Genomic DNA, 57,671 nt, shown 5'->3' with positions numbered 1-57,671 from the left:
TGATACTCGACTACATAGAAAATCTTTACCCTGAACATCCACTTTTGCCAGCGAACCCTTTTGCTGTTGCCAAGTTACGCGAGCTGATTACTTTCATCGAATTGCACCTGGAATTGCCAGCGCGCGAATTATATGCAGAAGCTTTTTTCGGCGGCAAAGTCACGGATGAAGTCAAAGCCAAAGTGGAAAAAAAATTGACGCACACTATCCCGGCATTTGCTAGCTTGGCTAAATTTGATCCTTTTGTCGGTGGCAAGGAATTCACCATGGCGGATTGTGTGGCGGTAGTGCATTTCCCCCTGATTTCCATGGCGACCAAGATTATTTATGGCAGGGATTTCCTGGCGGATTTGCCGACGCGTGATTACGTCAAGATGATGTCTGAGCGGCCAAGCGTGCAAAAAGTGAACGCAGACCGCAAGGCGAATCAAGAATTGATGGCCAGCAAGGGCAAGTAATTCAGTCTGAATAAGTCAGCCTGAACAAGCCAGCTCAAAAACTAGCGGAGCCGGCAAGAATTCATCTCTTGCCGGCTCCGTAGTTTTATGATTGACAGTGGGCTGTTAGCAGAATCAGATCGCCCGACGCATTTTTTGCACAGTATATGATTTGACTTCTGTTGGTAGTTCTACCAGCTTGATAATCGCAAACGTGCAATTGTCGCCCCGGCTGTTGGCCCTGTCTCTGGCTTTCCTGATCAAAAACTCGGAAGCCTGACGTGGACTGTTGGCTGCCACGGCGGCAGACAGCTCATGATCATCGAAATAATGCCAGAGGCCATCAGAACATAACAAGAAGTTGTCATGCGCTTTTAGTTCATTGTATTCGCCAAAGGTGACGTAGGGTGCCGTGGTGCTTGAACCCAGCACATTGATCAGGATATTCGATAAACGATGGGTCTTGGCTTCTTCAGCGGCAATTTTGCCATCATCCACCAGTTTTTCCACATAGGAATGGTCTTTGGTTCTCTCGGTAAAATTGGGGCCGGTAAAGCGATACAGGCGCGAATCACCGACATGTGCCCAGATGGCTTCTTGTTTTGGTGTTATTACAAGAGCAACAAAAGTGCTATGAGGTTCCTTTTCTGAGGAGACGCCCGACAATTTAATGACAGTGTGTGCTTCGTTGACTATGTTTTCTAACAGGCTGCGTACATCGTTTCCTGGGTAAAATTCATCAAAGAGTTGTTTTGCTGTCCGTACTACTTGCTCTGCAGCAAGTGCTCCACCGCTTTTCCCCCCCATACCGTCTGCCACCACGGCCATGACATAGCCGGGTGCATGCGGAGCCGCAAAAAGTGCGGCACGGTCTTGTTGTTCCTGCCGGTCACCGATATGTTGTCCGGTTCCAGCTTCGATCTTATATTGGCTCATACGTCTTGGTAGATTAAACTAACGGGATAAACCCGAAAATGGTCTTTCCTTAATTAAACTTTATTTTACTGCAACCAGAAGACTATGAGCCACCCGGAACAAACACTACAACGCATTATCGAGCTGGAGGTTGAACATAGAGACCTGGATGTGGTAATCGAGACGCTGATCAAGGATCCAAGTCACGATGAACTGCAACTTCGTCGCCTCAAAAAGCGCAAATTACAACTGAAAGACCATATTACACTGCTTAGGATGCAACTGACACCTGATGTCCCTGCATGATTATCCGCTTTTCCTTGTCCTGATAGTTAGTTTCTGATTGCCTCATTTTGACTGAATCACTTGCCACACCGAATGCAATCGGCATTCACGATGCCGAAGTAGAACATATTTTTGGATTAACCGGCCCATTAAGTGCATCGGTGAACGCTTATCGCCCTCGTCAGGCACAGACCGAGATGGCAAAGGCCATAGCAGACGCCATCGCCGGACAAAAGACCCTGATCGCTGAGGCTGGTACAGGCACAGGTAAAACCTATGCCTACCTGATTCCTGCTCTGTTATGGGGTGGCAAAGTGGTGGTTTCTACAGGAACCAAGAATCTGCAGGATCAGTTGTATTTGCGCGATATACCGACCATACGCAAAGTGCTGAAAGCACCCGTGTCGGTAGCCTTGCTGAAGGGTAGGGCCAATTATCTTTGTCACTACCACCTGGAAAGAACCATACAGAATGGCCGCCTGAGCTCACGCGAAGATGTCGGCTACCTGCGTGATATCAGCCGTTTCATAAAAACCACAAGTACGGGGGACAAGGCTGAACTGGCCAGGGTGCCGGAAAGTGCATCGGTCTGGAGCCTGGTCACGTCCACCAAAGATACCTGCATGGGGTCAGAGTGCCAGTATTATCAGGACTGCTTTGTCATGAAAGCCCGCAAGGAAGCGCAGCAGGCCGACGTGGTGGTGGTCAACCACCATCTGTTCTTTGCCGACGTGGCTTTGAAAGATACCGGCATTGCCGAATTATTGCCATCTGCGAATACCGTTATATTTGATGAAGCCCATCAGTTGCCGGAAACAGCCACGCTGTTCTTTGGCGAAACAGTGTCCACCTCGCAGGTGCTGGAATTATGCCGGGATGTGCTGGCAGAAGGCCTGTCGCATGCCAGGGATGGTGCCGAATGGGCCAAACTGGTGGCTCCGGTAGAGCGTGCTGCGCGTGATTTGCGGCTGGCATTTCCGCAGGATGTAGTCAGATACTCGATTGACCAAATTGCCCCTTCCAGCCCGTTTTTTGAAGCTCTGGAGACCCTGAAAACCTGTATGCAGGACATGATCGCCGTCCTGGAAAAACAGGCGGAGAGGGCGGAAACGCTGGAACAGTGCCGGGTACGGTCTATTTTACTGGCTGAGCAATACGAAAAATGGAATGCCGCCGATGATGGCAAGTCCGGCGACTATGTCTTGTGGGTGGAAGCCTTTTCCACTTCATTGCAATTGCATCGCACACCCTTGTCGATTGCACCCATCTTCAACAAACAGCGCGAAGGCGTACCGCGCGCCTGGATTTTCACTTCCGCTACCATGGCGGTGAAGAATGACTTCAGCCACTATGTGTCGCAAATGGGTTTGTGGGATGAGCCTGCCCGTACGTGGGCCAGCCCCTTCAATTATCAGGAACAGGGTTATCTCTACGTCCCTAATGGCATGCCGCAACCGAATTCTTACGAATACATGGATGCGGTGATTGATGCAGCATTACCGGTGATAGAAGCAGCCGGTGGCCGCACCTTCCTGTTGTGCACGACGTTGAAAGCGGTAAAACACAGCGCCGAGCGCTTGCGTGAAGAATTCCAGAAGCGTGGCCTGGATTTCCCCCTGTTTGTACATGGTGACGCCGGCAGGACAGAATTATTGGACAGATTTCGCGCTGCCGGCAACGGTGTTCTGATCGGTAGCCAGAGTTTTTGGGAAGGGGTGGACGTCCGTGGCGAAGCGCTGTCGCTGGTGATTATCGACAAACTGCCATTTTCTCCACCCGATGACCCCGTGCTGTCTGCCCGCATTGCAGCGATGGAAAAAAAGGGCTTGAATGGTTTCGTTCATCACCAGTTACCAGAAGCCATCATCAACCTCAAGCAGGGTGCCGGTCGCCTGATTCGTGACGAGGGGGACAGAGGGGTACTGATGATCTGCGATCCGCGGCTGATCTCCAAGCCCTATGGCAAGCGCGTCTGGCAAAGCCTGCCTTCATTTGCCCGTACCCGTGAGCTATCGGATGTACTGGCTTTTTTCCAGAAAATAAAGACACCGGCTGCAACCATATAGGTTGGACCTCATGTAAAAAGGCAGCACTGTTTCCAGTGCTGCCTTTTTCATCGCCGTCACCAGCTAACGCAAAATCGTGACGGCAAATCCTGATGGCAGGTACTTACCAGATACTGACGCGCTCGGCTGGTGTCAGGAACATCTTGTCACCTTCCTTGAGTTTATAGGCGTCATAGAAGCCTGGCATATTGCGCAGTGTGCCATTCGCACGGATTTCCCCGGGTGAATGTGGATCAGTCTTCAACTGCACGATCATGGACGCTTCACGCATTTTCCCGCGCCAAACTTGAGCAAAACCCATGAAGAAACGCTGATCGCCAGTCAGGCCGCCAATCACTGGTGCCGGTTTGCCGCCGAGCGACAGTTTGTAAGCCTTATAAGCGATGGCCAGGCCGGAATTATCGGCAATGTTTTCACCCAGAGTCAGCTCGCCATTGACGTTGTAGCCAGGAATAGGACTAAAGGCACTGTATTGCTTGACCAGAACGGCAGTTTTTGCCGCAAATTTCTCGTGGTCTTCCTTGCTCCACCAGTCACGCAGATTACCTTTGCCATCATATTGTGCGCCCTGGTCATCAAAACCATGGCTGATTTCATGGCCGATGACGGCACCGATGCCACCATAGTTGACTGCATCATCTGCTTTGGCATTGAAGAAAGGTGGTTGCAAAATAGCTGCAGGGAACACGATTTCATTCAGTTCCGGGTTGTAATACGCATTCACGGTCTGTGGCGTCATGCCCCATTCGTCACGGTCTACCGGTTTGCCCAATTTGTTCAGTTCAAATTGCGCGGCAAAGCTGCGGATATGACGCAAATTGCCGACTGCATCACCCTTGGTGACAGTCAAGCCGGAATAGTCACGCCATTTGTTGGGGTAGCCAATCTTGGGCATGAACGTCGCCAGTTTTGCCTGCGCCTCTTTTTTGGTGGCCGGGCTCATCCAATCCAGGGTATCGATGCTTTGCTTGTAGGCGACCAGCAAATTGCTGACCAGTTTTTCCATTTTGGCTTTGCTCGCAGCCGGGAAGTGCCTGGCAACATACATTTTGCCCAGGCTTTCACCCATGCCGGAATCGGCCAGGCGAACACCGCGTTTCCAGCGGGCTTCCTGTTCTGGCACGCCGCGCAACGTGGTGGCGTTGAATGCAAAGTTTTCATCGGCGAAATCTTTCGACAACTGACCAGCAGCAGAGCGCAGGATATGCCATTTGAAATAAGTTTTCCAGCTATCCAGCGATGTCTCTTGCAGTACTTTGTTAAAGCCGGTCAGGTAGCTGGGCTGGCTGACGATGAGGTAATCGATCTTGCCTTTGATGCCCAGTTCGCTCAGATAGGTGTTCCAGTCATAGCCGGGTGTCAGTGTATCGAGTTTGCTGATGTCAACTTTGTTATAGGCTTTGACCGGGTCACGCAATTCAACCTTGGTCCATTGTACTTTGGCCAGTTCGGTTTCCAGTGCCAAGATATCGATAGCATGTTTTGCCGCTTCCTTGTCACCGGACAGGGTCAGCATTTTTTCGATATGCTGGACATATTTGGCGCGAAAATCCTTTAATTTGGCGTCGTCGTCCTTGAGATAATAATCGCGGTCAGGCAAGCCCAGGCCGGATTGACTTACGTCCAGCACGTATTTTGTTGAATCTTTATTGTCTTGGTGGATCTGGAAGTCATATGGTGCACCGATGCTGGTACGGTTCAGCCAGGCCATCAGTGTAGGAATCTGTTTTTTGTCTGTCATGCCATCTACTTTGGCAAATTCGCCTTGCAGTGGCTTCAAACCCATTGCATCGATGTGCGCGGTATCCATGAAACTGGCGTACAGATCAGCGATTTTTTGTGCATCAGTGCCTGGTTTATTCTTTGCCTTGGACAGACCTTCAATAATCGCATGCAGGCGCGGAATGGTTGCTTCGCGCAAGTCGATGAAGGCACCAGCAGAGGCTTTGTCGGCCGGGATTTCTGTATTTTTCAGCCAACTGCCATTGACGTGACGGAAAAAATCATCCTGCGCACGTACGGAGCTGTCATTGTGACCAGCTTCTATGCCAGATAACAAGACAGACGATGCGGAGGCTGCTTTGGCTGGTTCTGCTGCAAAGGCGATATTGCTGCCGACGGTACCGGCAATCATCAGCGCGATAGCGCTAAGTACTTGAGCTTTCACTTGGGGGTCTCCTGAGAGTGAAGTGTTTTATAAAAATACGACAAACTTTTTGCGGCTGGTTTCAAGTAATCACTGCCTGCAGCAGCTTGCTATAGCTGTCATAAGACTGCGTGAGTTTAGCGAAGTTCGACAGGTTTGGTAAAAGTTTCGCAAATAATTGCAAATAAAATACTATTTAGTTGATTTCTTCGGCGCGGTGACAGGCCAGCAAGCGGTCTGCAAATGGACGTAATAAGGGGATTTCTTGTCGGCACCGGTCATTCGCGTGCGGGCAGCGATTGTTGAAGGCGCAGCCTGGCGGTGGTGCAAGCGGCGAGGGCAACTCACCTGGCAACATCATCTTGGCCTGGCGTTGGGCCGGGTCTATACGTGGTGTAGAGGCCAGCAATGCCCTGGTGTAGGGATGCAGCGGCTGTTTGAAAATACTTTGCTTGTCGCCATGCTCAACCGTTTTGCCCAGGTACATGACCAGCACGTCGTCTGCAATATGCTCGACGACAGACAGGTTATGCGAAATAAACAGGTAGGCGACGCCGTTTTGCTGCTGCAAATCCATCAATAAATTCAAGACCTGTGCCTGTATCGACACGTCGAGCGCGGAGACTGGCTCGTCGGCAACGATCACTTCAGGGTCAAGCATGAGGGCGCGGGCAATCGCGATGCGCTGTCTTTGTCCGCCTGAAAACATATGCGGATAACGGCTATAGTGTTCTGGCCGCAAGCCCACGCGGGCCATCATTGCCCGCGCTTTTTCTTCCCGTTCGGCAGATGACAGGCGGGTGTTGATGATCAGCGGTTCTTGCAGCATGGCACCCACTTTCTTACGCGGATTCAGGCTGGCATAGGGGTTTTGAAATACCATTTGCACCAGCGGCCGGACCTGCTTCAGCGTTGCCTTGTCGGCATGTGCAATGTTTTTTCCAGCCATCCATAATTCGCCACCTGATGGTGCTTCTATCATGGTGATCTGGCGTGCCAGGGTGGATTTGCCGCAACCCGATTCACCCACCACGGCCAGGGTTTTACCCGCGGTCAGTTGAAAAGAAACGCCATCAAGGGCTTTGGCCAAAGCTTTGGGACGCAGAAAACCCTGTGACACAGGATAATGTTTGGCCAGATTTTTTGCTTCCAGTAAAACCGGAGCCTGAGTAGACGTGTTTTGCATCATGCCGCCTGATGAATGTGAATCGCTTGCCAGCCCTTACCTGGGGCACCCTGTGCGTCCAGCGGATAATGGCAGCGTACCTGCGCATTCGCTTCGCCTTGCAATTGCGGTCTGTCGGTATGACACAGTTCCGTGGCATAACTGCAGCGCGGCGCCAGCAGGCAACCGATCGGCCTGTCATACAGGCCAGGCACAACACCAGGTATGGTTTGTAGCCGTGCCTTGCCCAGATTGTGCTCAGGCAGGGCGGCCAGCAAGGCCTGGGTGTACGGATGTTTGGGCGCATTGAAAATGTCTGGCACCGTGCCGGTTTCCAGTACCTGGCCGGCATACATGACGACCACCCGTTTTGCGGTCTGCGCTACTACGGCCAGATCGTGGGTGATCAGCATCAATGCCATGCCGCGTTCACTTTGCAATTGCAGTAACAGTTCCAGCATTTGCGCCTGTACGGTCACATCCAGCGCCGTCGTTGGTTCATCAGCAATTAGCAGACGCGGGTTGCAGGCGATGGCAATGGCGACCATCACGCGCTGGCTCATACCGCCGGATAATTGATGTGGGTAAGCATGCATGCGGCGTTCAGGATCAGGAATATCCACTTGTTTGAGCAGGGCCAGGACTTTGGCGCGCAAGTCTTTTTCTTTGCCACCCTGATGCAGGCGCAGGGTTTCCATCAACTGGAATGCCACGGTATAGCAGGGGTTAAGGCTGGTCATGGGGTCCTGAAAGATCATGGCAATATCCTTGCCCAGCAATTGCCGTCTTTCCTTGTCCTTCATGCTGAGCAGATTGCGGCCATCAAAATCCATTTGTTCGGCACGCACACGACCGGGAAAATCGATGAGACCCATCAATGCCAGCGAGGTCACGCTTTTGCCTGAGCCGGATTCGCCGACGATGCCGACGACTTCGCCTTGCTCTATCTTCAGGTCCAGACCATCGACGGCGGTGAATGGCTGGGATTCCGAACCAAATTCGACGCGCAGATTTTTAATATCCAGTAATAGTTTCATGTTGAATCTTTGTTCAGCGTTTTAACTTGGGGTCGAGTGCATCGCGCAAGCCATCACCCATGAGGTTAAAGGCCAGTACTGAAATCAGGATCGCCAGACCAGGAAAGGTAACAACCCACCAGGCACTCTGGATAAATTCCATGGCACTGGCCAGCATGGAACCCCATTCTGGCGTTGGGGGTTGTGCACCCAGGCCAAGAAAACCCAGTGCAGCAGCATCCAGGATGGCGGTAGAAAATCCCAGTGTCGCCTGGACAATGATGGGGGCGGCGCAATTGGGTAACACGCAGTTGAACATCAGCCGCAAATTGCCGGCCCCGGCTATGCGTGAGGCATTCACATAATCCTTGTTTAACTCGCCGCTGACGGCAGCCCTGGTCAACCTGGCATAGGATGGCATGAGGACGATGGCAATCGCGTACATGGCATTCATCAAGCCGGGGCCAAGTATGGCGACCACCGCAATCGCCAGCAACAGGCTGGGCAGTGCCTGCAAGATATCCATGAAGCGCACGATAATGGTTTCCAGCATGCGCGAAAACCTGCCGGTCCAGCTGCGCGAAAAACCGGCGACCAAACCCAGGGTCACGCCGACACCCATGGACAGCGTCACGGATACCAGCCCAATAATGAGCGACAGACGAGAACCATGGATCAGGCGCGACAAAATATCGCGGCCAACCGGGTCGGTACCTAGCAAGAATTTGCTGCTACCGGCGGCGGCCCAGGCTGGTGGCGTCAGGGTCGCATCACGGTATTGCTCAATTGGTGAATGGGGTGCTATCCATTCAGCGAACAGGGCGCATAGCGTCAGTACCCCAACCAGCACCAGGCCAATGACTGCGCCACGGTTCTGTTTGAAATACTGCCAGAATTCAAGCAGGGGATGCGGCGGTGCTGCAGTGGCCACGCTGCTGCTGGTGCTGGCGGTATTGCTGCTGCCGGGTAAGCTAGTGTTGCTCATAAATCTGTGCCCAGGTCGGTAAAGTCAGAATGAAAATTCATGCATCAGTGACGTATGCGCGGATTGATGACGCCATACAGCACATCGACAATCAGGTTGACTGCAATGACGATGGTGGCAACCATTAAAATTCCACCTTGCACCGTTGGGTAATCCCGTCTTTGTATTGCCTCAATCAGCCATTTGCCTATGCCCGGCCAGGAAAATATGGTTTCTGTCAGTATCGCGCCAGCCAGCAGGGTGCCGACCTGCATGCCGATAACGGTAATCACCGGTATCAGGGCATTGCGCAGGGCATGTACCCAGACCACGCGCATCCATGACATGCCTTTTGCCCTGGCCGTGCGCACATAGTCTTCACGCAAAACTTCGAGCATTGCCGAACGGGTCATGCGGGCGATGACGGCCAGCGGGATGGTGCCCAGGGCAATGGCGGGCAAAATCAGGTGCATGACCGCAGATTTGAATGCGCCTTCTTCACCTGACAGCAGGCTGTCAATCAGCATCAGCCCTGTGACCGGCGGCAGGTCGAACAGAATATCAATACGGCCAGACACCGGCGTCCAGCCCAACGTCACGGAAAACAGCAAAATCAGCAGCAGCGCCCACCAAAAGATAGGCATGGAATAGCCAGTGAGCGAAGCGCCCATGACAGAATAATCGAGGAAGGTATTGCGCTTCAGTGCTGCCAGTATGCCGGCCGGCAAGCCAAGCACGACAGCAAAAATGATGGCGCACAAAGACAATTCCAGTGTGGCCGGAAACAGGGTGAAAAATTCCTTGCTGACCAGTTCCTGGGTGATGATGGAACGTCCCAGGTCACCCTGAAGCACTTTGCCGAGATAAGAAAAATACTGCTGATACAGGGGCTGATCCAGGCCATACAGATGCATCAGTTTTGCATAGCGTTCGGCATCCATGCCGCGTTCGCCAGTCATGGCTTCCACCACATTGCCGGGTATCAGGTGTATCAGTGAAAAAACCAACAGCGTGATGCCTATGAAGGTGGGTATGACTACGCCCAGGCGCCGCAAGATAAAACCCAGCATCGAAAAACCTTTTTAAAACAGATCAGCGAGTTCGGTACATCAAACCATAAATGGATACCGGTTTTCAGCATCAATATAAATCGGACTTGCGCAAAATTGTCCCAGCAAGGCTATCGCTTTCGGTAAACCTCCCTTATAGGGGAGGTCTGTTACGTCGGCAGGCAACATGTTGCCTGAAACCCCGACTACACCGCCAGCGACGAAGCCAGTACTTTAGTACATGACCTTAGTAAATGCGGGAGCTGCAACGCAGCTGGGGCGGTTTTGCGTAAGTCCGATAAAAATCGTGGTGCCAATTTGCATGCACGTCGCAAACTGACACCACGCCGGAGTATTTCTTATTTTGCCAGGTCTACTTTTTTGAAGTAGTGATGGGCGGTGGAATCCATTTTGAAGCCAATCACGTCCTTGCGCACTGGGGTATAACGCAAAGAATGTGCCAACAGCAGCAAAGGTGCCTCTTCATGCACAATTTCTTGTGCTTTTTCATACAGTTTGGCTCTTTCACTCTGTTTTGGTGTCAGTTTGGCTTTTTGTATCAGGTCTTCATAATCCTTGTTGCACCAACGTGGGATATTGCCGCCACCTTTGACGGCTTCACAGCCCAGAATTGGTTCAAAGAAATTATCCGGATCACCGTTGTCGCCCGACCAGCCAAACATCATCGAATGTTGTTCACCAGTTTTACTGCGTTTTTTGTATTCTGTCCATTCATAGGTGGTCAGCTTGGTTTTGACACCGATCTTGGCCCAGTCGGCCTGTATCAGTTCGGCCATGCGCTTGCCATCCGGATTGTAAGGGCGTGACACCGGCAGGTACCAGAGTTCTATTTCCACGCCATTGGGATAGCCCGCCTTGGTCAGCAGTTCCTTGGCTTTGGTAGGGTCATAAGGGAAGTCCTTGACCTTGTCATTGTAAGACCACATGGTAGGCGGGATGACGTTCTTGGCTGGCTGGCCAGAACCGGCATAGACTGACTTCAGTATCGAGGTTTTGTCGACGGCCAGGTTCAGTGCCTGACGCACCAGTTTATTATCGAAAGGTTTTTTCTCGACGTTAAAGCCAATATAGCCAATGTTCAAGCCTTGTTGACTCAGCAGCTTGATGTTCGGATCACTCTTCATGAGTTCGACATCGGCTGGTTTGGGCAGCGCCATCACATGACATTCACCCGCTTTTAATTTCGCATAGCGTACCGAAGCATCTGGTGTAATGGCATATACCAGGTTATCAATTTTTGGACGGCCATCCCAGTAACCATCATGTGCCTTGTAGCGGATGATGGCATCTTTTTGATACGACACAAACTGGAACGCGCCAGTGCCTATGATTTCCTTGTCGATCAGCTCTGGTGTACCGGCCGCTTTCATTTTTTCTGCATATTCAGCCGAATGCACGGACATGAAATCCATGGTCAGGGTCGCCAGGAAAGGCGCTTCCTGACGTTTCAGTTTGAAACGTACGGTCATGTCATCGACTTTTTCCAGCTTGTCGACGATTTTGTTGATGCCCAGATCCTGGAAATACGCATAGGTCTGGCCCGGTGTATTTTTATGGAAAGGATGATTTTCATCGGCCATGCGATAGAAGCTGAACAGAATATCGTCCGCATTCATGGTACGGCTGGGCGTGAACTTGGCGTTGCTGTGGAACTTCACACCCTTGCGCAGTTTGAAGGTGTAAGTCATGCCGTCAGGAGAGATTTCCCATGACTCGGCCAGGGCAGGGGTGATATTGGTGGTACCTGTTTCCATCTCCACCAGACGGTTATACATGGGTACAGAACCGGCGTCTGCTGTTGTACCTGTCGTGAAAAATTGTGGATTGAAGCCTTCCGGACTTCCTTCGGAGCAAAAAACCAGTGTTTTTGCTGCCATCGCAACACTTGCATACGCACCCAGAATCGCCAATGCGCCAGCTTTCAACAACCATTTACTTTTTTTCATCCAGACTCTCCAAAGTGAACAAGTACCAGTAAAATTGACAAGTCGATTGTGCCACGGGCGACTCGTGCAGATTTTTGTATTGTGCAGCAATTCGATAAATTTTGTATTACTTTGTTACACGGCTGAAGAAAATTTTGAAAATAAAACAGTCAAACAAGTGTTGTTAGTAATCGATGGATTTTGCATTCAAGAAGTTTTGCCACTGTTGTGTATTTGAATCAGTTTTGCTGCACTCCATTTTATTGATTGCAGCCAATGATGAATCCTGATAACCCGCATTCGAACCCGACATGAATTTATCGTCAGAAATAAAATCAACTTCGATATTACATTTGCGAATAAGTGATGCGCATGTGCTGGAAGTGTGCGTCGATTTCCCTGAAGGTGCAGGGCCTTTCCCCGCTCTTATTCTGGCACCAGGCTTGCGCTATGACATGCATCGCCCCGTCATCGCACAAAGTGCTGACCATCTGGTGGCACAGGGTATTGCTGTATATCGCTTCAACTGGATTTTTTATACTGTGGATGCGGAGAACGGCCATCCTTCTGCCGATCTGTCGGCAGAAATTGCCAGTATGCAGGTCATCATTGCAGCAGCCAGAAGCGATGCCCGCGTCAATCCGCATCAATTGTCGGTGGCCGGTAAATCATTTGGTTCTGTTGTCGCCTGGCAGGTGTTTCAGGCTGACAAACGCTTGCAGCGTTGCATCCTGATGACGCCCTTATGCAAGAGCGAGGTGACGAATGAGAATGAGGCATTGGATGCGGTCAGGAAAAATTATCCCGACGTTGAACAGGAATCCAGACCAGTCGCCATGATGGCCGGTGATCAGGACCCGTATTGTGAGTTACCGCTGCTGTACCGTTATGCAGCAAGTTTTGCCAGGCCAGCAACAGTAATCGTATTGCCGGGCAACCACAGCTTTGAAATGCCGTCAGAAGATATCGTTTCGTCTGAACCTGCTTTTCAGCGGACTATGGATTTGCTGGTCAGGCAGCTAGGTACTTTCCTGCTGGCTTGAGCAGGAAAGTTAAGCAGGAAAGTTGAGACGGGTTGGCCACGTCCGCTTTTACTCTATATGTTCCACCATCAACTGCACCCTGGTAACACCATTGTATTCATTCGCATCCAGGCGGAAAGCGACATGCACGTTTTCAGGCAGGGTATCAGTGTGCCCAAACCAGATGGCATCGTATCTTTGCTTGTTCTTTTCCAGCACCAGTTTTAAATGACGTTCTTTTAAAACCCGCTGGGATACCAGCCGGAAGTCATCGCAAAAAATCGGTGGTGGAAAACCTTGGCCCCACACTTGCGTATCAAGCAGGCGAATAAAATCGGTCGTGTAGTAGGCATCTTCCAGCGGGCCATCGGTTTCGACCGTGCGCTCCAGTTGGTGCGCCTGCAACCAGTTTTTGCCCACTGCTTCAAACGCTTGCTGGAAAGCTGGAAAATCTTCTGCGCGCAAGGTCAGGCCAGCCGCCATGGCATGCCCGCCAAACTTTTGTATCAGGCTGGGCGCATGTTTGGACACCAGATCAAGCGCATCGCGCAGATGAAAACCGGGAATGGACCGGCCAGAACCTTTGATGAGGCCATCACCACCCGGTGCAAAGGTGATGGTGGGGCGATAAAACTTGTCTTTGAGGCGGGAGGCGACAATGCCAATGACGCCCTGATGCCAGCTTTCATCAAATACGGTAATGGTATTGCTGTCTTGTGGCTGGAAATCATCCAGATGCAGCAGGGCGACATCCTGCATTTCGCGCTCTATGTCTTTGCGGTCGGCATTGATGGCATTCAGTTCTTGCGCAATTTGCCAGGCACGGCCTTCGTCATCGGTTGTCAGGCACTCTATACCCAGGGCCATATCGGCCAGGCGACCGGCGGCATTCAGGCGTGGGCCAAGGGCAAAACCCAGGTCAAACGGGCTGGCATTGTGTGGTTCGCGTCCGGCGACGCGAAACAGGGCAGCGATACCGGCGCACATGCGGCCTGCGCGCATGCGTTTCAAACCTTGTGCGACCAGAATCCGGTTATTGGCATCCAGCTTGACGACGTCGGCAACGGTGCCTAGTGCCACCAGGTCAAGCAAGGTATCCAGTTTGGGCTGGTTTTGCTGATCAAACACCCCGCGCTGGCGCAGTTCGGCGCGCAAGGCCAGCAATACGTAAAACATGACGCCGACGCCCGCCAGGTTTTTGCTGGGGAAACCGCATTCCGGCTGGTTGGGGTTCACAATGACGGCCGCATCGGGCAGACTGTCGCCTGGCAAATGGTGGTCTGTGACGACCACTGCAATACCCTGGGCATTGGCAGCAGCAACGCCATCCACACTGGCGATGCCATTGTCGACGGTGACAATAATGTCGGGCGATTTCTCTTTGATGGTCAAGGCCACGATTTCCGGTGTCAGGCCATAGCCATATTCAAAGCGGTTCGGCACGATGTAATCGACCTGTGCACCCAGCATGCGCAAGCCGCGCAAGCCCACGGCACAGGCGGTGGCACCGTCACAGTCATAATCGGCAACGATCACAAGTTTTTTCTTTTGCGCGATGGCATCTGCCAGAAATTGGGCGGCATGCGCTATATGCAATAATCCGGCAGGTGCCAGCATGGCATTCAGCTCGGTACTCAAATCCTTGTCTCCCGTCGCGCCGCGTGAGGCATACAAACGTGCCAGAACCGGATGCAGCCCGTTCTGACGCAACATTTCAGATTCCCGGAAAGGGCAGGGGCGAGTGGTAATGCGTGTCATGATTTGGCGATGGAAAACAAATGGTGTAAAGAAGGTTTGACCCAGAATTTGCGTAAGGACCAAGGCGTCAGACTGAAACTTGCGATACTGCGGGCATCGGTAAACAACAGGTCCAGATGAGTGATTTTTTTATTTTTCAAGGCAAGCATGGCGGGAGAAAACCAGTTTTTCTCCATCACATGTATTTGCTCCAGCCATAAGCCCCAGTCATTGTTGATGGCGGCTTCTGTCAGATCAGGCAACAGCACCGTGGTTTTTGCTTGCCCGCTATGGCTTGCGTCCTGCCAGTTAGAAAAATCGGGAGCGATCACTGCTTGTCTGCTCGACGGAAGAGTCTGATCTGCTCCGCAGGATAGCCACACTGAATTGATCACTTTGTCACCACGCATTTCACGTGCTTCATTGATGGCGTGGCCAAACCACAGCATCTGGATTTCATTTTGCAGCTTGCGCCAGGCACGTTCATGTTCGCCCTTGGGCATCCAGATATCAATATTGTGACCGCAGGCAGCATCCATGGTCGCGGTCTGTAGCGCTGACCAGTCATCTGCCCGCAAAAACCAGGTTTTGGCATCGCCATATAGCAGTGTCAGGCCGATTTCTTCAGAACAGCTACGGGCGATGTCGAACAGGGTGCGTGCTTCTTCTTCAGAAAACTCCAGCCGACGCTGATCTGTCAGCACCAGATGATCCCTTGCAATATGTATATGCACAGGCTGCAGGGTGAACCAATAACCGGCATCCACTGTCAGACCACATGCCCGCAAGGTGTTCCAGCTGTTGGCTGGACTATTGACATTGTTTTCTGGCGGAAACTGGTCAGACAGCCAGTATTCATGGGCAAGTGCAGGGGAAAATGCGTCTATTGTTTGTAGATGGGGGCTACCGCCACCGGCGATCAGGGCCGCCAATGCGGGCGTGTGCATTTCCTTTAACAGGTCTTTTGCAAGGCCGGCAGGTGGGATGCCGAAGGGGATAATCAGTTCTAAATGGCTCATATCTCTGTATTGTATGGCAAACGTGTGGCAAACTGCTGGCTGCCGTATCTTAATGAACTTAATGAACTCAATGAAGTGAACTTGTAGTGAAAAATCTTTCTTTCGAATGGCTGGTTGGCCTGCGCTATACCCGTGCAGGGCGGCGTAGTGGCCGGAACAGTTTTATTTCTTTTATTTCGCTGATCTCCATGTTGGGCATCAGTTTGGGCGTGGCCGCGATGATTATCGTGATTTCGGTCATGAACGGTTTTCAAAAAGAAGTCCGTGACCGCATGCTGTCAGTGCTGGCACATATAGAAGTGTTTGATGCCAGCGGTGCTTTGCCGGACTGGAAATCAACTGCGCTGGAAGTGCAAAAAAACAAGGCAGTCACAGGCACGGCACCCTATGTGGATGGCCAGGCCATGATCATTCGTGAAGATGTCATGCGTGGCGTCATTTTGCGCGGTGTGTTGCCGGAGGAAGAGCCCAAGGTATCGGACGTTGCCAGCAAGGTTAAATATGGCAAATGGGCAGATTTAAGGCCGGGCGAATTTAATATCGTGCTGGGTGTGGCGCTGGCAAACAGCCTGCATGTACGCATCGGTGAAAAAATCACGCTGGCAGCTCCTGAGGGGCAGATGACCCCGGCAGGCATGGTGCCGCGCCTGAAGGCCTTTAATGTGGTGGGTATTTTTGAGGCCGGTCACTATGAATATGATTCGGGTATGGCTTTCATGCATATTGAAGATGCACAAAAGTTTTTCCGCCTGAATGCACCTTCCGGCCTGCGCCTGCGCATACAAGAAATGCTGAAAGCACCCCAGATCGCCCTGGAATTGTCGCGCAGCCTGTCTGGTGACTTGCTGATACGTGACTGGACGCAGCAAAACAAGACGTATTTTGCCGCCGTCAAAGCAGAAAAAACCATGATGTTCATTATTTTGACGCTGATCATTGCGGTTGCTGCTTTCAACCTGGTGTCGACGCTGGTCATGACAGTGACAGAAAAACAGGCGGATATTGCCATCATGCGCACTTTGGGCGCTGCACCTTCATCCATCATGAAGATATTCGTGATCCAGGGTGCCATCGTGGGTCTGTTTGGTACCTTGCTAGGTGTCGGGGCCGGTCTGCTGGTGTCTTTCAATATTGATGTGATTGTGCCTTTCATAGAACACATTCTGGGGATACAGGTACTTTCCAAGGAGGTGTATGTGATCAGTAAATTGCCATCCGATGTGCAATTGCTGGATGTCGTGACCATCGCTTCAGTCTCTCTGGTGTTGGCTTTGCTCGCCACTATTTATCCTAGCTGGCGCGCTTCCAGAACCAAACCTGCGGAGGCTTTGCGTTATGAGTAATCCCAATTTACAGCCGGCAGACAGTATTTTGTCGTGCAATCAGTTGAGCAAGGTATTTGCAGAGGGGCCGGACTCGGTCAAAGTATTCAGCGATATCAATCTGAGCATCTACAGGGGCGAACGGGTGGCCATCATCGGCGCATCCGGTTGTGGTAAATCGACTTTGCTGCATTTGCTGGGTGGCCTGGATACGCCGACACAAGGCAGCGTCATACTGCAAGGGCAGAATTTTGCCAGCATGAATGAAACCACCAGGGGCAATTTGCGCAATCAGTCACTGGGTTTTGTGTACCAGTTCCATCATCTGTTGCCGGAATTTTCGGCACTGGATAATGTTGCCATGCCGCTCATGATCCGACGCATGAAACGTGCTGATGCGCAGCAGGCAGCTCAGTTGATACTGGAAAAAGTCGGCCTCGGCCATAGGCTCAAACATGTTCCTGGTGAATTGTCAGGCGGCGAAAGACAGCGCGTAGCGCTGGCGCGTGCCCTGGTGACACAGCCCGCATGCGTGCTGGCAGATGAGCCGACCGGCAACCTGGATGGCAGCACGGCACAACAGGTATTTGCATTGATGCTGGAACTGTCACGCACTTTAGGTACGGCCTTCGTGATCGTCACCCATGATGCGGAACTGGCTGGCCGTTGCGATCGGGTGTTCCGCCTGTCTGGACATGGTTTGCAACTTCAATAAGAGAGGCAGAAAAGTGAAAGGCAAAGCATATCGCTCACTTCATTTTTCTGGCAATCATTGTGCTTGCTTGCTGACAGGTTTGCTGTCTGCCGCTGCACCACCGGTTTTTGCTGCGGATACGGTAGAGCTGGTGTTGCAATTGGAAACCTCGCTCACCAGCGATTCGAATCCATTCCGCTTTTATGAGCAGCCGCTTAATCCTGACCCTGCCACTATCCCGGATGCCACTAACACGCCTGCGGGTATCAAGACACGTGAACGTGATACGGTCAAAGGCGGCGACCTACGTGCCGGTGTCATTATCCCTTTGCTGTCAGAGCGCACGCGGCTGACGCTGACCGGTTCTCTGGGCAACCGGTTTTACAAAAACTATAAAGACCTGGATCATCATATCGTCGCTGGTGATGCCAACCTGGAATGGGCCGCAGGCCAGATTTTCAACGGGCACCTGTCCGCGGGTAAAGAAGACCGGCTTTTTCAGTACATCAATGGTACTTTCACTGACAAAGATATCTCGCATCAAAAACGGGCCTCTGCCGATGTGAATATGAAATTCACGGATGAATGGTCTTTGAATCTCAAAGTTGACAGGGCAGCGCTGAATTACGATTTGCTTGTGAATCAGCTATACAATTTTGATGAACGTGGCCGCCAGTTCAGTGCCCGCTATTACTCGCCGACCGGCTCCAGCGTAGAAGTCGGTACGCGGCTATCGGATAGCAATTTCCCTGACCGTAATGCCCAGGAGATTGCTGACCTGGATCAGTCATATAAAGAATCCGAAGTATTTCTCGACGCGGAATGGCGTTATAGCAGCAAGTCTGTCACCAGCACGCATCTGGGCATCATACGCCGTCGCTACGACAATTTAACCGACCGCGATACCAATCTCTTCAATGCCTTGTGGCGCGGCACTTATCATTATTCGCCGAAGTTAAGACTGGATCTGCAACTGTGGGACCGGCCTTTCACTATCGTTGACCGGTCTGTCCTGTACGTGATCACCAAGGCCCTGCGTTTCGACGCCCAGTGGAAATATTCGGACAAGTCGCAAATGAATTTCTCCACATTACTGCAGAATAGCGATAACGTATTGGTGCCACGACTGGCAGGTCTGAATGATGGATCGTCCCGTAAAGAACAGTTGCTGCGCGTCGGTTTTGGCGGTGCTTATGAGTTCGAACGTGGCTTTCGTGTGGTGCTGGACAGCTTTTATGAAAAAGTCCGGCGCGAATCGGATGGCATCAACCTGAAGCAGGCGGTTATCAAGCTGGGGCTGGAATATACTTACGAAAATTTACCGGGGAGTAGTTCACGCATGGGCTTGAAACGTTATCAGCATTCCCTTAGCGCTTCGGACAGTTTACGCTGATTAATATGGGAATAGGTCCAAGACTCAGTCGTTTTGCCGCACGCCATCTGGGATGCCGCTGGTTGCCCTTGAAAAAAGGCCGGGGCGTGGTCAGCTTCAGCTTCGATGACGTGCCCGCCAGCGCCTGCCATTTGGGGGCGGTGTTGCTGGAGTTGTACCAGGCGCGTGGTACTTTTTATGTTTGTGGTGGCCTGACCGATGGCGTCGAGCAAAATCAGCCCTGTCACAGTGTCGACGATTTGAAACGCCTGATCGAAAATGAACATGAAGTCGGCTGTCACACGTTTTCACATACCAATTGTGCAAACACTTCTGCTGCTGACCTGGCTCATGACTGGGAGCGCAACCAGGCTTTTTTCCAACAACATGGTATTCACAACCAGGGATTTGCTTTTCCCTTCGGTGCGTATGACCTGGGGAGCAAACTGGCTGCTGCCAAACGTTTTTCCTATTCCCGTATCACCGGTGGCGGTACCCAGACTGGCCGCGCTGACCTGTATGCCTTGAAGGCACAGGCGCTGTATTCTTCCAAGACCAATGTGGACGAACTGCATGCCTTGATCCAGCATACGGCGAAGGAGGGCGGGTGGTTAATCCTGTATTCTCATGAAGTCAGCGACCATCCCGGTCCGTGGGGAACCAGCCCGGCTTTACTGGAAACGGCATTGCGCCTGGCCACCCAGGAAGGTTGTCATCTTTTGCCTGTGCATAGGGCGATTGATTATTTTCTTTCCTGAGCAACACGCCTTGGGTAAGACAAGTTTTCTGGTAATTGAGCTTGAGTATTTCACAATCTTGCGGTATTAATCTGAGGGTTTACGCAAAATCGTTACAGCAAGGTGTAGCGACGAAGACAGTACAAATAGTACGAGTAGTACGGCGAGGAACTGCAACGCAGTTGGGGTGGTTTTGCGTAAGTCCTGAATTTTAACTTTTCGGTAACCGACATTATCCATGAGCCAACATAGCCAGTTCACCCTGCTGACACAGCGCCGCTTTGCGCCTTTCTTCTGGACGCAATTTCTTGGGGCATTCAATGACAATGTGTTTAAAACGGCCTTGCTCACCATCCTGACCTATGATGCGCTGACCTGGACCGATATGGACATTGGCTTGCTGAACAATCTGATTCCCGGATTGTTCATCCTGCCATTCGTGCTGTTTTCCGCCACATCGGGGCAACTGGCCGACAAGTTTGAAAAAGGCATGATGGCGCGGAATGTCAAATTGTTGGAAATTGTCATCATGCTCATCGCCGCCACCGGCTGGATGACACACAACTTGTGGTTGCTGATTGCGGCGGTAGCCGGCATGGGCATTCATTCCACGCTGTTTGGTCCGGTCAAGTATGCTTACTTGCCCCAACATTTGAAAACCGATGAGCTGGTGGGTGGTAATGGCCTGATAGAAATGGGGACCTTCGTCGGCATCTTGCTGGGTGAAATCCTGGGTGCCTTGCTGGTCGTGCACAAACCCTGGGGTATAGAACTGGTAGCCGGTGGTGCGATTGTCATCGCCATCATGGGTTATTTGACCAGTTTGCGCATTCCTGATTCACCTGCGCCTGAACCTGAACTGGAAATCAACTGGAACCCGGCGACAGAAACCATCCGGAATATCAGCTTCAGCAAACAGAATCGCCCGGTATTCTTGTCGCTGCTGGGTAATTCGTGGTTCTGGTTTTATGGTGCCATCGTATTGGCGCAATTTCCCTTATATGCCAAAAATTATCTGCATGGTGACCATAGCGTCTTTGTGTTGTTGCTGACTATATTTTCTTTCGGTATCGGTGCCGGTTCTCTGTTATGCGAAAAATTATCCGGCCATAAGGTGGAAATTGGTCTGGTACCGTTTGGTTCCATAGGCTTGTCTGTATTTGGGTTTGATCTGTATCTGTCCAGTGTCGCCTATACCAACACGGCAACGGTGACCATGCAGACCTTCCTGCAACAGGCTGGCAGTCTGCATATTTTGTTTGATATTACGCTGATAGGTATTTTTGGTGGCCTGTATATTGTTCCCCTGTTTGCTTTGATACAGACACGTTGCGACCCCAAGCATTTATCCCGCACCATCGCCGGCATGAATATCCTGAACGCCATCTTCATGGTGGTAGCTTCACTGGCGGCGATGATGATGTTGCAAAAAGGCTTCACGATCCCGCAAATCTTTATGGCTACCGCGATTCTGAACGCAATCGTCGCGGTGTATATATTCAGCCTGGTGCCGGAATTCCTGATGCGTTTTATCGCTTGGCTGCTGATACACACGATATACAAGGTCAAAGGTGTCAATACTGACCGGTTACCAGACGAAGGTGCAGGCATACTGGTGTGTAACCATGTTAGTTATATGGATGCGATCGTGATCATGGCATCCAGCCCGCGTCCGGTTCGCTTTGTCATGGATCACCGTATTTTTAAAATTCCATTTTTGTCCTGGGTGTTCCGGACAGCGAAGGCAATTCCTATCGCTCCTGGCAAGGAAGACCCATGGTTGATGGAAAAAGCCTATATCGATGTGGCCCAGGCTTTGCATGAAGGTGAGCTGGTCTGCATTTTCCCGGAAGGCAAGCTGACAGCGACAGGCGAATTGAACGAGTTTAAAGGTGGCGTCATGAAGATATTGGAACGTACGCCGGTTCCCGTCTACCCACTGGCCTTGCGCGGTTTGTGGGGTAGTTTCCTGTCGCGCGACAAAAGCAATCCTTTTGAACGTGCCTTCAGTCGTGGCCCGTTTTCCAAGCTTGAACTGGTCGTGGGTGAGGTGATGCAGCCGGCAGACATCACACCGCAGATCTTGCAGGAAAAGGTCAGTCAGTTGCGTGGTGAATGGAAGTAAAGGCAGTTTCATTCAGGTGAATCAAAAAAAATGGCGCATATAATATATGCGCCATTTTTTATTACTGCAGAAAGAACGAATTACAAGATTTCGCTCGCGTGATCGGCGAGGCGGGAACGTTCGCCACGCGCCAGTGTGACATGGCCGCTATGCGCCCAGCCTTTGAAACGATCCACCACATAAGTCAGACCACTGGAGCCTTCGGTCAAATAAGGTGTATCTATCTGTGCGATATTACCCAGGCAGATGATCTTGGTGCCGGGGCCGGCACGTGTCACCAGGGTCTTGACCTGTTTCGGCGTCAGATTTTGTGCTTCATCGATGATCAGGAACTTATTGACAAAGGTACGTCCACGCATGAAGTTCAGAGACTTGATCTTGATCTTCGAACGTATCAGGTCTTGCGTCGCTGCACGACCCCAGTCACCGGCATCATTGTCTGACTTGTTGAGCACTTCGAGGTTGTCATCAAAGGCACCCATCCATGGCGACATTTTTTCTTCCTCTGTACCTGGCAGGAAACCGATGTCTTCGCCTACCGGCACCGTCACGCGAGTGACGATGATTTCATTATAGGTTTTGGTTTCCAGTACCTGCGCCAGGCCTGCTGCCAATGCCAGCAAGGTCTTGCCGGTACCGGCCTGACCCAGCAGGGTGACGAAATCGCATTCCGGATCCATCAACAGATTCAGTGCAAAGTTTTGCTCGCGGTTACGTGAGGTAATGCCCCAGACGCTGTGCTTGATATGGCCATAATCGCGCAAGGTCTGCAGCACGGCAGTTTTACCATTGATCTGCCTGACCTGACCGTAGAAAGAAGCTTCACCGTTCTTGGGTTCAAGATAGACAAACTGATTTACCAGCAGGGAAGGGATGACCGGCCCGGTGATGCGATAAAAAGTCGTGCTGAGACCATTGCGGTTTTCTTGCCAGGTTTCTATGCCTTTGCCATGCTTGTTCCAGAAGTCATCGGGCAATTGCACGATGCCGGAATACAGCAGGTCAGAATCTTCCAGTACATGGTCATTGAAATAATCTTCTGCTGGCAAACCCATGGCGCGCGCCTTGATGCGCATGTTGATATCTTTCGATACCAGAACCACCGGACGGCCAGGCATGTCTTTTTCAAGTGCAGTGACGACACCCAGGATCTGGTTGTCAGCCTTGCCTTTAGGTAGGCCTACCGGCAATTCGCCGGATTGCAACTTGGTCTGGAAATACAACTTTCCTTTGGCATCCTTGTTGCCCAATTTGGACAGCAAGATACCTTTTTCGATATCGTGGTGGTCAATATCACCTACCAGCGCATCCAGTGAACGGGATACCTGACGTGCATTGCGTGCTACTTCAGACATGCCTTTTTTATGATCATCCAGTTCTTCCAGCGTGATCATGGGCAGGTAGATGTCATGCTCTTCAAAGCGGAACAGGGATGAAGGATCATGCATGAGCACATTGGTATCCAGCACAAACAGCTTTTTGACACCGGATTTGTCCGCAGCACGGCTGGTGCCAGATTTCACGCGGGTGTCTGGCAACTTGCTTTTGGCAGCGGCTGGCGGTGCAGCTTTGACACTGATAACTGGTGCCGGTCTTTCTGCGGCGGGCCTGGCCGCAGAAATAGGGGTAACCGTGTTTTTCTTTCTTTGAGGAGCCTGGACAGCTTCTACAACTTTGATTTTCTCTGGCGTTGCGGATTTTATTGTTTTGGCTGGTTTGCCTTTTTCTGCTTTGGGATAATCTTTAGGCGAAAGCAGTGCTGCTGGTTTGGTCGGCATTTTTGGCAATGGCATGAAAACCTCAATCAAAAAGTGAGAGCTGAAAAGTTAAAAGCCGCTAAGGACATACCAGCATTGCTGCTGGCACTGTCTTTCGCGGCTTTTATCAAGAGTAATTCTGGAGTGTTCAATTAAGTTTGGGCGCTCACAAATTCGAGTACTTCATCAACGTGTCCTGCTACTTTGACTCCACGCCATTCTTTCACTAATTTACCGTTGCCGTCAATCACAAATGTGCTGCGTTCGATGCCACGTACCTGTTTACCGTACATGTTTTTCATTTTCATGACGTTAAACAGGGTACATAAAGTCTCGTCCGGGTCGGAAATCAGGTCGAAGGGCAGAGCCAGTTTACTCTTGAAACCCTCGTGCGAGCGCAGGCTGTCGCGGCTGATGCCAAGCACTTCGGTATTTGCCTGTTGCAATTGCGCATACAGATCACGAAAAGCAATGCTTTCCGTTGTGCAGCCAGGGGTGTTGTCTTTTGGGTAAAAATAAATGACGATTTTTTTACCCAGATAGTCAGTTAAATGAAACGTTTTGCCGCCTGTCATGGCAGCGGAAAATTCTGGTACCTGGCAATTTAGTGCAGAGGGGGTGTCAGCCACTGTCATCTCCTTGGTTAGGGGTGGAGAAATGTTGCTGACGGACTAGATCAGGGCGACCAATTCTCCGGAGCGACCTGGCAAGCTTGCCCACGATAATGGGCGTACTGGTAATTCACTATCCTTGATGGACTGATAATAGTCCGCCATGGAGATGCATCGATATCCCTGCTTGTGCCAGCCTGTCAGCAATTCCTCGAATATGGGGGCAAGTTTCTGTCCTTCAAGCTCTGCATGCAGAGTAAATACATGATCTTTTGGAATCGCTGTCAATTTAAGGATGTTGGCAGCGATATTTGACTCGGAAATGACCAGTCCGTTAATGTCGCGTCCCAACAACTCATCCAGAGTGGGCAGGGTAGTCGGCATCTGTATGCACGCGCGCACTGTACCATCGGTTTGCAAGCGATAGGGGCCGGCTGCCGGGTCTTGCAGGCTGCCATCGTCCTTCAGCATGGCCCGGCCATCGGACGCATACTGCATGCCGAACTGGTCGAGCTGGGCAAAGGCGTGTGGATTCATTTGCCAGCCAGCGGCACCGTGGGTTTTGGGTGTGTCGCCAAAAATCTGCTGGAAGCGTTGATGTGCCTGCTGCATCTGGTCTCGTGTCCAGTCCAGCCCGCGCTGGCGTACATTGTCTTGCCAGACCACGTGATCCCAGGTGTGTATGCCGCATTCGAAACCGGCATCGCGTACGGCCTGCATTTCTTTCGTGCAACTACCTATGTCTGGTGCAGGCAGCAATACGCCATACATCAGGGTTTTCAAGCCATAGTGCTCAAGTACTGAGGTACGCGATACCTTTTGAAAAAAACCAGGACGGAAAGCGCGGCGCAAGGCCCAGCCGGTGTGGTCTTTTCCCAGTGAGAACAGGAAAGTCGCGCCAGCCTGGTGTTTTTTCAGCAGGCGTACCAGATTGGGTACGCCTTCCCGGGTGCCACGAAAGGTATCGACGTCGATCTTGAGAACGATGGTAGGCATGTAATACCGGTTTAGTCCATCAAGGCGCGTGCTTCGGCTACCTGACTGCGGTAGGCGTCGAAAATATTGCGCATGGTGTCGGGCATGGTCGTGACCGGTTTCCAGCCCAATTCTTCGCAGGTGTTGGTGATTTTAGGCACGCGGTTCTGTACGTCTTGATAACCCTTGCCGTAGTAGGCAGCAGAAGTGGTTTCAGTCAGGGAGACTTTTTTCGCAGTTTCTGCATATTCAGGATACTCGGCCGCCAGATCCAGCATCATGTGCGCCAGTTCACGGATGGAGAAATTATTGATCGGGTTGCCGATGTTGTAGATTTTGCCAGTGGCGACGCCATTTTTATTGTCGATAATGCGCATCAGAGCATCGATACCATCGTCGATATACGTGAAAGCACGTTTTTGCGCGCCGCCATCAACCAGGGAAATATTTTCACCGCGAACGATATGACCAAAGAATTGCGTCACGACGCGTGAGCTGCCTTCTTTCGGTGTATGGATATTGTCCAGGCCAGCACCGATCCAGTTAAATGGGCGGAACAGGGTGAAGTTCAGGCCTTCCATGCCATAACCCCAGATCACGCGGTCCATCAACTGTTTGGCGCAGGAATAAATCCAGCGTGGTTTGTTGATCGGGCCGCAGATGAGTTCAGATTCTTCCGGATCAAATTCTTCGTCATGGCACATGCCATAGACTTCGGACGTGGATGGGAACACCAGATGCTTGCCATACTTGGCAGCAGAACGCACGATAGGAAGGTTGGCTTCAAAATCCAGCTCAAACACGCGCAGCGGCTGTTTTACGTAAGTGGACGGTGTGGCAATCGCTACTAGTGGCAGGATGACATCACATTTCTTGACATGGTATTCCACCCATTCTTTATTGATGGTGATGTCACCTTCAAAGAAATGCATGCGTGGATGATTGATCATGTCGCCCAAACGCTCGGTTTGCATGTCCATGCCATACACTTCCCAATCTGTGGTTTCCAGGATGCGCTTGGACAGATGGTGACCGATAAAACCGTTCACGCCGAGAATAAGGACTTTTTTCATAGTGAGTTCTTCTTAAGTAAATGTTGCTTGTCAGTTCAGAATTTGCAATTACTGCACTTATGCTGCCGTTGATAAATGGGCTGCCAGTTCCTGTGCCGTAACGACTTTGCCATTCATTAACAATTCAATAATGTGCAATGCGCGACCATCGCCGCACACGCCAAGGACGACATTATCCACCACATGTAAGCCTGTCGGCAAATTTGCCGCATCGCCAAGGAATAATCGTGCCTTTCCTATCACAAATCGCTGGCCCGCCTGGTCGGTAAATGCACCAGGATAGGGCGGGGCGACTGCGCGATGCAGGTTGTAGACTTGCTGGGCGGTTTGCTGCCAGTTGATGCGGCCATCTTCCGGCTTGCGGCCACCAAAATAGCTGCCGACCGACAAATCATTCGGCAAGGCCTTGAAACTACCCGCCACCAGGCCAGGCAGCGCATTCCACAAGCATTGTTCGGCAGCGACGGTCAGCTTGCCAAATACTTCATATGCCGTGTCGTCCGGCAAAATCGGGACAGCAGCCTGGGCAATGATGGCACCAGCATCCGGTTTCAGTGCCATTTCATGCAGCGTGGCACCGGTTTCGGTTTCTCCGTGCAGTACGGCCCAGTTGACTGGCACACGTCCACGGTATTTTGGTAGCAGCGAACCATGCAGATTGTAGGCGCCGCGTTTGGCCAGTGCCAGCAGATCCAGCGGCAGCATGTGGCGGTAATAAAAGCTGAAGATGAAATCCGGGGCGATGTCGGCCAATTGCGCCTTCAGTTCAGGTGCTTTGGGGTCATCCGGGGTAATGCAGGGTATGCCTTGCTGGTGGCATAAATCTGCAACCGATTCAAACCAGATGGTTTCTGCCGGGTTGTCCTGGTGGCTGACCACCAATTTGATCTGTATGCCGCGTGCCAGCAAAGTCTTGATGCAGCGCACGCCTACATTGTGATAGGCGAACACCACTGCGCTGGCAGGGGAAAGGGATGCATTCATGCTGCCAGCCTCAGTTCGCGTCAGGTAAATCAGGGCTGGATTGCTCCAGTATGGTCTGCACCACATAGCGCGGACGACCACGTACCTGCTGATAGATGCGACCAACGTATTCACCCAGCAAGCCGATGCCAAACAGAATCACACCCATCATGAAAAAGGCAATGGCAAACAGGGTGAACAAGCCTTCTGCTTCAGCCCCAAGGACAAAGCGGCGTATCAGCAATAGCAATACCAGTCCGCCCGACAGGGCTGACAAGACCATCCCCAGCATGGAAAACCATTGCAGCGGCATGATGGAAAAGCCGGTCATCAAATCAAAGTTCAGGCGTATCAGGCTGTAAATCGAATATTTTGATTCGCCGGCAGAGCGCTCTTCATGTTCAACGATGATTTCGGTAGGCTTGCGGGCGAAGGTATACGCCAGCGCAGGGACGAAGGTATTCACTTCGCTGCACTGGTTGATCAGGTTGATGACATTGCGACCATAGGCGCGCAACATATTGCCCTGATCGGTAATCTTGATGCGGGTGATTTTCTCGCGGAAGCGGTTCATGGCCTTGGACGCATAGGTACGCCAGGCCGAATCCTGGCGTTTGCGCCGTATGGAGCCAACATAGTCATAGCCTTCGCGCATTTTATCCACCAGCGCACCGATTTCTTCTGGCGGGTTTTGCAAATCTGCATCCAGCGTCACCACGATCTCGCCACGGGTTGCTTCAAAGCCGGCCAAAATCGCCATATGCTGGCCATAATTACCATTGAACAGCACCACCCGTGTTACATCAGGGCGCAGGCGATACTGGTCTGCCAGCAGGGCAGGCGTGTTGTCACGGCTGCCATCATTGATGAATACCACCTCATAGGTGATACCGCGTGCAGCAAGATTGTCTAGTGCCGGATACAGTCTGGCAAACAGCTTGGACAAGCCAGCTTCTTCGTTGTAGACAGGAATGACGACAGAGAGTTCGGGTTTCATTGGTATTGTTTTGACCGATTTCAAAGAAGGCAGGATTTTACCGCAGACACGACTCTTTCGACATCTTCTGTATTCATTGCTGGAAATAATGGCAAAGTAACAATCTTTTTTCCTATACGTTCAGCGATAGGGAACATGCCATCGGTAAAGCCGCGTTGACGGTACATGCTGAACAGGTGGATGGCACGGTAGTGATAACCCAGGCCAATCTGCCGGTCCAGCATTTGTTGCATGAAATGGGCGCGATTCACGCTTTCCGGCAATACCACATGAAACATATGCCAGTTGCTGTTTTCAAAATCAGCGACAGGCAGTTCTGCGCCAGTTGTTTGTTCGAAGTCATGTCCAAAGCAAGTGAAATAATGTTTGGCCAGGGCAGCGCGCTTGGCATTGAATTCTGCCAAGTGTTTCATTTGCCCCAGGCCTATGGCAGCGGCGATATCGGTCATATTGTATTTGCCACCCAGCACATCGACATCGATGCCATCCAGGCCACTGCGGGTCACACCCTGCAGGCGATATTTTTCTGCCTGGCGTGCTTCTTCTGCATTGTTCAAGACCAGGCAGCCCCCTTCGCCGGTCATGATGTTTTTGTTGACCTGGAAACTGAATGAGGCAAAGTCACCGAAAGAGCCGATGCGCTTGCCTTTCCAGCTTGAGCCTATGGCCTGTGCCGCATCTTCAATCACGCGCAATTTATATTTGTCGGCAATGGCATACAGCTTGTCCATGTCGCAGGGCAGGCCGCACATGTGGACCGGGATGATGGCCTTGGTGCGCGGGGTGATGGCCGCTTCGAGTTTGTCCAGATCGATATTATGCGTTTTCGCATCAATGTCGGCAAACACTGGGGTTGCCCCGGTTTCGATGATGACATTGGCAGTCGCCACCCATGAATTGGGGGTGGTGATGACTTCATCACCTGCGCCTATACCCGCGATACGCAACGCGATTTCCATGGTGCAGGTGCCTGAATTAAAGGTGCGTACTGGGCGGCCACCGAAATATTCGGACAGTTGCTCTTCCAGTGCCTTGACCTTGGGACCGCTGGTCAACCAGCCAGAACGCAGTACCTCTGCGACAGCAGCGATGGTTTCTTCATCGATGCTGGGTTTGGTAAAAGGCAGAAATGTGGACGCTTCACTCATGGTGATCCTCTCTATGCTATGCGTAAAAGATATGATTCTTTTGGAATGTTGGATGCAGCCAATGCTTGTTCATTGGCGTTAAATTTATTTGGGTTTTACCAGATTGGCAACGATGACACGTCGAGGATCCTGGCCTATGACCCGCATGGGGAAGCTGGTGCTCCTTAACTCTTCATAGATATCAGTACGTAATATCGCTACCGCAGGTTCGCCTTTGTCTTGATGGGATTGCCATTGCTGGATGAAATCCTCACGCTTGGGTATCCATAATTGCTTTTCTTGCTTTAGTCCGAATTCCATTTCATCCGGAAATTCAACCAATATCGTGGTGCGTTGCAGGTAAAACGGTAAAGCCTGTTCATAGCGGCCCACTGCATACAATGGCGTGGCAGGGTCTTTCAGTTCGGCCTGCATGACAGGCAGATGCGCTGTGCCTGCGATGTATTTACCCCATGGATCATGCCCCAGGAAGGCGATCTGGCCAAGCAAGAAGCCAGCGCAAGCGATGGTAATGATGGCCCAGTCTTTTCCTGCCTCACCCTTGCGCAACAGTAAGCAGGCCCAGACACCACCAAAAATGGCGATCGAAAATGCCGCCACCAGCCAGGGTAAATAAGCGTGATACAGCGGAATGTCATAGGCTTGCTTTACCGGATCGAGATTACCCAGAAAATAGGTCAGTCCGGCCAGGCCTGCGATACCGACCAGTATCAAAAACGCCGCACTGATTTTTACCGATTTGTTGCCTGCGACCTCGATATGGACTGCGATCAATAATGCCAGGGCAGGGAAAACAGGCAGGATATAACCCGGCAATTTGGAGCCGGATATGCTGAAAAAGAAAAACAGGAAAGCCGACCAGATCAGCAGCATCTTGCGTGGCTGGAATTGTCCGGCAGCTTCACCCAGACCAGTCTTCAAGGCTTGCAACAGCATGCCTATCCACGGAATAATGCCCAGAATCAGCAGGGGAATGAAGTAATGCCAGGCACCACCACGCTTGTGGACATTGCTGGTAAAACGGTCAAAATGTTCGTGGATGAAAAAGAATTGCGGATGCTCCGGATTTCTTATGGCAATCAAGATAAACCACGGTGCCGTGACAGCGAAGAACAGCACCAGACCTTTGCCCATATGCAGGCGCGTCCATAAACCCAGGTCACGCGTCCATATTGTATACAGAACCAGCACGGCGCCAGGCAGCACAAAGCCAATCAAGCCCTTGGACATGGTGGCCAGCGCCATGCCCAGCCAGCACATTAGCATGGCGTTTCTTTCCGTTGTGCTGTCTTTGCTGGCATTTTGCGCGACCAGCAGGCCGCACAGGCTTAAAGTCATCATGCCCGACAAGCCCATGTCGAGGGAATTGACATGGCCCATGCCTGCCCAGTAAAAACTGGAACCCAGTACCAGCGCAGCGCTGATGCCTATACGACGGCTGAACACCTTGCTGCCGGTATAGGCGACTGCAGCCACACCCAGCAACCCGCACAGACCTGTCCACAGACGTGCCTGCCAGTCGCCCAGACCAAACAGGGCGAAGGTCAGGGCATTCATCCAGTTTTGCAGCGGCGGCTTTTCAAAATACTTGATGCCATTCAGGCGCAGGGTGATCCAGTCGCCGGTGGCCAGCATTTCACGTGCCATTTCGGCATAACGGCCTTCATCGGTAGGCACCAGGGTACGCGACCCCAGCATATACAGCCAGACCGCCAGGAAGGCGAGGGCAATAGCCCACAGGGTGCGCGGTGAATCGTAGGGGGATTGATGCTTCATGCAGTTTCCATAATCAGGGCCAGGGCAACTTTGCGGCCTTCGGCCATGAGGATGTTATAGGTCCTGCAGGCGGCCTGATTGTCCATGCATTCCACCCCTATGCGTTTGGCGGCCAGTGTGGCGGTCAATTTGGGGTGGATAAAGCGCTGGCGGTTGCCGGTACCGAGTATCACTACGTCTGGCTCGGTCGCTTCGATTTGGGCAAAATCGGCGGGGTTCAACTGATCAAAGCTTTGCGCTGACCATGCCTGGGGCTTGCTTTCGGGCAGCACAATCAGGCTGTAGTTGTAGCTGATCGCATTGATTTCCACACTGGCTTTGTCGTAAGCAGTGATGGTCTGGTATTGCTGAGTGGCGGTGGAATGCAACTTCATCTATATGGCTCTATAGGTTTCGGGCTGAATGAGTGGCGCATTGTAACGTTTTTTGTGTCGTTTCATGCGATGGGCCATGCTGGCTCTGTTTCCATACTTATTTGCCAGCCCACGCGTCCCAACCGACGCGGGTGATCTTGGCTATGGTCAAATCCCTGGATCGATGCGGGGCGCTGCTGTCTGTTAAAAAAACCACCACAGCCATATGATTGCCATTGGGCAAGGTGACTATCCCAACATCGTTATGGGCCGCGGTAAAACCGTTGCGGACACCGGATGTGCCGGTCTTGTGAGCAACCAGGGTTTCTGGCGGCAATAATCCCTTGATGCGTTCAGCGCCGCGATCGGTTTCCTGCATCCATTTCATTAGTAATTCACGGCTTTTTGGGCTCAGCCCCTTGCCTTGCTGGAAAATCTGCAAGAGCTTGATCATGGCTTTGGGCGTGGCGGAATTGCGGTACTGTAGTGTCCAGTTCTTGCCCATTTCCTTTTCTGTATCCATCACCTTGATGTCTTGGATACCCAGTTGTTCCAGGTATTGCATGACAGCAACCGGGCCACCCAGCAGGCGCAACAAGACATCACTGGCGGTGCCGTCACTATCGACAATGGCATGGCGCATTAGTTTCCTTAAAGGAATGTTGATATTTCCTTGTGGATACTCATCGCGAATCGGGCTGTGTTGACCATCGCCAACCAGATCTTCCGGCGTGACCAGCACTTTTTGATCGAATTTGAGTTTATGCTGATCTACTGCCGCCAGGGCAGCCATGACGATGGGGAATTTATACACATTTTGCATAGGTGCCGCCGCATCCGGGAAAATCCACAGGCTTTGTCCGGTTTCCAGCACCAGCAGGCTGGCACACAGCTTGCCACCGCTATCGATGGCGATGGCTTCCAGCACATTTTGCGCGGCTGCCATGCCATGGCAAGCCAGCGACAGGCTGATGGACATCATCAGGGAAATAAACAATTTTTTCATGGACATAGTCTTTTTATTCAAGCAATACTGTAAAGATAGACAAGCAGCTTACACTTTTGTTCTTGGTTTTGTTTTGCATGCCTTCGCTGGTAACTAGGGTGTAGTAACAGATTGCGCATTAATGCAATATTAATTTCGCAACGATTACGAAGTTATCATTGATAAAAACCGGCGCTTTGTGCAGAATGGAACGTTCGGCAGTGCAGCATTTTCTGTATTGCGGCTTAATCAGGATAGATGCGGGTGGATTCCAATCATTTAATGTCACGCGGTGTCACGCGGCGTGACGCCATGTGAGCCTGGAGCAACTCGCTGGAAATCCTGTGAATATTATCAAGGATTGCAGCGGTGCGACCCATACAAAAATCACAAAAATTAGCAGACGTTTGTTATGACATCCGTGGCCCTGTCATGGAAAAAGCCAAGCAGATGGAGGACGAGGGACATAAGATCATCAAGCTGAACATAGGCAATCTGGCCGTCTTCAACTTTGATCCGCCTGACGAAATCGTGCAGGATATGATACGCAATATGCAGAATGCCGCCGGGTATACCGACTCCAAAGGCATGTTTGCCCCGCGTAAATCCATCATGCATTACACCCAGGAAAAACATATCCGTGGTGTGACCATCGAAGATATTTACATCGGCAATGGTGCCTCTGAACTCATCGTCATGGGCATGAATGCCTTGCTCAACAGCGGCGATGAAGTGCTGGTGCCTGCCCCTGATTATCCCTTGTGGACAGCCGCAGTCAGCCTGTCGGGTGGCAAACCTGTGCATTATATATGCGATGAATCGGCCGACTGGATGCCGGACATTGATGACATCAAGAGCAAGATCACGCCGAACACCCGTGCCATCGTGGTCATCAACCCGAACAATCCTACCGGTGCACTGTACCCGGTAGAAATCTTGCAGCAGATTGTCGATGTCGCACGCCAGCATCAACTGATCGTCTTTGCCGATGAAATTTACGACAAGACCCTGTATGACGGCGAAGAACATACATCGATCGCTTCGCTGGCGGATGACGTGCTGTTTTTGACCCTGAACGGACTGTCGAAAAATTACCGCTCTTGCGGTTACCGCGCTGGCTGGATGGTGGTATCTGGTGAAAAGCGCCATGCAAAAGATTACATCGAAGGCCTGACCATGCTGGCCTCGATGCGTTTGTGTGCCAATGCCCCCGGTCAGTTTGCGATTCAGACTGCCCTTGGTGGCTACCAGAGTATCAATGACCTGGTAGGTCCTGGCGGGCGGCTGTTGAAACAGCGCGACCTGGCCCACAAGCTGTTAACAAGTATTCCTGGTGTAAGCTGCGTCAAACCCAAGGCTGCACTGTATATGTTTCCAAAACTGGATCCCTTGATGTACCCGATCAAGGATGACCAGGAATTTATCCACGAACTGCTGACCGAGCAGCGCGTGTTACTGGTACAGGGAACGGGATTCAACTGGATCAATCCCGACCATTTCCGTGTTGTGTTCTTACCCAACACGGATGATCTGACTGAAGCTTTCGGACGTATTGCGCATTTCCTTGAAGGATATCGCCGACGTCACGGCACCAATTAATGGGATAGGTGCAAAACAGTTGTCAAGGTTTTGCCCAAGTCCTGATTAACATCCATTTATTGTTTAGAAATCATATGAAACCCATCAAAGTAGGCCTGTTAGGCATAGGCACCGTCGGCTCCGGCACTTTCAACGTCTTGAAGCGTAATCAGTTAGAGATTACGCGTCGCGCAGGTCGCTCGATTGAGATTGCCATGGTGGCAGACCTGAATGTTGAGCGGGCACGCGAATTGACCAATGGCGAATGCGAAGTGGTAAGCGACGCCAACCTGGTTGTCACCAATCCGGATATCGATATCGTCATCGAACTGATCGGTGGCTATGGCATTGCCAAAGACCTGGTATTGAAAGCCATCGCCAATGGCAAGCATGTGGTTACCGCCAACAAGGCTTTGCTAGCGACCCACGGCAATGAAATTTTCAAGGCAGCACAAGAAAAATCTGTCATGGTGGCGTTTGAAGCAGCGGTGGCTGGCGGCATTCCCATCATCAAGGCTTTGCGCGAAGGCCTGACCGCCAATCGCATACAGTGGATCGCCGGTATCATTAACGGCACCACCAACTTCATCCTGTCTGAAATGCGGGACAAGGGTCTGGACTTTGCCACTGTACTGAAACAGGCGCAAGAACTGGGCTACGCCGAAGCTGACCCTACCTTTGATATCGAAGGCGTGGATGCAGCACACAAGGCCACCATCATGGCATCGATTGCCTATGGTATCCCGATGCAGTTTGACAAAGCCCACATCGAAGGCATCACCAAGCTGCAAGCCAGTGATATCCGTTACGCTGAAGAACTCGGTTATCGCATCAAATTGCTGGGCATCAGCAAACGTACTGACGCCGGCATCGAACTGCGCGTGCATCCTACGCTGATTCCGGAAAAACGCCTGATTGCCAATGTCGAAGGCGCAATGAATGCCGTCCTGGTGCAGGGCGATGCTGTCGGTGCCACCCTGTATTACGGCAAAGGTGCTGGCTCTGAACCGACGGCATCGGCGGTGATTGCTGATCTGGTGGATATCACCCGCCTGGCTACGGCAGACCCGGAACATCGGGTTCCTTACCTGGCATTCCAGCCGCATTCCCTCAGTGATTTGCCAGTGTTGCCGATGGCAGAGATTGTTACCAGCTATTACCTGCGCATGCATGTTGCGGACAAGCCGGGTGTCTTGGCCGATGTCACGCGCATCCTGGCTGACTTGACGATTTCTATCGACGCCATGCTGCAAAAAGAACCTGCAGAAGGCGAAACCCAGACCGACATCATCATTCTGACGCATCAGACCAAAGAGAAAAATATCGTTGCGGCGATAGAAAAAATCGAGAAGCTTGATACGATCTTTGGAGCCGTCACCAAATTGCGTCTGGAAGAGTTGAGCTGATAGTTACTATTTGCTAGTTGCTGGCGGCCAGGCAAGACATGGCCGTCAATTGCATTCTGCCAAAACGGCGTGACCATGAAATAATGGTCGCGCCGTTTTCTTTTCCAGACTGGATGACATGAAAAATCTTTCGCTGTTTCATTTGCTGGCCTATGCCTTGTTTGGTTTCCCGCTGGCGATGGTGGCACTGCCAATTTATGTCTATGTCCCGCAATTTTATGCCGACCGTTTTGGCATGTCCCTGACCATGATAGGAACAGCCTTGCTGCTGACCCGGGTAATGGATGCCTTCATTGATCCGTATATCGGCAAGCTGATAGACCGCCGTCCGCATGGACGTGGTTTTGCCCCGTACATTGTGGTGGCACTGCCTTTGCTGATACTGGGTTTTATGGGTCTGTTTCATCCGCCGCTTGCTATTCAGCACCTGGCCTTCGGCTGGTTTTTCTTGACCCTGATCGTCGTTTATTCTGGTTTTAGCATTGCCAGCATTGCACATCAAAGCTGGGGTGCCGCATTGACCCAGGAGCCAGGGCAAAGAGTAAGGCTGACTGCGTTGCGCGAAGCTTTCGGCTTATGTGGTGTCATTGTCACTGCCTTGATCACGCAATTCGCCAATGTCAGTGTGCTGGCAGCAGTGTTGACACTGGCCTTGCTGGCGACAGGCTGGCTGTTGACCAAAAAGACACCTGTCATCACCAGAAGCCAGACAGCAGCGCACAGTGCACTGACACTGCGGGAATTATTTGCCGACCGCAGTTTTCGTGCATTATTTTCGGTTTTCGTGGTGAACGGCATTGCCGCCGCGATACCGGCAACCCTGTTTTTATTTTTTACCAGGGACAGACTGCAGATCGCGCATTTATCCGGCATCCTGCTTTTACTGTATTTTCTGGCGGCGGCCCTGTCCATGCCGCTGTGGGCTTATCTGGCAAAAAAGCAGGGTGAGGTCAGGACGTGGTTGATGGCCATGCTATTGTCCATCGTCAGTTTCATGGGCGTGGTTGGCCTGGGCGCGGGTGACGGCCTGGCATTTTCAGTCATTTGCATTTTTTCCGGCATGAGCCTGGGGGCTGACCTGGCCTTGCCACCTGCCATCCTGGCAGGTGTGATCCACGCGGCAGGCCATAGTGAAAAAAACGAAGCCAGTTATTTTGGTGTGTGGAACTGGGCCACAAAAATGAATCTCGCCCTTGCTGCCGGACTGTCTTTACCCTTGCTGGAATTCCTGGGTTATGTACCAGGCATCAGCACCCAAACTGGCTTGCAGGCATTGACCGTCGCTTATGCAGTGTTACCCTGCATGTTGAAGCTGATTGCCGCCGTTCTGCTGTGGCGTGCGCCCTTGCGAACGGTATGAAGCTGCACGCCAGATGGTATCAGCGCAGCAGTTTCTCATGAAATTCTGCCGGGTAGTCCTTGTGGACCTTCAGCACGGTCGTGACCCTGGTGCCATAGTCAGGTGACACGATGCAGGGCGATGACAATAATCTTTCCATTTCAAACGAAACGCCGGTATCTGGCAGGCGGCAGTCAGGTGCGGGTGTGGTGTTGGCCAATACTTCAAAATAGGCATCTACCGGCGCACGCTGACAAATCATGCTGGCAAATTCTGCCTTGGTCCTGACAACTTTTGGCCAGGGCGTATCCAGCGCAGCATTGGAAATGCCGTAAATGCCGGGCGGCAGTGGCTGGCCATTGCGGACATCATCCTGATGGCGATTTGAAAACCAGATCAAATCTTCCTGGTCACCCAGCACCAGGTTGAAGCCGTTATAGTCAGCTACCTCGTCACGGATGCTGGCGATATAGTCCCTGGCATTGAGCGGGTTATTCAGGTAATTGGCGACCAGCTCACCACGCGAAGGCGCGTCTTCGCGACGCTCGCCAGGGGCGCGGATATTGGTGATGGCGGCAAATTTGGTGGTCAGGCTGTCCGCGCCATTCTGGCTGGTGATTCCCATCCAGGTACCGCCCGACTGCAGGTCACGGCCTGCAAAAATATGGGGATTGTCTTCCCACCAGCTCGCAGCGGCAGCGGGGCGTTCATAAAATTCATCGCGATTACCGGCAAAAATCAGCGGCGTGCAAGGTATCAGCTTCCAGGCGAAAACAATCAGGCACATAAGCTCACGTCCATAAAATATTCCATGTGTCGTTCACCCTGCAGCAATTCGGATAAACGGGTCTGGGCATAGGCTTGTGCCAGTTGCTGTTCAAAATCAGGGCTGACTTGACGATGGATTTCCATCCAGGTGTGCAGGCCATCTTGTGCAGAGGGCCGTCTTTGCACGCCATGGGCAAGCCCGGCTTGTTGCTGCATATGGGACTGCAACAGTTGCTCCTGAAGGATGACTTCAGTTTCCTGGCTGCTCATGGTTTTAAAATAGATATAACAATCCATATCGGCGGTCTTTATCGTTTTTGCTGTCGCATGCTTCATGGATGCAGTCAGTGTGGTCAGTGTTGTCAGTGGTGTTAGTTATTGCGTAATGTCCAAAATTTCATAAGGCAAGGGCAGCAATGCAATCTCTGTGCCAGAAGCGGAAGCCAAATGCAGCTTGCCTTCTTGCTGATCACTCAATTTCATTTCTACCAATGCCAGACTGCTTCCTGCCTGCTCTTGTTCGGCGTTGACCACCATGCCACAAGGCTGGCTAGTATCATCGCTGTGGAAAATTTCCGTGCCCGGCAACACCTGCTCAGCGGCTATCCTGGCCAGGCCCATGCGGCGCTTCAACTTGCCCAGATACTGGCTGCGTGCCACAATTTCCTGCCCGGGATAACATCCTTTTTTGAAGTTAACCCCGCCTATCAATTCAAAGTTGACCATTTGCGGGACAAATTGCTCTTGCGTGCTTTGCAGGATGGTCGCAATGCCAGCCTGGATATCGGTCAGACGCCAGGCCGCTGTATTCACGACCTGCAACTGGCTGCTGAGCGTGGCCCAGGCTTGCTGCGCCAATTCCGGCGAAGTGATCCATTGAAAACGCGCATGCTGTTCAGCATCAGGCAAACGCAACAGGCTGCCCGCAGCATTCGTGACCTGCGTATTGACGGCAGCAGGTAGCTGGGGAAACCAGTTTTGCAACACAACGGCAGCGGTGGCGCCACCCAGACCCAGCACGACCTGCTCGGGATTGATATCCAGCAGTTTGGCTTTGGCTCTCAATATAAACATTTGCAGGCGTTTTTGCAGGGCAGGCTGCAGAGGGCGGGATAGCTGCAAGACAATGCCTTGCTGGTTTTTCCAGTACAGGAAGCTGGCCTGCATGCGGCCTTTGGGGGTGCAATAGGCAGCGCGACGCACATCCGTAGCATTCAGGTGTTCAACGTCATTACTTAATTGATTGTGCAGAAAGCTGGCCGCATCCTCGCCGGTGGCCAGAATCAGACCCAGATCTGTCAAAGGGGCGACAAAACCGGTTTGCAAGGCATGGGATTGCCAGTGAGGCGCAAATCCCCGGGTATCGCCGTTTTCAAGAACGCCACCTTGGCTGGATAAAAACTCTTCCCATGTCATATCAATATACTCACTCTTCTTTGCTTATTCGCTTATTGTTCGCACTGGCTTTACAATACCGCCTGCACCTGTTCAGGCGAATTATAGTAGCGTCCGTCAAATTGCGTCAGAACACACTCAATTTCTAAATAAGCTGCCTGCATGGGATTCATAAAAAAACTTTTTTTCTTGCTGATACTGCTGGCATGCGCTGCCGGCTACGGATTTTATTCCTGGATGCAGCAACCCCTGTTTGAGAACGGGCCGACGATAGAATTTGCGATCAAACCGGGTAGCAGTGTGCGCGCTTCTGCGCGTCAGATCCGGGATGCCGGTGTGCCGGTGAATCCCATCTTGCTGGAAGCGCTGGCCCGCGTTTTTGGCAAAGCCAACAAGATGAAGGCCGGATCATATGAGATCGAAGCGGGCAAGACCCCGCAGGATTTGCTGAATAAAATCGTCAATGGCGAATTTTCCATGGCCAGTCTGGCGGTCATCGAAGGCTGGACCTTCCAGCAGATGCGCAAGTTGGTCGATGCCCATCCTTCGATCAAGCATGAGACTGTGGGCTTGAGCGAAGCCGAACTGATGCGCAAGATCAGCCATGAGTTCAGTCAGGCAGAAGGTTTGTTTTTTCCTGACACTTACCGGTTTGCCAAAGGCAGCTCGGATGTGCAGCTATATCAGCAGGCGCATACGCAGTTGTTGAAGAAACTCGATGAGGCCTGGAAGAAGCGTCAATCTGATTTACCATATAAAAACCGCTACGAAGCGCTGACCATGGCCTCTATCATAGAAAAAGAGACAGGCCAAAAGTCGGAGCGTAATATGATCGCTGCAGTTTTCATCAACCGCTTGCGAACTGGCATGCTGTTGCAGACGGACCCTACGGTCATTTATGGCATGGGCGAGCGTTATCAGGGCAAAATCTTTAAACGTGATTTGTTGACGGACACCCCCTATAACACGTATACCCGTGCAGGTCTGCCACCCACCCCGATTGCCTTGCCGGGAATGGAGTCGCTGGCAGCCGCATTTAACCCGGCCAGGAGTGATGCCTTATACTTTGTCGCACGTGGCAATGGTACCAGCCAGTTTTCAAATAATCTGGATGAGCATAACCGGGCCGTGAATAAATATCAGCGTTGAAATGCCAACGTTGAAATACCGGCGTTGAAGTATCAATGCCAGATAACTATCAGAAATATGCAGAGCAAGAACCAAACAGGAAAATTCATTACCTTTGAAGGCATAGACGGTGCTGGCAAATCGACGCATATCGCCTATGTCGCCGGACGTCTGCAGGAAAAGCTGCAAGAGCGGGGCATAAAAGTCATTTGCAGCCGCGAGCCCGGCGGCACACCCCTGGGTGAAACCCTGCGGGAACTGCTGTTGCAACACAAGATGCATCTGGAAACAGAAGCTCTGTTGATGTTCGCCGTAAGACGTGAACACCTGGCACAATTGATACAGCCAGCACTGGAACGTGGTGACTGGGTGATTTCTGACCGCTTTACTGACGCCACCTTTGCCTATCAGGGCGGTGGCAGGAAATTGCCCCTGGATAAACTGAATGCACTGGAACAATGGGTGCATCCCGATTTGCAACCTGATCTGACCCTGTTGTTTGATGTACCACTGGAAGTCGCCAGGGCGCGCCTTGATGCCACCCGCGACCTGGACAAGTTTGAACAGGAAAAAGCAGATTTCTTTGCCGCTACCCGACAAGAATACCTGCGTCGTGCGGCAGAATTTCCGCAACGCTTCAGAATCATCGATTCGACCCGAAGCATTGCTGACATACGTCTGCAACTTGATCAATTGATGGATGCGCTGCTGGATAGCGCTCGGTTGACATCATGACCCACCCACTTTACAGCTGGCAGCAAGATGCCTGGCAGCAGTTGCAAGCCCTGGGCCAGCGTCTGCCGCATGCCTTTCTGTTGCATGGCCCGCAAGGCATAGGCAAGACGGTATTTGCTGAACATCTGGCGCAATCACTGTTATGTGAAAACCCGGGCGAGGGCGGTCATGCCTGCCAGCAATGCGGTTCCTGCGGCTGGTTTTCACAATACAGCCACCCTGATTATCGCCGCGTGCGACCAGAATTGCTGGACGAAGATGAAGCCCAGTCTGGCGAGGCAGAAGCGGAACCGGTCAGCAAATCGGCCAAAGCCAGCAAGGCACCATCGAAAGAGATCGTCATTAATCAGATTCGCGCCTTGTCGGATTTCATGAATATATCCACGCATCGCAGCGGCAGGCGGGTGATTGTCCTGTATCCGGCAGAGGCGCTGAATGTGCCGGCTGCCAATGCCTTGTTGAAATCGCTGGAAGAGCCGAATCCAAATACCGTGTTTATCCTGATATCAAACAGCATAGACCGTCTGTTACCGACGATATTGTCGCGCTGCCATAAATTTCCGCTGGGCTTGCCCGATCCGGCCATTTCCCTGCAATGGCTGCAACAGCAAGGTGTGCGGGAGGCCGATGTGTGGCTGGCGCAGCAGGGTGGGGCACCATTGGCTGCCTTTGAGATGGCACAATCGGATTTGCGTGCGGATCTGGATGAGTTTTTGGGATATCTGAGCAAGCCAGGCACAGAACTTAGCCTCAGGGCCGCCGATAAAATGCAGAAAATGGACATGCCGGTCGTCGTTGGGTGGCTACAGCGTTGGCTGTACGATATATTTTCTTATAAACAAAGTGGCAGAATCCGGTATCATCCTCGCTATGAAAAGGAGTTGCGCGCCTTGTCATTGCAGGCGGATGAAGCTGTTTTGCAGAAACTCATCAAGAATTGCAATGAAAGACAGGCCATTGCCAGCCACCCTTTATCTGCCAAATTATTTTTGGAAGATATGTTGCTGGAATACTCGGCAGTATTTGATTAAAGCATCGCGAAAGCCAGAAAATGTCAGATTTACCAGCAGATCCCAGTGCTCCGCTCAGTGTACCTTCACCCAATCGTCCTTCGGTGCTGTCTTTGGCCATCAAGGAAAAGGCAGCCCTGTTCGCTGCCTACATGCCGTTCTTGAAAAATGGCGGGATTTTTGTTCCTACCAATAAAACCTATCGCCTGGGCGAAGAGATTTACCTTATTTTGACGCTGCTTGATGACCCGAGTAAATATCCTATCGCTGGCAAAGTGGCATGGATTACGCCGGCCGGAGCTGGCAACAACAAGTCGCAAGGCATAGGCGTGCATTTCCCGGATGATGAAAGTGGTACCCGCATACGCCTGCGTGTGGAAGAACTGCTCGGCGCAGCAATACGTTCGTCCAGAGCGACCCATACCCTTTGAGTCTGAGCAAATGTCGCAAGCATTTACACACCGTCTGGCATGCTTTGAAGACTTGCCACAAATCGTTGCCATTTATAATTCCACAGTAGCCTCGCGTGAGGTCACTGCCGATACCGAGCCGGTCAGTGTTGAATCCCGGCATGCCTGGTTTCATGATCATCACCCTGAATCGCGCCCGCTCTGGGTCTGCGAGCAGGACGGGCAGGTCGTAGGCTGGCTGTCGTTTTCCAACTTTTACGGCAGGCCGGCTTATTCAGGTACTGCCGAATTGTCGATTTACCTGCATGAAACAGCCAGAGGGAAAGGGCTGGGGCGATATTTTTTAAGCCAGGCCATCGCCTTTGCACCTTCCATTCATGTGCATACCTTGCTTGGTTTTATATTCGGTCATAATGTACCCAGCCTGAAATTATTCGCTGCATTTGACTTTGAAACCTGGGCCAATATGCCACGCGTCGCCACATTGGATGGCATAGAGCGCGATTTAATCATTCTTGGCAAGCGAGTAGCCTGAGCCCGTCTGTATCGTCCACACGGCTCCAGAAGCTTCAGCTTGTTGTCATTTTGAAATGGCTGGCGATGCAAGTCATTATTTCTTATTTTTTAAAGGTTTTTCAATATGCTCAGCTATCGTCACGGCTTTCATGCTGGCAATCATGCCGATGTACTTAAACATTTTGTCCTGATCCAGTTGCTGGAATACATGGGACAAAAAGACACGGCCTATACGTATATCGACACCCATGCGGGGGCCGGCCTGTATTCCCTGGACAGCGGCTATGCCAGCAAGAATGCAGAATTTGAGACTGGTATCGCCCCCTTGTGGGACAGGAAAGACCTGCCCGAGGCGATGGCTTCCTACATGAAGCTGATCAAGGACCTGAACCCCAGCGGCAAGATGCGCTATTACCCGGGGTCGCCGTATTGCGCCAATACCATCATGCGCGAGCAGGATCGTTTGCGCCTGTTCGAATTGCACCCCAGCGAAATCAAGATACTCGCAGAAAATTTCCGCAAGCTTGATGCCCATGCTGCCGAGCAGGGCAGGCGTCCAACCGTGCGCGGCAAGCGTGTGATCATTTCTGCCGGTGACGGTTATGAAAGCATGAAGGCCTTGTTGCCACCACCGTCACGTCGCGGCCTGGTACTGATCGACCCGCCCTATGAAGTCAAGGATGACTACCGCCGCGTCAAGGTGTGCCTGGAAGATGCACTGAAGCGTTTTCCTACAGGTACGTTTGCCGTCTGGTATCCAGTATTGCAAAGACAGGAGTCACGCAGCCTGCCCGAAAAACTCAAACGCCTGCAGGCGAATAGCTGGCTCAACGTGACACTGTCCATCAGCGGTCCATCACCAGACGGTTTTGGCTTGCACAGCAGTGGCATGTTCATCCTCAATCCACCGTGGACCCTGGTTGCTACGCTCAAGGAAGTCATGCCCTACCTGGTCAGCGTACTGGGCAGGGATGGCAGCGCCAGCTTTGTGCTGGAATCCGCTGACGGACCAGTGTTAAGCAAGCGCTAAGAACCTGTTTACGATCTTACTGCGCGGGCGCAATCGTAGTCCACGCGGGGCTCATGCGCTGCTCAAAATGCTCATGGTCTTAAGTACATTCCGCTTTATGCGCGGCTCTTCACCCCGCTGACGCTCGCTCGCTACAGATCGTAACCACGTTCTAAAAGAAATAGATGCTAAATTAAGTACAGTGGAAGCGGGCAAAAAACGACAGGTGAAAGAGTAAAACTCGCTTTTGCGATACAAGTCCAAATTCATGATTGTTGCGATGCGGGAGATAGATTCTTCCGCATTTTTGTTATGGAGAGCGAGAAACCGGAAACTCATGGAGAGGCCTGGTTGTGCATTGCAAAAGAAATACTGATTGACGAATTAGTACGGTCGTACAAAAATCGGTAAAGAATAAAATTCAGCCTAACAGGTGATCAGCAAAGCAATCCATAACGTCGCATCTTTCAGGAGAACAAATGTCGTCTTACCCGATGAGCCCTTTGATGGGGCAAATGATGAGCAAGCCCATGCTTATTTCCAGCCTTATCGAGCATGCAGATCGTTATTTCGGAAAAAACGAAATCGTTTCCCGTCGCGTTGAAGGTGATATCCATCGCTATAACTACACCGAATGTCACAAGCGCGCCAAAAAACTGGCGAATGCGTTTGCCGGCATGGGTGTCAAGATGGGTGACCGTATTGCCACCCTGGCCTGGAATGGCTACCGCCACCTGGAAGCCTATTACGCCGTATCTGGCTCGGGTGCTGTCCTGCATACCATCAATCCACGCTTACATCCCGAACAGATTGCCTACATCGCCAATCACGCCGAAGACCAGTATCTGCTGTTCGACATGACTTTCTTGCCCATCGTGCAGGCTATCGCCGGCCATTGTCCCGGCATCAAGGGCTACATCATGATGTGTGACCGTGACAAACTGCCGGCGGACAGCAAAATACCTAATCTGATGGCGTATGAAGATGTCATCGACGCCAATAGCGATGATTTTACCTGGCCCATATTTGACGAAAATTCTGCTTCCAGCCTGTGCTATACCTCGGGCACCACGGGTAATCCAAAGGGGGCACTGTATTCACATCGTTCCACCATCCTGCATTCTTATGCTTCTTCATTGCCTGACGGCTTGAACGTCTCTGCGCGTGATTCCATCTTGCCGGTCGTGCCGATGTTCCATGTGAATGCCTGGGGGCTGCCCTATTCTGCGCCGCTGAATGGATCGAAACTGGTATTCCCCGGCCCGCATCTGGATGGCAAATCCCTGTATGAATTGTTTGAACAGGAAAAAGTGACGTTCTCGGCTGGTGTGCCAACGGTGTGGCTGGGTCTGCTGACTTACGTGGCACAAAACAAGCTGCAGTTTTCCAGTTTCAAGCGTACGGTGATCGGCGGTTCAGCCTGCCCGCCAGCGATGATGAAAACCCTGCGCCATACCTATGGTGTGGAAGTGGTTCATGCCTGGGGCATGACAGAAATGTCGCCATTGGGCACGGCAGGCACGCTGATGGCCAAGCATACAGATCTGGGCGAAGACGAAAAACAGTCCATACTGGAAAAACAGGGACACATATTGTACGGCGTTGACATGAAAATCGTGGACGACGCTGGCAAGGAATTGCCATGGGATGGTAAAACCTATGGCAATTTGCTGGTCAAGGGACAATGGATTATTGACCATTATTATAAAAACGAAGGTGGTGATGTACTTGAAGATGGCTGGTTCCCAACCGGTGACGTGGCAACCATAGATGGTGATGGCTACATGCAGATCACCGACCGCAGCAAGGACGTAATCAAGTCTGGCGGAGAATGGATAGGCACGATAGACCTGGAAAATGTGGCGGTATCACATCCGGCAATTTTGCAGGCAGCATGCATAGGTGTGTTCCATCCCAAATGGGATGAACGTCCATTGTTGTTGGCAGTGAAAAAGCCGGGAGCGGAAGTCAGCAAGGAAGAGTTATTGCAATATTTTGATGGCAAGGTCGCAAAATGGTGGTTGCCGGATGATGTGGTATTTATTGACAGCCTGCCTTTGGGCGCGACCGGCAAAATTTTGAAAAATAAACTCAGGGAGCAATTCAAGGAATATAAACTACCAACTGCATAGGAAGTGGCAGGCTGTACGTGGTTCTTTGAACCCTGTTGCGGTCTGTGAAGTAGCGATAAAACGAAAAAAATCTAGATTCCAAACTACGAGAATACCGGAGAGAGACAAATGAAATTTCCTTTACGTGCAAGCCTTGCAGCAGTTGCTTTAACCTTCGTCGTACCAGCGGTCATGGCAGATACCATCAAGATCGCCTATATCGATCCACTGTCAGGTGCGTTTGCACCAGTAGGGCAAAATATCCTTAATTCTTACCAACTCATTGTGGATAAAGCGAATGCAGAGAAATGGGCTGGTGAGCATAAATTTGAAGTGGTCGGTTTCGATAACAAAGGCAGCACCCAGGAATCCCTGAACGTGCTGAAAACCATCATTGACAAAGGTTTTCGCTATATTACGCAGGGTAATGGTTCCGGCGTAGGCCTGGCACTGATAGATGCGGTTAATAAACACAATGAACGTAATCCAGGCAAGGAAATTGTCTACCTTAACCATGCTGCGGTCGACCCGGACATGACCAACAGCAAATGCAGTTTCTGGCATTTCCGTTTCGATTCCAATTCGGACATGAAGATGGAAGCCTTGACCACCTTCATGGCGGCTGACAAGAACATTAAAAAAGTCTATATCATCGGCCAAAACTATTCCTTTGGTCAGCAGGTAACACGTGCCGCCAAAGAATACCTGGCGCGCAAGCGTCCGGACATACAAATCGTTGGTGATGATTTGCACCCTATCGGCCAGGTCAAGGATTTCTCTCCCTATGTAGCGAAAATCAAGGCGTCTGGTGCTGACACGATCATTACCGGGAACTGGGGTGCCGATCTGGCCCTGTTGATCAAATCAGCTAAAGATGCTGACCTCAAAGCCAATTTCTATACTTACTATGCGGCGACGACCGGCGTGCCAACTGCCATGGGTGCCGCTGGCATAGATCACGTGAAATACGTGGCGTACTGGAATGCGAATAATGAAACTTTCTCTGGCAAGGATATCGTTGAAAGCTTCAAGACCAAGTACAAGGATGATTACTACGCGATTGCAACCTATTCGGTGATCTCGGCGATGTCTCAGGCGGTCAAACAGGCAAAGACCATTGACCCTGTGAAAGTGGCCTTTGCCCTGGAAGGCCTGAATTTCAAGAGCTTGAATGGCGACGACGTGATGCGCAAGCTGGATCACCAGATCCAGCAGCCGCTGTATATTGCTACCTGGGTCAAAACCAATGGCAAGGATGTCAAGTTTGATCAGGAAAATACCGGCATGGGTTGGAAAACCAATCAGAAGATCGATTCTTTTGTTGCGTCTCAACCATCTTCTTGCCAAATGAAACGACCTGGCTAAGTAACGCAAAAAAAGAGAGTCACTTGTAGAGTGCACTCTCTTTTTTTTCCTATAAATAGTACGATCGTTCAAGAATTTTCTGAAAAGGATCTTTGCTGTGGAATTCACACTGATCACTTTGTTGAATGGCGTCAGTTACGGCCTGCTGTTGTTTATGCTGTCGTCCGGTCTGACGCTGATATTCAGCATGATGGGCGTACTTAATTTCGCCCATGCCAGCTTCTATATGCTGGGAGCCTATTTTGCCTATGCCATCAGTGTCAAAATCGGTTTCTGGCCTGCCTTGATTCTCGCACCACTGGTGGTGGGTTTTATAGGGGCCATGGTGGAGCGTTATGGCCTGCGTTCAGTACATAAATACGGTCACATCCCGGAACTGTTGTTCACCTTCGGTTTGTCGTATGTGATTGTGGAACTGGTGCAACTGATCTGGGGGCGCTCAACCGTGCCGTATCCTATTCCGGCGGCGCTGGATGGGCCTTTGTTCACGCTGTATACCACGACCTTTCCCATGTATCGCGGGTTCATGATGCTGGTGGCCTTATTGATGCTGGTATCGATTTACCTGTTGCTGACCCGTACCCGCATTGGTCTGGTGATACAGGCAGCACTGACCCATCCGGATACGGTAGAAGCACTGGGGCACAATGTGCCACGGGTTTTCATGCTGGTATTTGGTGGTGGTTGTGCCTTGGCAGGGCTGGCCGGTGTGGTGGGTGGCAATGCCTTTGTCACTGAGCCAGGCATGGCGTCCACGCTGGGCAGCATCATTTTTGTGGTAGTGGTCGTTGGTGGTATGGGCTCGCTGGCAGGTGCTTTCGTGGCTTCCTTGCTGATCGGGGTCTTGCAAACCTTTGCCGTGGCACTGGATTACTCGTTTGTGTCGCTGTTTGCCAAGTTTGGCATGTTGATCACTAGCAGCGCGCCGGGCTATTCACTGCTGAGCCTGACCATCGCGCAGGTCGCGCCCATATTGCCCTATCTGTTATTGGTACTCATCCTGATTTTCAGGCCCAGAGGTTTACTCGGTACGCGTGAAGGATAAAAGATGAGCAAACCTTTAGTATTCAAACCCATCAATATTGCCCGCTGGCTGATCTGGAGCAGCTTCGCAATCCTGCTGGTTATTGCCCCTCTGGTTTTCAGCACGGGTGGCTCACTGTCGTTGTTGTCCCAGATCGGCACGCTGATGATATTTGGCCTGTCGTTCAATATGTTACTGGGACAGGGTGGCATGCTGTCTTTTGGCCATGCCGTATATTCCGGACTGGGTGCTTTTTTTGCCATTCACGCCATGAATCGGGTCGCGGCTGGCAGCATGGTATTTCCCATTACCCTGATACCTTTGATCGGTGGTATTGCCGGCATGTGCTTTGGCATCCTGTTTGGCTATGTTACGACCAAAAAGTCAGGGACCACGTTTTCCATGATTACCCTGGGTATGGTGGAGCTGGTGTTTGCCTGCTCGTTGATGTTCCCTAGTTTCTTTGGTGGTGAAGGCGGTATTTCCACCAACAGGGTGATTGGTCAGTCATTCATGGGCATCACTTATGGACCGCAAATCCAGGTGTATTACCTGATTGCTTTCTGGTTGTTTATCAGCACCATCGGCATGTATGCGTTTACCCAAACGCCATTGGGGCGCATGGTGAATGCGGTACGTGATAATCCTGAGCGGGTGGAGTTTGTAGGCTATGACACCCAGTGGGTACGGTATCTGACCTTGATTTTATCTGCATTTTTTGCCGGTATTGCGGGTGGATTGTCAGCGATTAATTTCGAGATTGTCACTGCCGAAAATGTCAGTGCTGTGCGTTCCGGTGCCGTGTTGCTGTTCACCTTCATCGGCGGTGTAGGCTTCTTCTTCGGCCCCATGATCGGTGCGGTGCTGGGTGTGTTCCTGACGGTCATGCTGTCTGACCTGACCAAGGCATGGCAGTTGTACCTGGGTGTGTTTTTCATCCTGATCGTGATGTATGCCCCTGGCGGTGTCGCCAGCCTGATCATGATGAATCTGCGGGTGGCCAAGTTTGGCATGTTCAAACGGGTCTGGCCTGCCATGTGGAAACTGGTACTGGCCGCTGCATTCACTGCCTTTGGTGTGGTGATCGGGGTGGAAATGTTGTATCAGCGCACGCTGGAAGCTACCCAAAGCTCTGTCATTAACCTGTTTGGCGTAACCGTGGATACGGCCAGCCACACGGCATGGCTGATCACCGTCGCCATCATTGCAGTGGGTATTTTTGCCTGCATCAGACTTAAAGGAGGCTTTAGTCATCACTGGGGCGACGTGAATACGGAGATTGAAGAACAGATGCGGAGGGCGCAAGCATGAGTGGCTTTTCGCTGGAATTAAAAGAGGTACGCAAGTCTTTTGGCAGTGCAGAAATTATTCGTGGTGCCACATTACAAGTACCAAAAGGCGAGCGTTTTGCCATCATTGGTCCTAATGGTGCGGGTAAGTCCACGTTGTTCAACCTGATTTCAGGCCGTTTCCCGATTACCTCGGGCGATATACTGCTGAACGGCGAAAGCATCAGCGGACTGAAACCCTATGAAATCAACCGTCGTGGCTTGTCACGCAGCTTTCAGATCACCAATATCTTTCATCGGCTGTCGGTGTATGAAAACCTGCGTTGTGCCGTACTGTGGTCGCTTGGGTATAAATATTCTTTCTGGCACCGACTGGGCGGCTTGAAAGATGCGCACGAAAGAGCAGAAGCAGTGCTGGAGCAAATCGGCCTGAAACGTAGGCGCAATATCACCGCTGGCCTGCTGACCTATGCTGAACAGCGGGCATTGGAAATCGGCATCACCATTGCCGGTGGCGCCGACGCCATTTTGCTGGACGAACCAACCGCCGGTATGAGCCGCTCTGAATCGGATGCCGCAGTGGAATTGATACGCAAGGTCACCGTCGGCAAAACACTGTTGATGGTCGAACATGACATGAGTGTTGTGTTTGGCCTGGCCGATAAAATCGCCGTGGTGGTATATGGTGAAATCATTGCCTGCGACACACCAGCCAATATCCGCAATAATCAAAAAGTCAAAGATGCCTATTTAGGTGGGCATGCACCGGCGGAGGTTGAATGAGCCTGCTAACGATAAAAAATCTGAATGCCTTTTACGGCAAGAGCCATGTCCTGCATGGAGTGGACATGCACGTCAACCCCGGTGAGATCGTCAGCTTGCTGGGGCGCAACGGGGTAGGGCGTTCGACCACGGTAAAAGCGACCATGGGCCAGGTGGATGCAACGGGTTCCATCCTATTCAAGGGGGAAGAGATCATCGGTTTGAAAGCCTTCCAGATTGCCCATCGTGGTCTGGGTTATGTGCCGGAAAACAGAGATATTTTTCCAACTTTGACGGTGGAACAAAACCTGATGCTGGGTGAGAAATCCGGTCGCGACAAAAACAGCAAACCACGCTGGAGCATGGAAGACATGTACCAGATGTTCCCACGTCTGCGCGAGCGCAGAAACACCCAGGCCGGCGTCATGTCTGGTGGCGAGCAGCAAATGCTGACACTGTGCCGCACCTTGATGGGGGACCCGGACCTGATCATGATCGATGAACCGACCGAGGGTCTGGCACCAAAGATCGTGGAGCTGGTGGCTGAATATCTGAAGGAATTGAAAAATCGCGGCATCTCAGTCTTGCTGGTAGAGCAAAAACTGGCGATTGCCCTTGAAATTTCACAGCGGGTGTATGTAATGGGACATGGCAGTATCGTATTTGAAGGCAGCCCGGCGGATTTGCGGGCGAATGAAAACATACGCAAGGAGTGGCTGGAGGTGTAGACCCCAGGTTGAAGGACAGGCTGTTGTCCGCATCGCCCAGGGATGCCAGGTTCGGTCATGTCTGGACGATGCGGATGCCTGCGTTCCAGGTCAACTTGCCCTGGTCACTTCAAACTTGCCAGGCGTATTATTGGATAGCTATCAAAAAATTTTAGATTAAAATAATACGATCGTTCTATTTTGAGGTATAGTAAGGACAGCATCGCTTTTATATCCTGCTTTACAGATACCAGACAGTTAACCAGCCATGAAGCCAGGCCAAGGGCATCCAAACCGCATTTCTAATATAGGAAGAGACATGAGCGCAGAATACCAAGTGAACGGCAATATTGCCGTCATTACCCTGAATAATCCCCCCGTGAATGGTCTCGGTCATTCCACCCGTACAGCCATCGTTAACGGGATGAAACAGGCCCTGAATGATGATGCCATCAAGGCGATTGTGATTACCGGTGCCGGCAAGGCGTTTTCTGGCGGTGCGGATATCAAGGAATTCAATTCCCCGAAAGCATCTGCTGAACCTAGCCTGCATACTGTCATTAATGTGGTCGAAGGTTCCACCAAACCTGTGGTTGCGGCCATCCACACTGTTTGTATGGGCGGTGGTCTGGAACTGGCACTGGGTTGTAATTACCGTGTTGCCGCCAAAGGTGCGCAGATTGCCTTGCCTGAAGTTAAACTGGGCATTTTGCCAGGTGCCGGTGGTACACAGCGCCTGCCACGCGTACTGGGTTTGGAAATGGCTTTGAACATGATCGTTTCTGGCACACCGGTACCATCAGAAAAACTGGCGAAAACAGCCATTTTCAACGAAGTGGTGGAAGCCGACGTACTGACTGCGGCCCTGGCTTTTGCAGCCAAAGTGGCTGACGTGCGCCCCTTGCCCCGCGTGCGTGATATCAAGATCGACTATCCCAACTACGAAGCTTATTTACAGTTCGCCCGCAATACCGTGCGCGCCATGGCAGGGCCTTTCCCCGCACCTTTGAAATGCGTGGAAGCCGTAGCTGCAGCTGTTACCAGAAAATTTGATGATGGCATCAAGTTTGAGCGTGAATTGTTCATCGACCTGGTACAGACTACAGAATCCAAGGCCTTGCGCCACGCCTTCTTTGGCGAACGTGCCGCCAGCAAATTACCTGATGTACCGGAAGATACGCCGACACGTCCGATTAAATCGGTTGCTGTGATTGGTGCCGGCACCATGGGTGGCGGCATTGCAATGAATTTTGCGAATGCTGGCATACCGGTACAAATCCTGGAAATGAAACAGGAAGCGCTGGAAAAAGGTTTGGCCACCATTCGTAAAAATTATGAAAACACCCTGAAGAAGGGCAAGCTGACGCAAGAGAAGTTTGAACAGCGCGTAGGCCTGATCACTGGCACGCTGGCGTATGAAGACATTGCACAGGCAGATATCGTGATTGAAGCCGTGTTCGAAGACATGGGCGTCAAAGAACAGGTCTTCAAAAAACTGGACGAAGTCATGAAGCCCGGTGCCATTCTGGCATCGAATACCTCTACGCTGGATGTCGACAAGATTGCCGACTTTACCAAGCGCCCTGAAGATGTGATCGGTACCCATTTCTTCAGCCCGGCCAATGTCATGAAGTTGCTGGAAATCGTGCGCGGCAAGAAAACCGCCAAAGATGTGCTGGCAACGGTATTGGGCCTGTCCAAGAAAATCAAGAAAACTGGTGTGGTATCCGGCGTTTGCGATGGCTTCATCGGCAACCGCATGATAGAACAATACAGCCGTCAGGCCGGCTTCTTGCTGGAAGAGGGTTGCACCCCGGAGCAGGTCGACAAGGCGGTCGAAAAACTCGGTTTTGCCATGGGGCCGTTCCGTATGGGTGATCTGGCCGGTAATGATATCGGTTGGTATATCCGCAAGCGTCGTTACGTGGAAAAACCACAGATCACTTATTCCAAGACAGCTGATCTGTTATGTGAAATGGGACGTTACGGTCAAAAGACCGGCGCCGGCTGGTATGACTACAAACCGGGCGACCGCAAAGCCTATCCTTCTGCTGTCGTGAATGACATGATCATCAAGCATTCTGCTGATCTGGGTGTGGAGCGTCGCAAGATTTCTGACCAGGAAATCGTCGAACGCCTGATCTTCTCGCTGGTGAATGAAGCGGCGTATATCCTGGAAGAAGGTATTGCGACCAGGGCATCGGATATCGACATGGTCTACCTGACCGGTTACGGCTTCCCTCTGCATACCGGCGGCCCTATGTTCTACGCTGACACAGTGGGCTTGACGAATGTGGTCATGTCCATGGAAAAATATGCCAAAGGTCGTCACGGCGACGCCTGGAAACCAGCGCCCTTGCTGGCCAAACTGGCGGCAGAAGGCAAAACCTTTAACTAGATGGTCCGGGGATAAGTTAATTGAGATAAGTTAAAACAATAAGGAGTTAGTCATACCGTGAGCGGTTGATCTGTCCATGAACATGGAATGGTCAGCCGCTTTTTTATTGCGTGCTGTATTGGCGACGAAATTAGTTGGCTATGTGGATACGTCCCACGATGGCTGCCGGATTGTGGTCGTCGATGTCGATGCGGGTAGCAAATTTTTCGCTCAGCGATTGCAATGTGGCGAGGATTTTTCTGGCCTGGGCATTGTTCGCCAGTGCCGGCAGGCCGCGCGTTTGCATGAACACTGGTTCGGCACCATGTTCATTGAGGACAACAGGTGTCAGTTTGATGGACTTGATGGCTTGTGGATTGAGGTCATCATATTCCAGTTCAGCCATTACCGACTCCCATACTTCTGACTGATAAAAATTGAGTTTCCTGGTCTGGAAAAAGAAATTGCCCAAGCCGTAGAAAATCGGTTTTCCCTGGTAAATTTCTATGCCCTGCAAACGTGGTTCACCGTGCGCAAAATACACGTCGGCACCGTGCTCTATGCAGCGATGCGCAAAGTCTATACGCCATTGCTCGATGCCACCGGCCGTGTTGACCTGTTTCTGGTTCCAGTGGTGGTTGTGGTGGTAGGCAATCACCATTGCCTGCTGTTTGCGTGCTTCGGCAAGGCTGTGCTCTATGCGCTGCAGGTCATCGCTATTGACGGTGTTGGCGGTATCGTCAGCGACGGACAGGGTATTTACGCCCACGGCCGTTTTCTTTGCCTGCAGTTTTACCTTGTCGGTGGCAAAGGCAAGCAAGGCAACTGAGGTAAGCTGCTGACCCGGCAACTTGCTGGACTTCATGGAATTAATGGACTTAACCGGCAAATAGCGCGCTGCGCTGGCGGCAGCTTCATCACCTACACCTGCCAGGGGAATTTTTAAATCCTGAAACAGGGTGATCAGCGAGGTGATGCCTGCCAGGCCATTGTCACTGACATGGTTGTTGGCAGCGGCGAACATCACCTGATTGGGGGCGAAGCGGATTTTCTGTGTAATCAGATCGACGATGCTGTCACTGTCCACTTCATGAAAGAAGTCGCTGTCCTTGTCGCGTCCGGGTTCTGTTACCCGCTCTGCGCCGATTTTTAGTGCTGATTCCAGTTCCAGGATCACGGTGTCGCTGCTGCGCAGTACAGCAAATACCTGGTCCAGTTGATGCCTGATCTGTTGCAATTCCACATTATTGGCAAACTCAGGCGCGTCATAGGTGGCCAGCTTGTGTTGTAGCATCACCTGGCCAGTCAACAAGACATGTTTGCTATCTGCCTGCGCCGGGCTGACCTGGCAGATCAGGCCCAGCACCAGTGTAGAAAGGGCGGACCGGGCGAAGTGCGTAGGCTGTTTCATAAATCGTCTTTATGCGGGAATGATGGGCAGCACGACATGCGAAGGCCGTTCGTTGCCGCAAAATACCACATTATGAGCAACTTTTACCGGTCCGCTGACACCTTCTGCGGCACCGGTATTGGGATTGCAGTCGAACTTGGGAAAATTGCTGCTCGAAATATCTATACGTATTTTATGCCCTACCTTGAAGACATTACTGACAGGGAAAGCATCAACCGTGACCTGATAGGCGGTGCCGGGCATCATCATTTCAGGTTGTTCCCATGAGTCGCGGTAGCGGGCGCGCCGTATGCCATCGGTGAGTATCATTTCATAACCATCCGGGTAGTCCGCATTGGGTGGATAGACGTCGATCAGCTTGACCGTGAAATCGGTATCTACGCAATCTGAACTTATCCATAAGACTGCACTGACAGCGCCGGTGATTTCAACATCTGCGCTCAGTGGTGCCGACTGAAATACCAGTATGTCGTCACGTTCCCTGAGTGGCGCACTGGAGCCATTGCAAAAGAAGATACCGGGGCCAGAACGCTGGTCATAGGCACCACCTGCCATCAATGGCTCGCCCGAGGTGACGGCACCACCTATGGTTGGCACCGGCTGTTGCGGATCGTAATCATAGGCCAGTTGCGCCTGCGTTTGTGCTTGTTGTGGCATGCTGGCTGACAAGCTGCCATCCTGATGCAGGTAATAGGCAGTTTGATGCGCTCGTTGCAGCGGCCATTCGGATTCAACACGCCAGTTGCCACCGTGCTCCATGCGTCCCTCTGCATTTTTGCGACCACTGCCGCCACCCATCACGAAGATGCACACCTTGGGCATGACATCGTCACTGTCTGACAGCTTATTTTTCAGATAGCGCTCGAACCATTGCAGGCGCAGGCTCAGGAAATCTGGTGCCAGGTTATTGTCCAGCGTTGCGGCAGGGCCAAAGTCGACGTCGCCAGCATAAGTCTGCGAGCGGTTGCCGTGCGTCCAGGGGCCGAGGATCAGGCAGGCTGGCCCTTTGCCGGCTGCTATCAGACCGGCGTAATTGGTGCAGGCAGTGCGCGAATACGGGTCATACCAGGATGACATGTGGACCGTGGCTGCCGCTGGGAACTGCGCATAATACCCTTCTGCATACAGACCAGGCTGGCGCCAGTAGTCATCAAAGCGGCCGCGCTGCCACTGGTCGAACAGATAATCTTCATACTCGGGTGCCAGACTGAGCGGCGATGCACCGGGCTGCCATTGCGCAATGCGATGAAACCATGCTTCGATATCCAATGAGGCCAGTGCCTCATATTTTTCTTTGTCGCCAAGTATGCCTGGGCTTTCCATCGCCCGCTTGATGGCCCAGGTGACCTGTTTCAGCTCGAATGCGCCACCCTGGCGTATGCCACCCTGGTAAGCGTTGGAAAAACCGCCAGAATCGAGGAACATGGCGACCACGCCAGGCGCATTCATACTGCCCAGCGCTGCCTGGGTGTGCGCGGCATACGACAGGCCCTTGGTGCCTATACGCCCATTCGACCACGGCTGGGCGACTATCCAGGCGCAGGTGTCGTAGCCATCTTCGCCATCGCTGGTGTACTTGACGAATACCCCTTCTGATTCGTAACGCCCGCGGCAATCCTGGTAGACCACGGCATAGCCATGGCGCACGAAGAATGCGGCGATGGTCGCACGGTCCATGGCTTGCTGCTCTGTCAGCGTACGTTCGCTGCGACTGGGTTGCGTCTTGCCGTAGGGTGTGCGTTCCAGTATGACCGGAAAGCCTTGTGTCTGGCCGGTGGTTTCAGGCAGATAGATATCGGTCGCCAACTGGATGCCGTCACGCATGCTCACCATGACACTGCGCATCACGGTAATTGCGTCAGATGCCATCGAGGCAGAGGTAGGGCTGACAACCGGCACCACATCAGCGACGGTATGGTCGGCTGCGGTATGGGTGGTTCTGAATAACATAGATACTTTCAAATATTTGGTTCTGTTCGAGTACAGCAAAGCCACGGAAATCAAGGAAAATGCTTGTGCATCACAGTTCCGGCAAATTCTTGTTGGCAAAGTAACGCTTGGTCTCTTTCAGGAATTCTGTAGCCAGACGGCTGGGTGTCGACAGGGATGAGGTGACGAACGCATATTCATTGCTCAGTGTCGGTTCGAAGCGGCGCATGACCAGGCCTGGCCGCATGTAAAACGCGGCCAGCAGGCGATTGACCAGCGCCACACCCAGCCCACGTGCGGCAAAGGCACAGGCCGAACTGACCGTATGTGTTTCGATGCGGGCATCTGGCTGTACACCCGCGCGCGAAAACGTGGCATCAATGGTGGCGCGTGAATTTTGTCCATAGCCTAGCAAGATCAGCGGTTCACCACGTAACAGCTTGGGTGTCAAGCTGCGGTGACGGGCCAGCGGATTGTCTGCCTGCAATACACATACTGTTTCATTGGCGCAGACCGGGTCTTCGTGCAAGTCATCACGATTGACCGGCACGATCAGGAAACCGCCATCAACTGTGCGGGTAGCGATCATCGATTTCGCTACTTCACGGCTGTGCGAATCTACCGAAATGCGTACGCGAGGGAAGCGGGCGCTGAATGCGGCGACGATATCAGGCAAGATGCCTTCGCAAAAGCTCGGTGGTGCCACCAGTTTCAAGTGCCCGATACGGAAACCGGAAATGTCGCTGA

General features: G+C 51.8%; 50 protein-coding genes (2 of these 50 only partly in view). 25 read left to right on the top strand and 25 right to left on the bottom strand.

Annotated elements, in window-relative coordinates; all coding sequences use genetic code 11:
• Positions 1–458 carry the 3' portion of a glutathione S-transferase gene (locus tag ACO0K9_RS04165; protein ID WP_422982055.1) on the top strand. Its footprint begins 190 nt before the window's first position, so only the last 458 of its 648 coding nucleotides appear in the window; its start codon lies off the left edge, out of view; it ends in the stop codon at positions 456–458.
• Between the two features lie 114 nt (positions 459–572).
• On the opposite strand, the gene ACO0K9_RS04160 is transcribed toward ACO0K9_RS04165, so the two are convergent.
• A complete protein-coding gene (locus ACO0K9_RS04160) occupies positions 573–1,373 on the bottom strand; it encodes a PP2C family protein-serine/threonine phosphatase (RefSeq protein WP_422982053.1) in 801 nt (266 codons plus the stop codon).
• Positions 1,374–1,457: 84 nt separating this feature from the next.
• Between ACO0K9_RS04160 and ACO0K9_RS04155 the strand changes: the two genes are divergently transcribed.
• On the top strand, positions 1,458–1,658 hold the full coding sequence (locus ACO0K9_RS04155) for a YdcH family protein (RefSeq protein WP_186945196.1): 201 nt from the start codon (positions 1,458–1,460) through the stop codon (positions 1,656–1,658).
• 44 nt (positions 1,659–1,702) lie between these two features.
• Positions 1,703–3,703 (top strand): ATP-dependent DNA helicase, encoded by a 2,001-nt coding sequence (locus tag ACO0K9_RS04150; RefSeq protein WP_422982524.1) that lies wholly within the window; start codon positions 1,703–1,705, stop codon positions 3,701–3,703.
• Positions 3,704–3,806: 103 nt separating this feature from the next.
• Here ACO0K9_RS04150 and ACO0K9_RS04145 read toward each other — a convergent pair whose 3' ends face one another.
• From ACO0K9_RS04145 to ACO0K9_RS04120, 6 genes are all read right to left on the bottom strand, one after another.
• Positions 3,807–5,870, bottom strand: coding sequence for a M13 family metallopeptidase (locus ACO0K9_RS04145; protein ID WP_422982051.1), 2,064 nt, complete (start codon positions 5,868–5,870; stop codon positions 3,807–3,809).
• Between the two features lie 175 nt (positions 5,871–6,045).
• On the bottom strand, positions 6,046–7,035 hold the full coding sequence (locus tag ACO0K9_RS04140; RefSeq protein ID WP_422982049.1) for a peptide ABC transporter ATP-binding protein: 990 nt from the start codon (positions 7,033–7,035) through the stop codon (positions 6,046–6,048).
• Positions 7,035–8,051 (bottom strand): oligopeptide/dipeptide ABC transporter ATP-binding protein, encoded by a 1,017-nt coding sequence (locus tag ACO0K9_RS04135; RefSeq protein ID WP_422982047.1) that lies wholly within the window; start codon positions 8,049–8,051, stop codon positions 7,035–7,037. Before ACO0K9_RS04135 ends, ACO0K9_RS04140 begins: the two co-directional genes overlap by 1 nt.
• Before the next feature lie 13 nt (positions 8,052–8,064).
• A complete protein-coding gene (locus ACO0K9_RS04130) occupies positions 8,065–9,015 on the bottom strand; it encodes an ABC transporter permease subunit (protein ID WP_422982045.1) in 951 nt (316 codons plus the stop codon).
• Positions 9,016–9,059: 44 nt separating this feature from the next.
• Entirely contained in the window at positions 9,060–10,064 is a 1,005-nt protein-coding gene (locus ACO0K9_RS04125; protein ID WP_422982043.1) for an ABC transporter permease subunit, read from the bottom strand.
• A gap of 338 nt (positions 10,065–10,402) precedes the next feature.
• On the bottom strand, positions 10,403–12,010 hold the full coding sequence (locus tag ACO0K9_RS04120; protein ID WP_422982041.1) for an ABC transporter substrate-binding protein: 1,608 nt from the start codon (positions 12,008–12,010) through the stop codon (positions 10,403–10,405).
• Positions 12,011–12,300: 290 nt separating this feature from the next.
• On the opposite strand from ACO0K9_RS04120, the gene ACO0K9_RS04115 reads away from it, so the two are divergent.
• Positions 12,301–13,032, top strand: coding sequence for an alpha/beta family hydrolase (locus ACO0K9_RS04115; protein WP_422982039.1), 732 nt, complete (start codon positions 12,301–12,303; stop codon positions 13,030–13,032).
• A gap of 48 nt (positions 13,033–13,080) precedes the next feature.
• On the opposite strand, the gene recJ is transcribed toward ACO0K9_RS04115, so the two are convergent.
• A complete protein-coding gene (gene recJ / locus ACO0K9_RS04110; RefSeq protein ID WP_422982037.1) occupies positions 13,081–14,769 on the bottom strand; it encodes a single-stranded-DNA-specific exonuclease RecJ in 1,689 nt (562 codons plus the stop codon).
• Positions 14,766–15,767, bottom strand: a complete 1,002-nt coding sequence (locus ACO0K9_RS04105; protein WP_422982035.1) for a hypothetical protein — start codon at positions 15,765–15,767, stop codon at positions 14,766–14,768. The genes recJ and ACO0K9_RS04105 overlap by 4 nt, the downstream gene beginning before the upstream one ends.
• 86 nt (positions 15,768–15,853) lie before the next feature.
• Between ACO0K9_RS04105 and ACO0K9_RS04100 the strand changes: the two genes are divergently transcribed.
• The 5 genes from ACO0K9_RS04100 (at position 15,854) to ACO0K9_RS04080 (ending at position 22,017) form a co-directional block, all read left to right on the top strand.
• Positions 15,854–17,110, top strand: coding sequence for a lipoprotein-releasing ABC transporter permease subunit (locus ACO0K9_RS04100; protein WP_422982033.1), 1,257 nt, complete (start codon positions 15,854–15,856; stop codon positions 17,108–17,110).
• Entirely contained in the window at positions 17,103–17,804 is a 702-nt protein-coding gene (gene lolD, locus ACO0K9_RS04095; RefSeq protein WP_422982031.1) for a lipoprotein-releasing ABC transporter ATP-binding protein LolD, read from the top strand. Before ACO0K9_RS04100 ends, lolD begins: the two co-directional genes overlap by 8 nt.
• A 13-nt stretch (positions 17,805–17,817) precedes the next feature.
• Positions 17,818–19,176: a hypothetical protein gene (locus tag ACO0K9_RS04090; RefSeq protein WP_422982029.1), complete on the top strand. Its 1,359-nt coding sequence runs from the start codon at positions 17,818–17,820 to the stop codon at positions 19,174–19,176.
• A 5-nt stretch (positions 19,177–19,181) separates the two neighbouring features.
• Positions 19,182–19,913, top strand: a complete 732-nt coding sequence (locus tag ACO0K9_RS04085) for a polysaccharide deacetylase family protein (protein WP_422982027.1) — start codon at positions 19,182–19,184, stop codon at positions 19,911–19,913.
• A 217-nt stretch (positions 19,914–20,130) separates the two neighbouring features.
• A complete protein-coding gene (locus tag ACO0K9_RS04080; RefSeq protein WP_422982025.1) occupies positions 20,131–22,017 on the top strand; it encodes an MFS transporter in 1,887 nt (628 codons plus the stop codon).
• Positions 22,018–22,097: 80 nt separating this feature from the next.
• Here ACO0K9_RS04080 and ACO0K9_RS04075 read toward each other — a convergent pair whose 3' ends face one another.
• From ACO0K9_RS04075 to bla, 10 genes are all read right to left on the bottom strand, one after another.
• Complete coding sequence (locus ACO0K9_RS04075) at positions 22,098–23,810, bottom strand: PhoH family protein (protein ID WP_422982023.1); 1,713 nt, start codon at positions 23,808–23,810, stop codon at positions 22,098–22,100.
• Positions 23,811–23,926: 116 nt separating this feature from the next.
• Positions 23,927–24,409, bottom strand: a complete 483-nt coding sequence (locus tag ACO0K9_RS04070) for a peroxiredoxin (RefSeq protein ID WP_422982021.1) — start codon at positions 24,407–24,409, stop codon at positions 23,927–23,929.
• Between the two features lie 36 nt (positions 24,410–24,445).
• Positions 24,446–25,381 (bottom strand): polysaccharide deacetylase family protein, encoded by a 936-nt coding sequence (locus ACO0K9_RS04065; RefSeq protein ID WP_422982019.1) that lies wholly within the window; start codon positions 25,379–25,381, stop codon positions 24,446–24,448.
• An 11-nt stretch (positions 25,382–25,392) separates the two neighbouring features.
• Positions 25,393–26,433, bottom strand: coding sequence for a bifunctional UDP-4-keto-pentose/UDP-xylose synthase (locus ACO0K9_RS04060; protein WP_422982017.1), 1,041 nt, complete (start codon positions 26,431–26,433; stop codon positions 25,393–25,395).
• A gap of 57 nt (positions 26,434–26,490) precedes the next feature.
• On the bottom strand, positions 26,491–27,417 hold the full coding sequence (locus ACO0K9_RS04055) for a formyltransferase (RefSeq protein ID WP_422982015.1): 927 nt from the start codon (positions 27,415–27,417) through the stop codon (positions 26,491–26,493).
• Positions 27,418–27,427: 10 nt separating this feature from the next.
• Positions 27,428–28,393 (bottom strand): glycosyltransferase, encoded by a 966-nt coding sequence (locus tag ACO0K9_RS04050; protein WP_422982013.1) that lies wholly within the window; start codon positions 28,391–28,393, stop codon positions 27,428–27,430.
• 20 nt (positions 28,394–28,413) lie between these two features.
• Positions 28,414–29,541, bottom strand: a complete 1,128-nt coding sequence (locus tag ACO0K9_RS04045) for a DegT/DnrJ/EryC1/StrS family aminotransferase (protein ID WP_422982011.1) — start codon at positions 29,539–29,541, stop codon at positions 28,414–28,416.
• 84 nt (positions 29,542–29,625) lie between these two features.
• Entirely contained in the window at positions 29,626–31,317 is a 1,692-nt protein-coding gene (locus ACO0K9_RS04040; RefSeq protein WP_422982009.1) for a glycosyltransferase family 39 protein, read from the bottom strand.
• Positions 31,314–31,691 carry an Mth938-like domain-containing protein gene (locus ACO0K9_RS04035; RefSeq protein WP_422982007.1) on the bottom strand — a complete coding sequence of 126 codons (378 nt, stop codon included), beginning with the start codon at positions 31,689–31,691 and terminating at the stop codon, positions 31,314–31,316. Before ACO0K9_RS04035 ends, ACO0K9_RS04040 begins: the two co-directional genes overlap by 4 nt.
• A gap of 97 nt (positions 31,692–31,788) precedes the next feature.
• Positions 31,789–32,676, bottom strand: coding sequence for a class A beta-lactamase (gene bla / locus ACO0K9_RS04030; protein ID WP_422982005.1), 888 nt, complete (start codon positions 32,674–32,676; stop codon positions 31,789–31,791).
• Positions 32,677–33,024: 348 nt separating this feature from the next.
• Between bla and ACO0K9_RS04025 the strand changes: the two genes are divergently transcribed.
• The 3 genes from ACO0K9_RS04025 to ACO0K9_RS04015 all read left to right on the top strand — a co-directional run bounded on the left by ACO0K9_RS04025 (position 33,025) and on the right by ACO0K9_RS04015 (position 36,999).
• Positions 33,025–34,254, top strand: coding sequence for a pyridoxal phosphate-dependent aminotransferase (locus tag ACO0K9_RS04025; RefSeq protein ID WP_422982003.1), 1,230 nt, complete (start codon positions 33,025–33,027; stop codon positions 34,252–34,254).
• 74 nt (positions 34,255–34,328) lie between these two features.
• Positions 34,329–35,639, top strand: coding sequence for a homoserine dehydrogenase (locus tag ACO0K9_RS04020; protein ID WP_422982000.1), 1,311 nt, complete (start codon positions 34,329–34,331; stop codon positions 35,637–35,639).
• Positions 35,640–35,757: 118 nt separating this feature from the next.
• Positions 35,758–36,999, top strand: coding sequence for an MFS transporter (locus tag ACO0K9_RS04015; RefSeq protein ID WP_422981998.1), 1,242 nt, complete (start codon positions 35,758–35,760; stop codon positions 36,997–36,999).
• A gap of 19 nt (positions 37,000–37,018) precedes the next feature.
• Here the strand turns inward: ACO0K9_RS04015 and ACO0K9_RS04010 are convergent, their stop codons facing one another.
• Genes ACO0K9_RS04010 through ACO0K9_RS04000 form a run of 3 tightly spaced genes read right to left on the bottom strand, consistent with a single transcriptional unit; the run spans position 37,019 to position 39,162 of the window.
• Entirely contained in the window at positions 37,019–37,765 is a 747-nt protein-coding gene (locus ACO0K9_RS04010) for an NRDE family protein (RefSeq protein WP_422981996.1), read from the bottom strand.
• Positions 37,756–38,082, bottom strand: a complete 327-nt coding sequence (locus ACO0K9_RS04005; protein WP_422981994.1) for a DUF4936 family protein — start codon at positions 38,080–38,082, stop codon at positions 37,756–37,758. Before ACO0K9_RS04005 ends, ACO0K9_RS04010 begins: the two co-directional genes overlap by 10 nt.
• A gap of 39 nt (positions 38,083–38,121) precedes the next feature.
• A complete protein-coding gene (locus ACO0K9_RS04000) occupies positions 38,122–39,162 on the bottom strand; it encodes a YgfZ/GcvT domain-containing protein (protein ID WP_422981992.1) in 1,041 nt (346 codons plus the stop codon).
• A gap of 141 nt (positions 39,163–39,303) precedes the next feature.
• Between ACO0K9_RS04000 and mltG the strand changes: the two genes are divergently transcribed.
• The 13 genes from mltG to ACO0K9_RS03935 all read left to right on the top strand — a co-directional run bounded on the left by mltG (position 39,304) and on the right by ACO0K9_RS03935 (position 53,605).
• Positions 39,304–40,290: an endolytic transglycosylase MltG gene (gene mltG / locus ACO0K9_RS03995; RefSeq protein WP_422981990.1), complete on the top strand. Its 987-nt coding sequence runs from the start codon at positions 39,304–39,306 to the stop codon at positions 40,288–40,290.
• Between the two features lie 57 nt (positions 40,291–40,347).
• Complete coding sequence (gene tmk, locus ACO0K9_RS03990; RefSeq protein WP_422981988.1) at positions 40,348–41,004, top strand: dTMP kinase; 657 nt, start codon at positions 40,348–40,350, stop codon at positions 41,002–41,004.
• Entirely contained in the window at positions 41,001–42,035 is a 1,035-nt protein-coding gene (gene holB, locus ACO0K9_RS03985; protein ID WP_422981986.1) for a DNA polymerase III subunit delta', read from the top strand. The genes tmk and holB overlap by 4 nt, the downstream gene beginning before the upstream one ends.
• A gap of 20 nt (positions 42,036–42,055) precedes the next feature.
• Positions 42,056–42,445, top strand: coding sequence for a PilZ domain-containing protein (locus tag ACO0K9_RS03980; protein WP_422981984.1), 390 nt, complete (start codon positions 42,056–42,058; stop codon positions 42,443–42,445).
• A 10-nt stretch (positions 42,446–42,455) separates the two neighbouring features.
• Positions 42,456–42,959 carry a GNAT family N-acetyltransferase gene (locus ACO0K9_RS03975; RefSeq protein WP_422981982.1) on the top strand — a complete coding sequence of 168 codons (504 nt, stop codon included), beginning with the start codon at positions 42,456–42,458 and terminating at the stop codon, positions 42,957–42,959.
• 105 nt (positions 42,960–43,064) lie between these two features.
• Positions 43,065–43,970: a 23S rRNA (adenine(2030)-N(6))-methyltransferase RlmJ gene (locus tag ACO0K9_RS03970; RefSeq protein WP_422981980.1), complete on the top strand. Its 906-nt coding sequence runs from the start codon at positions 43,065–43,067 to the stop codon at positions 43,968–43,970.
• Positions 43,971–44,428: 458 nt separating this feature from the next.
• Positions 44,429–46,081: a 3-(methylthio)propionyl-CoA ligase gene (locus ACO0K9_RS03965; protein WP_422981978.1), complete on the top strand. Its 1,653-nt coding sequence runs from the start codon at positions 44,429–44,431 to the stop codon at positions 46,079–46,081.
• A gap of 108 nt (positions 46,082–46,189) precedes the next feature.
• On the top strand, positions 46,190–47,425 hold the full coding sequence (locus tag ACO0K9_RS03960; RefSeq protein ID WP_422981976.1) for a branched-chain amino acid ABC transporter substrate-binding protein: 1,236 nt from the start codon (positions 46,190–46,192) through the stop codon (positions 47,423–47,425).
• A gap of 97 nt (positions 47,426–47,522) precedes the next feature.
• On the top strand, positions 47,523–48,470 hold the full coding sequence (locus ACO0K9_RS03955) for a branched-chain amino acid ABC transporter permease (protein WP_422981974.1): 948 nt from the start codon (positions 47,523–47,525) through the stop codon (positions 48,468–48,470).
• A gap of 3 nt (positions 48,471–48,473) precedes the next feature.
• Positions 48,474–49,760 carry a branched-chain amino acid ABC transporter permease gene (locus ACO0K9_RS03950; protein ID WP_422981972.1) on the top strand — a complete coding sequence of 429 codons (1,287 nt, stop codon included), beginning with the start codon at positions 48,474–48,476 and terminating at the stop codon, positions 49,758–49,760.
• Entirely contained in the window at positions 49,757–50,521 is a 765-nt protein-coding gene (locus ACO0K9_RS03945; RefSeq protein WP_422981970.1) for an ABC transporter ATP-binding protein, read from the top strand. Before ACO0K9_RS03950 ends, ACO0K9_RS03945 begins: the two co-directional genes overlap by 4 nt.
• Positions 50,518–51,228, top strand: coding sequence for an ABC transporter ATP-binding protein (locus ACO0K9_RS03940; RefSeq protein ID WP_422981968.1), 711 nt, complete (start codon positions 50,518–50,520; stop codon positions 51,226–51,228). Before ACO0K9_RS03945 ends, ACO0K9_RS03940 begins: the two co-directional genes overlap by 4 nt.
• Positions 51,229–51,526: 298 nt before the next feature.
• Positions 51,527–53,605 carry a 3-hydroxyacyl-CoA dehydrogenase NAD-binding domain-containing protein gene (locus ACO0K9_RS03935; protein WP_422981966.1) on the top strand — a complete coding sequence of 693 codons (2,079 nt, stop codon included), beginning with the start codon at positions 51,527–51,529 and terminating at the stop codon, positions 53,603–53,605.
• A 130-nt stretch (positions 53,606–53,735) separates the two neighbouring features.
• Here ACO0K9_RS03935 and ACO0K9_RS03930 read toward each other — a convergent pair whose 3' ends face one another.
• The 3 genes from ACO0K9_RS03930 to ACO0K9_RS03920 all read right to left on the bottom strand — a co-directional run.
• Positions 53,736–54,995, bottom strand: coding sequence for a CapA family protein (locus ACO0K9_RS03930; RefSeq protein WP_422981964.1), 1,260 nt, complete (start codon positions 54,993–54,995; stop codon positions 53,736–53,738).
• Between the two features lie 9 nt (positions 54,996–55,004).
• A complete protein-coding gene (locus ACO0K9_RS03925) occupies positions 55,005–56,945 on the bottom strand; it encodes a CocE/NonD family hydrolase (RefSeq protein ID WP_422981962.1) in 1,941 nt (646 codons plus the stop codon).
• 70 nt (positions 56,946–57,015) lie between these two features.
• On the bottom strand, positions 57,016–57,671 hold the 3' portion of the coding sequence (locus tag ACO0K9_RS03920; RefSeq protein ID WP_422981960.1) for a LysR substrate-binding domain-containing protein. The gene runs 259 nt beyond the window's last position; the window shows 656 of its 915 coding nt (coding positions 260–915); the start codon falls outside the window, past its right edge — the gene reads right to left on this strand; it ends in the stop codon at positions 57,016–57,018.

The organism is Undibacterium sp. Ji50W (assembly GCF_049340445.1).
Lineage (GTDB): Bacteria > Pseudomonadota > Gammaproteobacteria > Burkholderiales > Burkholderiaceae_D > Undibacterium.
The sequence above is the reverse complement of the archived record's forward strand: the minus strand, read 5'-3'. Positions and strand labels throughout refer to the sequence as shown.

Excerpts from the sequence above, each read along its gene's own strand:
- ACO0K9_RS04000 (WP_422981992.1), bottom strand. The coding sequence starts at position 39,162 with ATGACATGGGAAGAGTTTTTATCCAGCCAAGGTGGCGTTCTTGAAAAC.
- ACO0K9_RS04130 (WP_422982045.1), bottom strand. The coding sequence starts at position 9,015 with ATGAGCAACACTAGCTTACCCGGCAGCAGCAATACCGCCAGCACCAGC.
- ACO0K9_RS03950 (WP_422981972.1), top strand. The coding sequence starts at position 48,474 with ATGAGCAAACCTTTAGTATTCAAACCCATCAATATTGCCCGCTGGCTG.
- ACO0K9_RS04015 (WP_422981998.1), top strand. The coding sequence starts at position 35,758 with ATGAAAAATCTTTCGCTGTTTCATTTGCTGGCCTATGCCTTGTTTGGT.
- ACO0K9_RS04010 (WP_422981996.1), bottom strand. The coding sequence starts at position 37,765 with ATGTGCCTGATTGTTTTCGCCTGGAAGCTGATACCTTGCACGCCGCTG.
- ACO0K9_RS04135 (WP_422982047.1), bottom strand. The coding sequence starts at position 8,051 with ATGAAACTATTACTGGATATTAAAAATCTGCGCGTCGAATTTGGTTCG.
- ACO0K9_RS04070 (WP_422982021.1), bottom strand. The coding sequence starts at position 24,409 with ATGACAGTGGCTGACACCCCCTCTGCACTAAATTGCCAGGTACCAGAA.
- ACO0K9_RS04035 (WP_422982007.1), bottom strand. The coding sequence starts at position 31,691 with ATGAAGTTGCATTCCACCGCCACTCAGCAATACCAGACCATCACTGCT.
- ACO0K9_RS03960 (WP_422981976.1), top strand. The coding sequence starts at position 46,190 with ATGAAATTTCCTTTACGTGCAAGCCTTGCAGCAGTTGCTTTAACCTTC.
- ACO0K9_RS03930 (WP_422981964.1), bottom strand. The coding sequence starts at position 54,995 with ATGAAACAGCCTACGCACTTCGCCCGGTCCGCCCTTTCTACACTGGTG.
- ACO0K9_RS03975 (WP_422981982.1), top strand. The coding sequence starts at position 42,456 with ATGTCGCAAGCATTTACACACCGTCTGGCATGCTTTGAAGACTTGCCA.
- ACO0K9_RS03940 (WP_422981968.1), top strand. The coding sequence starts at position 50,518 with ATGAGCCTGCTAACGATAAAAAATCTGAATGCCTTTTACGGCAAGAGC.
- ACO0K9_RS04160 (WP_422982053.1), bottom strand. The coding sequence starts at position 1,373 with ATGAGCCAATATAAGATCGAAGCTGGAACCGGACAACATATCGGTGAC.
- ACO0K9_RS04050 (WP_422982013.1), bottom strand. The coding sequence starts at position 28,393 with ATGAAACCCGAACTCTCTGTCGTCATTCCTGTCTACAACGAAGAAGCT.
- ACO0K9_RS04060 (WP_422982017.1), bottom strand. The coding sequence starts at position 26,433 with ATGAAAAAAGTCCTTATTCTCGGCGTGAACGGTTTTATCGGTCACCAT.
- ACO0K9_RS04065 (WP_422982019.1), bottom strand. The coding sequence starts at position 25,381 with ATGCCTACCATCGTTCTCAAGATCGACGTCGATACCTTTCGTGGCACC.
- ACO0K9_RS04040 (WP_422982009.1), bottom strand. The coding sequence starts at position 31,317 with ATGAAGCATCAATCCCCCTACGATTCACCGCGCACCCTGTGGGCTATT.
- ACO0K9_RS04075 (WP_422982023.1), bottom strand. The coding sequence starts at position 23,810 with ATGCCATTGCCAAAAATGCCGACCAAACCAGCAGCACTGCTTTCGCCT.
- ACO0K9_RS04120 (WP_422982041.1), bottom strand. The coding sequence starts at position 12,010 with ATGAAAAAAAGTAAATGGTTGTTGAAAGCTGGCGCATTGGCGATTCTG.
- ACO0K9_RS03935 (WP_422981966.1), top strand. The coding sequence starts at position 51,527 with ATGAGCGCAGAATACCAAGTGAACGGCAATATTGCCGTCATTACCCTG.
- ACO0K9_RS03925 (WP_422981962.1), bottom strand. The coding sequence starts at position 56,945 with ATGTTATTCAGAACCACCCATACCGCAGCCGACCATACCGTCGCTGAT.
- ACO0K9_RS04080 (WP_422982025.1), top strand. The coding sequence starts at position 20,131 with ATGAGCCAACATAGCCAGTTCACCCTGCTGACACAGCGCCGCTTTGCG.
- ACO0K9_RS04155 (WP_186945196.1), top strand. The coding sequence starts at position 1,458 with ATGAGCCACCCGGAACAAACACTACAACGCATTATCGAGCTGGAGGTT.
- ACO0K9_RS04105 (WP_422982035.1), bottom strand. The coding sequence starts at position 15,767 with ATGAGCCATTTAGAACTGATTATCCCCTTCGGCATCCCACCTGCCGGC.
- ACO0K9_RS04020 (WP_422982000.1), top strand. The coding sequence starts at position 34,329 with ATGAAACCCATCAAAGTAGGCCTGTTAGGCATAGGCACCGTCGGCTCC.
- mltG (WP_422981990.1), top strand. The coding sequence starts at position 39,304 with ATGGGATTCATAAAAAAACTTTTTTTCTTGCTGATACTGCTGGCATGC.
- bla (WP_422982005.1), bottom strand. The coding sequence starts at position 32,676 with ATGAAAAAATTGTTTATTTCCCTGATGATGTCCATCAGCCTGTCGCTG.
- ACO0K9_RS04085 (WP_422982027.1), top strand. The coding sequence starts at position 19,182 with ATGGGAATAGGTCCAAGACTCAGTCGTTTTGCCGCACGCCATCTGGGA.
- ACO0K9_RS04125 (WP_422982043.1), bottom strand. The coding sequence starts at position 10,064 with ATGCTGGGTTTTATCTTGCGGCGCCTGGGCGTAGTCATACCCACCTTC.
- tmk (WP_422981988.1), top strand. The coding sequence starts at position 40,348 with ATGCAGAGCAAGAACCAAACAGGAAAATTCATTACCTTTGAAGGCATA.
- ACO0K9_RS03980 (WP_422981984.1), top strand. The coding sequence starts at position 42,056 with ATGTCAGATTTACCAGCAGATCCCAGTGCTCCGCTCAGTGTACCTTCA.
- ACO0K9_RS03970 (WP_422981980.1), top strand. The coding sequence starts at position 43,065 with ATGCTCAGCTATCGTCACGGCTTTCATGCTGGCAATCATGCCGATGTA.
- ACO0K9_RS04045 (WP_422982011.1), bottom strand. The coding sequence starts at position 29,541 with ATGAGTGAAGCGTCCACATTTCTGCCTTTTACCAAACCCAGCATCGAT.
- ACO0K9_RS03945 (WP_422981970.1), top strand. The coding sequence starts at position 49,757 with ATGAGTGGCTTTTCGCTGGAATTAAAAGAGGTACGCAAGTCTTTTGGC.
- recJ (WP_422982037.1), bottom strand. The coding sequence starts at position 14,769 with ATGACACGCATTACCACTCGCCCCTGCCCTTTCCGGGAATCTGAAATG.
- ACO0K9_RS04140 (WP_422982049.1), bottom strand. The coding sequence starts at position 7,035 with ATGCAAAACACGTCTACTCAGGCTCCGGTTTTACTGGAAGCAAAAAAT.
- lolD (WP_422982031.1), top strand. The coding sequence starts at position 17,103 with ATGAGTAATCCCAATTTACAGCCGGCAGACAGTATTTTGTCGTGCAAT.
- ACO0K9_RS03965 (WP_422981978.1), top strand. The coding sequence starts at position 44,429 with ATGTCGTCTTACCCGATGAGCCCTTTGATGGGGCAAATGATGAGCAAG.
- ACO0K9_RS04005 (WP_422981994.1), bottom strand. The coding sequence starts at position 38,082 with ATGAAGCATGCGACAGCAAAAACGATAAAGACCGCCGATATGGATTGT.
- holB (WP_422981986.1), top strand. The coding sequence starts at position 41,001 with ATGACCCACCCACTTTACAGCTGGCAGCAAGATGCCTGGCAGCAGTTG.
- ACO0K9_RS04055 (WP_422982015.1), bottom strand. The coding sequence starts at position 27,417 with ATGAATGCATCCCTTTCCCCTGCCAGCGCAGTGGTGTTCGCCTATCAC.
- ACO0K9_RS04115 (WP_422982039.1), top strand. The coding sequence starts at position 12,301 with ATGAATTTATCGTCAGAAATAAAATCAACTTCGATATTACATTTGCGA.